The sequence below is a fragment of the Achromobacter sp. NPDC058515 genome (assembly GCF_042721735.1).
Taxonomy (GTDB): Bacteria; Pseudomonadota; Gammaproteobacteria; order Burkholderiales; family Burkholderiaceae_B; genus Achromobacter.
On sequence record NZ_JBHXNI010000003.1, the window covers coordinates 227288 to 284320 of the forward strand.

The 57033-nt window shown below is 62.3% G+C and carries 49 protein-coding genes and 1 tRNA gene (2 of these 50 only partly in view); 33 read left to right on the plus strand and 17 right to left on the minus strand.

Annotated features, from left to right (window positions below):
• The 3 genes in view from ACFWP0_RS07035 to ACFWP0_RS07045 are tightly spaced (each overlapping or abutting the next) and all read left to right on the plus strand, a layout consistent with a single transcriptional unit that may run on beyond the window.
• A protein-coding gene (locus ACFWP0_RS07035; protein WP_377840753.1) for a glycosyltransferase family 4 protein crosses the window boundary here: on the plus strand, nucleotides 1-430 show its final stretch. It extends 686 nt beyond the left edge of the window; the window shows 430 of its 1116 coding nt (coding positions 687-1116); its start codon lies beyond the left edge, outside the window; its stop codon occupies nucleotides 428-430.
• Nucleotides 427-1584, plus strand: a complete 1158-nt coding sequence (locus ACFWP0_RS07040; protein ID WP_377840754.1) for a glycosyltransferase family 4 protein — start codon at nucleotides 427-429, stop codon at nucleotides 1582-1584. Before ACFWP0_RS07035 ends, ACFWP0_RS07040 begins: the two co-directional genes overlap by 4 nt.
• Complete coding sequence (locus ACFWP0_RS07045) at nucleotides 1581-2714, plus strand: glycosyltransferase family 4 protein (protein ID WP_377840756.1); 1134 nt, start codon at nucleotides 1581-1583, stop codon at nucleotides 2712-2714. The genes ACFWP0_RS07040 and ACFWP0_RS07045 overlap by 4 nt, the downstream gene beginning before the upstream one ends.
• Here ACFWP0_RS07045 and pgi read toward each other — a convergent pair.
• A complete protein-coding gene (gene pgi / locus ACFWP0_RS07050) occupies nucleotides 2704-4251 on the minus strand; it encodes a glucose-6-phosphate isomerase (RefSeq protein ID WP_377840758.1) in 1548 nt (515 codons plus the stop codon). The genes ACFWP0_RS07045 and pgi overlap by 11 nt on opposite strands.
• 7 nt (nucleotides 4252-4258) lie before the next feature.
• A complete protein-coding gene (locus ACFWP0_RS07055) occupies nucleotides 4259-5653 on the minus strand; it encodes a phosphomannomutase/phosphoglucomutase (RefSeq protein ID WP_377840759.1) in 1395 nt (464 codons plus the stop codon).
• Between the two features lie 318 nt (nucleotides 5654-5971).
• Here ACFWP0_RS07055 and ACFWP0_RS07060 point away from each other — a divergent pair, with 318 nt between their 5' ends.
• The 4 genes from ACFWP0_RS07060 to ACFWP0_RS07075 all read left to right on the plus strand — a co-directional run bounded on the left by ACFWP0_RS07060 (nucleotide 5972) and on the right by ACFWP0_RS07075 (nucleotide 10203).
• Complete coding sequence (locus tag ACFWP0_RS07060) at nucleotides 5972-6604, plus strand: BPTD_3102 family carboxylase-like protein (RefSeq protein ID WP_377840761.1); 633 nt, start codon at nucleotides 5972-5974, stop codon at nucleotides 6602-6604.
• Between the two features lie 100 nt (nucleotides 6605-6704).
• Nucleotides 6705-8120: an FAD-binding oxidoreductase gene (locus tag ACFWP0_RS07065; RefSeq protein ID WP_377840763.1), complete on the plus strand. Its 1416-nt coding sequence runs from the start codon at nucleotides 6705-6707 to the stop codon at nucleotides 8118-8120.
• Between the two features lie 29 nt (nucleotides 8121-8149).
• Complete coding sequence (locus tag ACFWP0_RS07070) at nucleotides 8150-8863, plus strand: response regulator transcription factor (protein ID WP_377840764.1); 714 nt, start codon at nucleotides 8150-8152, stop codon at nucleotides 8861-8863.
• Nucleotides 8860-10203: a sensor histidine kinase gene (locus ACFWP0_RS07075; protein WP_377840766.1), complete on the plus strand. Its 1344-nt coding sequence runs from the start codon at nucleotides 8860-8862 to the stop codon at nucleotides 10201-10203. Before ACFWP0_RS07070 ends, ACFWP0_RS07075 begins: the two co-directional genes overlap by 4 nt.
• A gap of 10 nt (nucleotides 10204-10213) precedes the next feature.
• On the opposite strand, the gene ACFWP0_RS07080 is transcribed toward ACFWP0_RS07075, so the two are convergent.
• The 5 genes from ACFWP0_RS07080 to ACFWP0_RS07100 form a co-directional block, all read right to left on the minus strand.
• Nucleotides 10214-11497, minus strand: coding sequence for a TRAP transporter large permease (locus ACFWP0_RS07080; RefSeq protein ID WP_377840768.1), 1284 nt, complete (start codon nucleotides 11495-11497; stop codon nucleotides 10214-10216).
• A complete protein-coding gene (locus ACFWP0_RS07085; RefSeq protein WP_377840769.1) occupies nucleotides 11488-12051 on the minus strand; it encodes a TRAP transporter small permease in 564 nt (187 codons plus the stop codon). Before ACFWP0_RS07085 ends, ACFWP0_RS07080 begins: the two co-directional genes overlap by 10 nt.
• 7 nt (nucleotides 12052-12058) lie before the next feature.
• Nucleotides 12059-13036 (minus strand): TRAP transporter substrate-binding protein, encoded by a 978-nt coding sequence (locus ACFWP0_RS07090; protein ID WP_377840771.1) that lies wholly within the window; start codon nucleotides 13034-13036, stop codon nucleotides 12059-12061.
• A 114-nt stretch (nucleotides 13037-13150) separates the two neighbouring features.
• On the minus strand, nucleotides 13151-14029 hold the full coding sequence (locus tag ACFWP0_RS07095) for an SMP-30/gluconolactonase/LRE family protein (RefSeq protein ID WP_377840773.1): 879 nt from the start codon (nucleotides 14027-14029) through the stop codon (nucleotides 13151-13153).
• 9 nt (nucleotides 14030-14038) lie between these two features.
• Complete coding sequence (locus tag ACFWP0_RS07100; protein ID WP_377840775.1) at nucleotides 14039-14857, minus strand: NAD-dependent epimerase/dehydratase family protein; 819 nt, start codon at nucleotides 14855-14857, stop codon at nucleotides 14039-14041.
• Between the two features lie 159 nt (nucleotides 14858-15016).
• Here ACFWP0_RS07100 and ACFWP0_RS07105 point away from each other — a divergent pair, with 159 nt between their 5' ends.
• The 3 genes from ACFWP0_RS07105 to ACFWP0_RS07115 all read left to right on the plus strand — a co-directional run bounded on the left by ACFWP0_RS07105 (nucleotide 15017) and on the right by ACFWP0_RS07115 (nucleotide 19047).
• Entirely contained in the window at nucleotides 15017-15745 is a 729-nt protein-coding gene (locus tag ACFWP0_RS07105) for a FadR/GntR family transcriptional regulator (protein WP_377840776.1), read from the plus strand.
• A gap of 208 nt (nucleotides 15746-15953) precedes the next feature.
• Nucleotides 15954-17849, plus strand: a complete 1896-nt coding sequence (locus ACFWP0_RS07110; RefSeq protein ID WP_377840778.1) for an LTA synthase family protein — start codon at nucleotides 15954-15956, stop codon at nucleotides 17847-17849.
• A gap of 265 nt (nucleotides 17850-18114) precedes the next feature.
• The gene (locus ACFWP0_RS07115; RefSeq protein WP_377841179.1) at nucleotides 18115-19047 is read left to right on the plus strand and encodes an acyltransferase; all 933 of its coding nucleotides are present in this window, start codon (nucleotides 18115-18117) and stop codon (nucleotides 19045-19047) included.
• Here the strand turns inward: ACFWP0_RS07115 and fahA are convergent.
• A complete protein-coding gene (gene fahA / locus ACFWP0_RS07120; RefSeq protein ID WP_377840779.1) occupies nucleotides 19044-20363 on the minus strand; it encodes a fumarylacetoacetase in 1320 nt (439 codons plus the stop codon). The two genes, ACFWP0_RS07115 and fahA, sit on opposite strands and share 4 nt — an antisense overlap.
• A gap of 126 nt (nucleotides 20364-20489) precedes the next feature.
• Nucleotides 20490-21788 carry a homogentisate 1,2-dioxygenase gene (hmgA, locus tag ACFWP0_RS07125; protein WP_377840780.1) on the minus strand — a complete coding sequence of 433 codons (1299 nt, stop codon included), beginning with the start codon at nucleotides 21786-21788 and terminating at the stop codon, nucleotides 20490-20492.
• A 164-nt stretch (nucleotides 21789-21952) separates the two neighbouring features.
• Here hmgA and ACFWP0_RS07130 point away from each other — a divergent pair, with 164 nt between their 5' ends.
• The gene (locus ACFWP0_RS07130) at nucleotides 21953-22861 is read left to right on the plus strand and encodes a LysR family transcriptional regulator (protein WP_377840782.1); all 909 of its coding nucleotides are present in this window, start codon (nucleotides 21953-21955) and stop codon (nucleotides 22859-22861) included.
• Between the two features lie 8 nt (nucleotides 22862-22869).
• Here ACFWP0_RS07130 and ACFWP0_RS07135 read toward each other — a convergent pair whose 3' ends face one another.
• The 4 genes from ACFWP0_RS07135 to mutM all read right to left on the minus strand — a co-directional run bounded on the left by ACFWP0_RS07135 (nucleotide 22870) and on the right by mutM (nucleotide 26805).
• Nucleotides 22870-23070: a DUF2783 domain-containing protein gene (locus ACFWP0_RS07135; protein WP_377840784.1), complete on the minus strand. Its 201-nt coding sequence runs from the start codon at nucleotides 23068-23070 to the stop codon at nucleotides 22870-22872.
• Nucleotides 23071-23089: 19 nt separating this feature from the next.
• Complete coding sequence (locus ACFWP0_RS07140) at nucleotides 23090-24769, minus strand: FAD-dependent oxidoreductase (protein WP_377840785.1); 1680 nt, start codon at nucleotides 24767-24769, stop codon at nucleotides 23090-23092.
• Between the two features lie 115 nt (nucleotides 24770-24884).
• Entirely contained in the window at nucleotides 24885-25838 is a 954-nt protein-coding gene (locus tag ACFWP0_RS07145; protein WP_377840787.1) for an MBL fold metallo-hydrolase, read from the minus strand.
• A gap of 139 nt (nucleotides 25839-25977) precedes the next feature.
• Complete coding sequence (gene mutM / locus ACFWP0_RS07150; RefSeq protein ID WP_377840789.1) at nucleotides 25978-26805, minus strand: bifunctional DNA-formamidopyrimidine glycosylase/DNA-(apurinic or apyrimidinic site) lyase; 828 nt, start codon at nucleotides 26803-26805, stop codon at nucleotides 25978-25980.
• On the opposite strand from mutM, the gene ACFWP0_RS07155 reads away from it, so the two are divergent.
• The 14 genes from ACFWP0_RS07155 (at nucleotide 26804) to ACFWP0_RS07220 (ending at nucleotide 42452) form a co-directional block, all read left to right on the plus strand.
• Nucleotides 26804-28690 carry a tetratricopeptide repeat protein gene (locus ACFWP0_RS07155; RefSeq protein ID WP_377840791.1) on the plus strand — a complete coding sequence of 629 codons (1887 nt, stop codon included), beginning with the start codon at nucleotides 26804-26806 and terminating at the stop codon, nucleotides 28688-28690. The two genes, mutM and ACFWP0_RS07155, sit on opposite strands and share 2 nt — an antisense overlap.
• Nucleotides 28691-28728: 38 nt before the next feature.
• Entirely contained in the window at nucleotides 28729-29289 is a 561-nt protein-coding gene (gene lolB, locus ACFWP0_RS07160; protein WP_377841181.1) for a lipoprotein insertase outer membrane protein LolB, read from the plus strand.
• 222 nt (nucleotides 29290-29511) lie between these two features.
• On the plus strand, nucleotides 29512-31110 hold the full coding sequence (locus ACFWP0_RS07165) for a methyl-accepting chemotaxis protein (RefSeq protein WP_377840793.1): 1599 nt from the start codon (nucleotides 29512-29514) through the stop codon (nucleotides 31108-31110).
• Between the two features lie 87 nt (nucleotides 31111-31197).
• A complete protein-coding gene (ispE, locus tag ACFWP0_RS07170; protein WP_377840794.1) occupies nucleotides 31198-32121 on the plus strand; it encodes a 4-(cytidine 5'-diphospho)-2-C-methyl-D-erythritol kinase in 924 nt (307 codons plus the stop codon).
• Between the two features lies 1 nt (nucleotide 32122).
• A tRNA-Gln gene (locus ACFWP0_RS07175) sits at nucleotides 32123-32199 on the plus strand.
• A 163-nt stretch (nucleotides 32200-32362) separates the two neighbouring features.
• The gene (locus ACFWP0_RS07180; protein WP_006227587.1) at nucleotides 32363-33313 is read left to right on the plus strand and encodes a ribose-phosphate pyrophosphokinase; all 951 of its coding nucleotides are present in this window, start codon (nucleotides 32363-32365) and stop codon (nucleotides 33311-33313) included.
• Nucleotides 33314-33459: 146 nt separating this feature from the next.
• Nucleotides 33460-34065: a 50S ribosomal protein L25/general stress protein Ctc gene (locus ACFWP0_RS07185; RefSeq protein WP_377840796.1), complete on the plus strand. Its 606-nt coding sequence runs from the start codon at nucleotides 33460-33462 to the stop codon at nucleotides 34063-34065.
• A gap of 99 nt (nucleotides 34066-34164) precedes the next feature.
• Entirely contained in the window at nucleotides 34165-34761 is a 597-nt protein-coding gene (pth, locus tag ACFWP0_RS07190; RefSeq protein ID WP_377840798.1) for an aminoacyl-tRNA hydrolase, read from the plus strand.
• Complete coding sequence (locus ACFWP0_RS07195) at nucleotides 34761-35540, plus strand: type II CAAX prenyl endopeptidase Rce1 family protein (protein ID WP_377840799.1); 780 nt, start codon at nucleotides 34761-34763, stop codon at nucleotides 35538-35540. The genes pth and ACFWP0_RS07195 overlap by 1 nt, the downstream gene beginning before the upstream one ends.
• Before the next feature lie 95 nt (nucleotides 35541-35635).
• On the plus strand, nucleotides 35636-36730 hold the full coding sequence (gene ychF / locus ACFWP0_RS07200; protein WP_377840801.1) for a redox-regulated ATPase YchF: 1095 nt from the start codon (nucleotides 35636-35638) through the stop codon (nucleotides 36728-36730).
• A gap of 369 nt (nucleotides 36731-37099) precedes the next feature.
• The gene (locus tag ACFWP0_RS07205) at nucleotides 37100-38359 is read left to right on the plus strand and encodes a site-specific integrase (protein ID WP_377840803.1); all 1260 of its coding nucleotides are present in this window, start codon (nucleotides 37100-37102) and stop codon (nucleotides 38357-38359) included.
• Nucleotides 38352-40031 carry a hypothetical protein gene (locus tag ACFWP0_RS07210; RefSeq protein WP_377840804.1) on the plus strand — a complete coding sequence of 560 codons (1680 nt, stop codon included), beginning with the start codon at nucleotides 38352-38354 and terminating at the stop codon, nucleotides 40029-40031. The genes ACFWP0_RS07205 and ACFWP0_RS07210 overlap by 8 nt, the downstream gene beginning before the upstream one ends.
• A 404-nt stretch (nucleotides 40032-40435) precedes the next feature.
• Nucleotides 40436-42049, plus strand: coding sequence for a hypothetical protein (locus ACFWP0_RS07215; RefSeq protein ID WP_377840806.1), 1614 nt, complete (start codon nucleotides 40436-40438; stop codon nucleotides 42047-42049).
• Entirely contained in the window at nucleotides 42027-42452 is a 426-nt protein-coding gene (locus tag ACFWP0_RS07220; RefSeq protein WP_377840807.1) for a hypothetical protein, read from the plus strand. The genes ACFWP0_RS07215 and ACFWP0_RS07220 overlap by 23 nt, the downstream gene beginning before the upstream one ends.
• A 265-nt stretch (nucleotides 42453-42717) precedes the next feature.
• Here ACFWP0_RS07220 and ACFWP0_RS07225 read toward each other — a convergent pair whose 3' ends face one another.
• Complete coding sequence (locus ACFWP0_RS07225; RefSeq protein ID WP_377840808.1) at nucleotides 42718-44133, minus strand: UvrD-helicase domain-containing protein; 1416 nt, start codon at nucleotides 44131-44133, stop codon at nucleotides 42718-42720.
• Nucleotides 44126-45880 (minus strand): ATP-dependent endonuclease, encoded by a 1755-nt coding sequence (locus ACFWP0_RS07230; RefSeq protein WP_377840810.1) that lies wholly within the window; start codon nucleotides 45878-45880, stop codon nucleotides 44126-44128. The genes ACFWP0_RS07225 and ACFWP0_RS07230 overlap by 8 nt, the downstream gene beginning before the upstream one ends.
• Before the next feature lie 296 nt (nucleotides 45881-46176).
• Between ACFWP0_RS07230 and ACFWP0_RS07235 the strand changes: the two genes are divergently transcribed.
• A complete protein-coding gene (locus tag ACFWP0_RS07235) occupies nucleotides 46177-47106 on the plus strand; it encodes an abortive infection family protein (protein WP_377840811.1) in 930 nt (309 codons plus the stop codon).
• A gap of 164 nt (nucleotides 47107-47270) precedes the next feature.
• A complete protein-coding gene (locus tag ACFWP0_RS07240) occupies nucleotides 47271-48062 on the plus strand; it encodes a VRR-NUC domain-containing protein (protein WP_377840813.1) in 792 nt (263 codons plus the stop codon).
• A 141-nt stretch (nucleotides 48063-48203) separates the two neighbouring features.
• Here ACFWP0_RS07240 and ACFWP0_RS07245 read toward each other — a convergent pair whose 3' ends face one another.
• Nucleotides 48204-48509 carry a hypothetical protein gene (locus tag ACFWP0_RS07245; RefSeq protein ID WP_377840814.1) on the minus strand — a complete coding sequence of 102 codons (306 nt, stop codon included), beginning with the start codon at nucleotides 48507-48509 and terminating at the stop codon, nucleotides 48204-48206.
• A gap of 1453 nt (nucleotides 48510-49962) precedes the next feature.
• On the minus strand, nucleotides 49963-50406 hold the full coding sequence (locus ACFWP0_RS07250) for a hypothetical protein (RefSeq protein ID WP_377840815.1): 444 nt from the start codon (nucleotides 50404-50406) through the stop codon (nucleotides 49963-49965).
• Between the two features lie 162 nt (nucleotides 50407-50568).
• On the opposite strand from ACFWP0_RS07250, the gene ACFWP0_RS07255 reads away from it, so the two are divergent.
• The 6 genes from ACFWP0_RS07255 to ACFWP0_RS07280 all read left to right on the plus strand — a co-directional run.
• A complete protein-coding gene (locus tag ACFWP0_RS07255; protein WP_377841183.1) occupies nucleotides 50569-50820 on the plus strand; it encodes a helix-turn-helix domain-containing protein in 252 nt (83 codons plus the stop codon).
• Nucleotides 50821-51177: 357 nt separating this feature from the next.
• Complete coding sequence (locus ACFWP0_RS07260; RefSeq protein ID WP_377840817.1) at nucleotides 51178-52479, plus strand: DUF6602 domain-containing protein; 1302 nt, start codon at nucleotides 51178-51180, stop codon at nucleotides 52477-52479.
• A gap of 146 nt (nucleotides 52480-52625) precedes the next feature.
• On the plus strand, nucleotides 52626-54212 hold the full coding sequence (locus tag ACFWP0_RS07265; RefSeq protein ID WP_377840818.1) for an AAA family ATPase: 1587 nt from the start codon (nucleotides 52626-52628) through the stop codon (nucleotides 54210-54212).
• An 80-nt stretch (nucleotides 54213-54292) separates the two neighbouring features.
• Nucleotides 54293-55069, plus strand: coding sequence for an HNH endonuclease (locus tag ACFWP0_RS07270; RefSeq protein WP_377840820.1), 777 nt, complete (start codon nucleotides 54293-54295; stop codon nucleotides 55067-55069).
• 590 nt (nucleotides 55070-55659) lie between these two features.
• Nucleotides 55660-56730: an ABC-three component system protein gene (locus ACFWP0_RS07275; RefSeq protein WP_377840822.1), complete on the plus strand. Its 1071-nt coding sequence runs from the start codon at nucleotides 55660-55662 to the stop codon at nucleotides 56728-56730.
• On the plus strand, nucleotides 56727-57033 hold the 5' portion of the coding sequence (locus ACFWP0_RS07280; protein ID WP_377840823.1) for an ABC-three component system middle component 2. The gene runs 188 nt beyond the window's last position; the window shows 307 of its 495 coding nt (coding positions 1-307); it begins with the start codon at nucleotides 56727-56729; its stop codon lies beyond the right edge, outside the window. Before ACFWP0_RS07275 ends, ACFWP0_RS07280 begins: the two co-directional genes overlap by 4 nt.

A 57033-nucleotide genomic window follows, 5' to 3' on the forward strand; every position in this document is an offset into this window, starting at 1 on the left:
CGAAGGCCCCGAGCGAGGCGCGCTGGAGCAGCAGGTTGCGCGCCTGGGCCTGCAGTCGCGCATCAGCCTGCCGGGCCGCACCGAGGCGCCGTGGGACGAACTGGCGCGCGGCCATGCCTTTGTGCTGAGCTCGCTGGTGGAAGGTTTTCCCAATGTCCTGCTGGAAGCCATGTCGCTGGGCCTGCCCTGCGCGGCCTTCGATTGCCCCAGCGGCCCGCGCGAAATGACGCGCGACGGCCAGGACGCGCTGCTGGTGCCCGCCGGCGATCGCGTCGCGCTGACCGACGCCTTGCAGCGCCTGATGAGCGACGCGTCGCTGCGCCAGCAATTGGGCGCGCGCGGCGCGGCGGCCGTGCGCCACCGCTACGCGCTGGCCAGCGTGCTGGGCGAATGGGACGAACTGTTCGAAGCGGTGCGGGAGGGGCGATGAGCGCCTCCGCATTGCGCATCCTGCATGTCATCACCGGCCTGGGGCAGGGCGGCGCGGAATCCGTGCTGTTCCGCCTGGCGACCTACCCGGGCTCCGATGTCGAGCACATCGTCGTGTCGTTGACCGACGAGGGCATTTATGGCGAGCGCCTGCGCGCGGCTGGCGTGGCCGTGCATGCGCTGGGCATGCAGCGCGGGCGCGTCAGCCTGAGCGGCTTCATGGCGCTGCGCGGCCTGATCGCGCGCACGCGGCCCGACGCCGTGCAGACCTGGATGTATCACGCCGACCTGATCGGCGGCCTGGCGGCGCGGCTGGCGGGAGTCCGGGCGATAGCCTGGGGCATCCGCAACTCCGGCGCGCATCTGGAGCGCAGCAGCCGCTCGGCCCGCCTGGTGCTGCGCGCATGCGCGCTGCTGTCCGGCAGCGTGCCCAGGGCGATCGTGTGCGCCGCGCAGAAGGCGGCGCAGCGCCATGCCGAAAAGGGCTACCGGCGCGACCGCCTGGTGGTGATTTCCAACGGCTATGACCTGTCGCGCTATGCGCCGGACCCCCTGGCGCGTGCGCGCGTGCGCGCCGAGTGGGGCCTGTCCGGCGACGTGCCCGTGATCGGCTGCGTGGCGCGCTGGGATCCGCTCAAGGACCACGCCAACCTGCTGCGCGCGGTGGCCGCCCTGGTGCGCGACGGTCGCGATGCCGGCCTGCGCTGCGTGCTGATCGGCCGCGACATGACCGCGGACAACGCCGAGCTCGGCGCGCTGATCGACAAGCTGGATCTGCGCGACCGCGTGGTGCTCAACGGTCCCAGCGACGACGTGCCCGCCATGATGAACGGGCTGGACCTGCATGTGCTGTCCAGCTGCGCGGAAGGCTTTCCCAACGTGGTGGCCGAAGCCATGGCTTGCGGCGTCTACTGCGTCGTGACGGACGTCGGGGACGCGGCCTACATCGTCGGCGATGCCGGCGTGGTGGTGCCCCCCGAACAGGCCGAGGCCCTGGCGCGCGGCATCGAGACCGCCTTGGGCGACGTGGCCGCCCGCGGCCGCGCGCGCGTGGGACAAGCCGGGCGCGCGCGCGTGCTGGAGCATTTCGATCTTGCGCGCATGGTGCAGGGCTACATCGCCGTCTGGCGCCGCATTTCCGGAGTAGAAGCATGAGTGCCGGCCGCTGCCTGCTGTTTGTCGTCAACAATCCGGCGTTCTTCATGTCGCACCGCGTGCCGGTCGCGCTGGCCGCGCAGCGGGCCGGCTACGACGTGCATGTCGCCACCATGGATGGCCCGGCCGTGGCCGACATCCAGGCGCTGGGCATGACGCATCATCCCATTCCCATGACGCGCAGCGGCAAGCACCCCCTGCAGGAACTGGGCACGCTGCTGGCGCTGATCCGCCTGTTCCGCCGCTTGCGCCCGCAAGTGGTCCACCTGGTCACGATCAAGCCCGTGCTGTACGGCGGCATCGCTGCCCGGCTCACGCGCGTGCCGGGCATGGTCGCGGCCATCTCCGGCCTGGGTTTCGTCTTTCTTTCCAATTCGCTGAAGATGCGGCTGGTGCGTTCCGTGGTGGCGCGCCTGTACCGGATCGCGCTGGGCCATCCCAACAGCCGCGTGATCTTCCAGAACGCCAATGACCGCGACCTGCTCAAGTCCCTGGGCGCGGTGCGCGACGACCAGGTCGTCATCATCCGGGGCGCGGGCGTGGACCTGAACGCCTACGGCGCCTCGCCCGAGCCGCCCGCGCCGCCCGTCGTCGTCACCATGGTGGCGCGCCTGCTGCGCGACAAGGGCGTGCAGGAGTTCGTGCAGGCGGCAAGGCTGCTGCGCGAGCGCGGCGTGCCGGTGACGATGCAGCTGGTGGGCGGCGTGGATGCCGGCAATCCCACTTCGGCCACGGAGGAAGATGTGCAGGCGTGGCGGCGCGAAGGCTGCGTGCAGGCGCTGGGCGAACGCTCGGACGTGGCGGCGCTGTACTCGGCCTCGCATATTGCCGTCTTGCCGTCCTACCGCGAAGGCCTGCCGAAGTCGCTGATCGAGGCCGCGGCGTGCGCCCGGGCGGTCGTGACGACCGATGTGCCGGGCTGTCGCGACGCCATCGAACCCGGCGTGACCGGCTTGCTGGCGCCGGTGCGCGATGCGCAGGCGCTGGCCGACGCCATCGCCCGCCTGGCAGGCGATACGGCATTGCGCCAGGCCATGGGCGCGGCGGGCAGGGCGCTTGCCGAACGCGAATTCGACATCGAGCGGGTCGCCCGCAAGCACGTGGAACTGTACGACGCCCTCAGCGCCTGATCGCGTCGATCCAGAAGCGGGTGGACGGATCCTGCTGGCTGGCCTGCGGGGCGTCCAGTTCGCGCATGATGTTCTTGGCCAGCGCCTTGCCGAATTCCACGCCCCATTGATCGAAGGGGTTGATGCCCCAGACCACGCCCTGCGTGAACACCTTGTGTTCGTACATGGCCAGCAGCGCGCCCAGCGTATAGGCCTCCAGGTGCGGCAGCACGATCAGCGAGGACGGGCGTCCGCCCGGGTGGACGCGGTGCCGGGCCACCAGGCGCGCCCGCGCCGGATCGCTTTCGGTGGCCAAGGTTTCGGCCAGGGCCTCTTCGTATGACTTGCCGCGCAGCAGCGCGGAGCGCTGGGCCAGGCAATTGGCGATCAGCAGCTCGTGGTGCCGCGCATAGGCGTGGTCGGGCTGTTCGCACAGGATGAAGTCGACGGGGGCGCCCTCGGCGTCCTGGTGCAGCCATTGGAAGAAGGTGTGCTGGCAATCCGTGCCCGACATGCCCCAGACCGCGGGCCCGGTCGGCACGCCGGCCGGGCTGCCGTCGGCGGTGGCGACCTTGCCCAGCGATTCCATTTCCAGCTGCTGCGCCCAGGGCACGATGTGATAAAGCCGCGAATCGTAGGGGGCGATGACCAGGGAGTCATAGCCCAGCACGCTGCGGTTGGCCACGCCGGCCAGGGCCATCTGCACGGGCGCGTTCTCGGCGATGGGGGCGGTGCGGAAATGATCGTCCATGGCGGCGGCGCCCGCGAGCAACTGGTCGAACGCGTCGTTGCCCAGCGCCAGCGCAATGGGCAGGCCGATCGCCGACCACAGCGAGTAGCGCCCGCCCACCCAATCCCAGATCTGGAAGATGTGGTCGGGCAGGATGCCCAGGTTCAGCGCGGCTTCGACGTTGGCGGTGATCGCCACGACCTGCTTGATGGGATCCGCGACGCCGGCTTCGCGCAGCCAGTTCATCGCGACCTCGGCATTGGCCAGCGGCTCGGTCGTGGTGAAGGATTTCGAGGCGACGATGACTAGCGTGTTGTGCGGGTCCAGCCGGCTCATCGCGTCGTCGACCGAGTGCGAGTCCACGTTGGACGCGAAGCGCACTTCGCGGCGCGCGCCGCCGTGGCGCAAGGCGCGCGTGACCAGCCGGGGGCCCCAGTCGCTGCCGCCGATGCCCAGGTGCAGCACGCCGCTGTACCGGCCGGCCGCGTCGGCCTCGCGCACGAACTCGCGCAGGCGCTCGCGTTCGGCCAGCACCGCGCGGGCCACCATGGCGGGCGGTTCGGACGCGCGCAAGGCGGTGTGCCACGCCGCTCGCCCTTCGGTCCAGTTGGCATGCCCGCCGTCGAACAGCCGCGCGCGCGCGGCCTCGAAGTCCTGCTGCGCGAGCAAGGCCGCCGAGGCGGCCTGCAAGTCGGACGAATGGGCCTGGGCGCTCAGGTCCAGGCGCAGCCCGGGCGCATTGATGAGGCGCAACTCCCGGCCATCCCGGGATGCGGCGCGTGTCGCTGCGACGAACTGCTGCCACGCGGGGCTGTTGGATAAAGACATAGGCGGATCAGAAAGGCAGGGTGGCGTTTGGCGCCAGCTTGTTCAGTTCGCGGCGGAAGTCGGCCTGGATGCGCTCCAGCGCCGCCGCCGTTTGCGCCTCGAAGCGCAGCACGACCACGGGGGTGGTGTTCGATGGACGCGCCAGCCCGAAGCCGTCTGCGTACTCCGCGCGCACGCCGTCGATGGTGAGCACGCGCTTCGCGTCGGGGAACTGGCCCTGGTCCTGCAAGGCCTGGACCAGCGTGAAGGGCTGGCCTTCTTCCATTTCGAGCTTCAGCTCGGGCGTGGAAACGTCCTGCGGCAGGGCTTCCAGCGGAGCGCAAGGATCGGCAAAGCGCGAAACGATCTCGAGCAGGCGGGCGCCCGTGTACAGGCCGTCGTCAAAGCCGTACCAGCGCTCCTTGAAGAAGATGTGGCCGCTCATTTCGCCGGCCAGCGGCGCGCCGGTTTCGGCCAGCTTGGCCTTGACCAGCGAGTGGCCGGTTTTCCACATCAGCGGGACGCCGCCGGCGGCCTCGACCGACAGGCCCACGTGGCGGCTGCACTTCACGTCATAGATGATGGTGGCGCCGGGGTTGCGCTCCAGCACGTCGCGCGCGAACAGCACCAGTTGGCGGTCGGGCCAGATGATCTCGCCGGATTTCGTGACCACGCCCAGGCGGTCGCCGTCGCCGTCGAACGCCAGGCCGAGTTCGCAGTCGCTTTCGGCGACGTGCCGGATCAGGTCCTGCAGGTTCTTGGGCTCGGCGGGATCGGGATGGTGGTTGGGGAACGTGCCGTCCACTTCGCAGAACAATTCGTCGACTTCGCAGCCCAGGGCGCGGAACAATTGCGGGGCGACGGCGCCGGCAACGCCGTTGCCGCAATCGATGGCGATCTTCATCGGACGCGCGAGCTTGACCCCGGAGGCGACGCGCGCGATGTAGGCGTCCACCAGGTCGAGCTGGCGGCGCGTGCCGGCGCCGGGCGCGGGCGCGGACGGCGCGCCGTTCATGGCCCGGGCCAGCGCCTGGACGTCGTCGCCGTAGAGCGCGCGTCCGCCCATCATCATCTTGAACCCGTTGTACTTGGGCGGATTGTGGCTGCCCGTGATCGCCACGCCCGAGCCGGTCTGCATGATGTTGGCGGCAAAGTAGACCAGGGGGGTGGGAACCATGCCGACATCCAGCGTGTCCACGCCGCCTTCCAGCATGCCTTCCTGCAGCGCGAGCGACAGCATTTCGCTGCTCAGGCGGCCGTCGCGGCCAACCACGAGCGTCTGCACGCCTTGTTCGCGGGCGCGGGCGGCCAGCGCCACGCCCAGCGCGCGGGCGAAGGCGGCATCGATCAGGTCCGGCACGGTGCCGCGGATGTCATAGGCCTTGAAAACCGAGGCCGGGAAGTGAGTATGGTTGTTGCCCACGACGATTCCTTGAGAAGGGGTGCTGCGGGGATTTGACGGGGGGTAATGGTAAACCCGGACGTCAAAACCGATGTGGCAAGGGTTCAAAGCGGAATTATCCCCCATTGGCGGGGGCGCTTCATCCGACGGGCGGAGTAGGGCGTTTTAGGGGTGGCGTTTGCCCTGGTTTGGTGCCTGCGGACGGGCGCCGCGGCCTTGTTCCGGTGCAGGCCGGGGCAATGAAAAAGGGCTTGCGGCGGGGGCTGCGCGCGGCATGGAATTTGCTCGTCATCCGAAGGTGATACGCTTGCCCTGCAAGCAGAAAGACCAGGAGGGGCCATGGGCGCCAAAGTTTCTACTGTCGTGTCATCGGGAAGCGCCACCAGCAGGCGGGGCCCCCCCACGGACTATGCCGGGCCGGCCGCCGGCCGCGAACGCCGGCTTGATATCCATGTATTCGTATCCGCCGGCGGCGACCTGGCCACGGGCCGCGCCTGGGAGCGCTGCGTGTGGCGCGAGGCGCGGGTCCTGATCGCCGAATGCCCGGCGCCGCATCTGGCGTCCTCGATTGAAAGCGCGCTGCGCACCGTGGCCGCCAACGTGGCGCGGGACCGCGGCTGGCAAGGCATGGGCACGGTCGCGTTCTCGCTGGATGACCGCAGCGGCGTGTTCCGGGTCATCGATGCCGAGGCGCAGGCGCACCCGGAAACGATGGCGGCGGCCGACTATGAACCCGTCGCGGCCCATGCGCTGGAAGTGCGCATAGACGGCTGCGGCGATCGCCGGCTCCCATGCACCCGGCTGCTGGTTTGCGGCGCGACGCGGGGCGAGGTGCTGCGGCGCGCCTACCGCGCGCTGTCGGAACTGCCCGGCCCCGCGGGCGTGGACCGCGCCTTCCTGATGAACCGCATCGCTTCCCGGGCGTTCTGCTCGGGCATGACGGGCACGCGGCTGGACCAGGCGGTCGGCTGACGCGTGCCGGGCTTCGGCCCGGACGGTTCAGCCCCTACAATAGTTCGCACATCCCTTGAACAGCGCCTGGGCGCGACCAGGCCTTCCTTGTGCGGCATCCATGACCTTGCTGAGCGATCTACAGTCCCTTTTGGGCGACTCCCACGTGCTGACCGGCGCCGACGCCGAGACCTATGTGCAGGACTGGCGGCGCCGATATCGCGGCGCGGCGCTGGCGGTGATCCGCCCCGGCTCGACCGCCGAGGTCGCGGCCGCGATGAAGCTCTGCGCGCGGCACGGGGCGGCGGTGGTGCCCCAAGGCGGCAATACCGGCCTGTGCGGCGGCGCCACGCCGGATGATTCCGGCAACGCGGTGGTGCTGTCCACCGCCCGGCTGACCGCCGTGCGCGCGCTGGATACCGACAACGACACCATCACCGTGGAAGCCGGGTGCATCCTGCAGGCCGTGCAGGAAGCCGCCGCGTCCGCCAACCGCCTGTTCCCGCTGAGCCTGGCCGCCGAAGGCAGCTGCACCATCGGCGGCAACCTGGCGACCAACGCCGGCGGCACGCAGGTGCTGCGCTACGGCAACACCCGCGACCTGACGCTGGGGCTGGAGGTCGTGACCGCGGAAGGCGAGGTCTGGGACGGCCTGCGCGGCCTGCGCAAGGACAACACCGGCTACGACCTGCGCGATCTCTATATCGGCAGCGAAGGCACGCTGGGCATCATCACCGCCGCCACGCTCAAGCTGTACCCGCGTCCGGTGGCCTCGTGCACGGCGCTGCTGACGCTCGACAGCATCGACAGCGCCGTGGAAGTGCTGTCGCGCGCCCGTTCGGGCTTCGGCGCCGCGCTGACCGGCTTTGAACTCATGAGCGGCGCCTGCCTGCAAGCGGTCGTGCGCCTGTTTCCGCAGCAGCGCCTGCCGTTTGAAGGCGAATCCGCCGCGTCGCCCTGGTTTGCCTTGCTGGAGCTGTCGGACAGCGAAAGCGAAACGCACGCCCGCGAGCGTTTCGAGTCGGTGCTGGGCGACGCCATCGAGGCCGGCCTGGTCAACGATGCCGCCATCGCCGCCAACGTCGCGCAGAGCAAGGCGCTGTGGCACCTGCGCGAGAGCATCCCCCTGGCCGAAGCCGAGCTGGGCAAGTCGGTCAAGCATGACGTGTCCATCCCGATCTCGTCGATCGCGGGTTTTGTGCACAAGACCAATGCCTTGCTGCAGGCGCGCTTTCCGGGCGTGCGCCACGTCATCTTCGGCCATCTGGGCGATGGCAACCTGCATTACAACGTGGCCAATGCGCCTGGGCAGACCGAAGCCGAGCTGCTGGCCCTGCAAAACGACGTCTACGGCGTCGTGCATGACAGCGTGCATGCGCATCATGGCTCCATCAGCGCCGAGCATGGCGTGGGCCAGCTCAAGCGCGACGAGCTGCCGCGCTACAAGAGCCCCGTCGAACTGGCGCTGATGCGCCGGATCAAGCGGGCGCTGGATCCCCAGGGGCTCATGAATCCGGGCAAAGTGCTGCAGGCGTAGCGCTTCGCCTACACCAGGAAACCAAGACCATGGCAGTGAGCCCCGCGGCCGGAGCGAATCACCGGGTGCTGATCGTCGAGGACGACCCCATCATCGCCGGCAATCTGTACAGCTTCCTGGAGGCGCGCGGGTTCCTGCCGGACGTGGCCTACAGCGGCCAGGCCGCCCTGCAGCGGCTGCAGGAGCAGCGCTTCGATGCCGTGCTGCTGGACATCGGCCTGCCGGGCATGGACGGCAATGCGGTCCTGCATGCGCTGCGCGCGGAAAGGCGCCTGGACGTGCCCGTGCTGGTGCTGACGGCGCGCGACAGCCTGGAAGACAAGCTGGCGGGCTTCTCGCATGGCGCGGACGACTACCTCACCAAGCCGTTTGCCTTGCTTGAGGTCGAAGCCCGCCTCTTGGCTTTGATCCTGCGCGCCAAGGGTTCGACCGTGGACTCGGTGCGCGCCTTCGGGCCCTTGCAGTACGACACGCGCAGCCGCGCCGTGTCCGTCAACGGCGCGCCGGTGCATCTGACGCGCAAGGCGGGCCTCATCATGGAAGCCTTGCTGCGCGACCCCGGCCGGGTGGTGTCGCGCGAGGAACTGGAATCGATGCTGTGGGGCAACGAGCCGCCGTCGGCCGATGCGCTGCGCAGCCAGGTCCATCTGCTGCGCCGCGCGCTGGCCGACGCCGGGTTCGACGGCATCGAGACCCTGCATGGCACCGGCTGGCGGCTGGTGGCGCCCGGAACCGCGCCATGACGCGCGCCGCCGCCGGCACGCTCACCCAGCGCGTCGTGTGGGCGCTGGCCGGAACGGTGGCGCTGTTTGTCACGGCGCTTGCCTTGCTGGCGTACCTGACGTTCGACCAGATGGAAGACGATCTGGTCAACGACATCCTCAATACCGAGATGGACCGCCTGGTCCAGCATGCCCGCACCAGCGACGAGTTCCTGCCGCGCAATGGCCCGCGCGAACTGGGCGGGTCCATGCGCGCCTGGCTGAGCGTGGACGGGCAGCCGCCCGTCGGCATGCCCCCCGAGCTCCTGTCCCTGGAAAACGGACTGCACCTGATCGAGCCGGGCGCCTATACCTGGCATGTGATGGTGGCCGAAACCGGCCGGGGCAAGGTGTACCTGCTATACGACGCGACCGACAACGAAGAGCGGGTCCATGACTTCGGCCTGATCGTGCTGGGCGTGGGCGCGATTTGCGTGGTCGGAGCCTACGCGCTTTCCCGGCGCGTGGCCGCGGTGGCGGTTGGCCCGCTGCTGGACCTGACGGACCGGCTGGCGACCTGGGCGCCCGGATCGCCCGACATAGCCGTCACGCGCGACGACGAGGCGGGACGGCTGATCGAGGCATTCAATCGCGTGCAGAACCAGGTCGACAGGTCGATCGCCCGAGAACGCGAGTTCGCGGGAAATCTCAGCCACGAGGTGCGCACGCCGCTGGCCGCCATCCGCTCCGACAGCGAACTGATGCTGCTGACGCAGGTCTTGACGCCGGACCAGCGCCAGCGCCTGGCTCGCGTGGTGGACAACGTGGACGATGTCATCGTCAGCCTGGAGAGCGCCCGCGCCATGGCGCGCGACCAGCTGCGCCCGCCCGAGGCCGTCGATATCGCCGAATGCATGGAGGACGCCTGGCGCGGCTACGCGGCCCAGGCCAGGCTGGCGGAGCTGCGTTTCGACAACCGGATATCCGCGGGCCACGTCCGGACGCTGGACCGCTATGCCTTGCTGACCGTCTTGCGCAACCTGGTCCGCAACGCGGTCGAGCACGCCGCCCCGGCCACCCTGACGGCCAGCCTGGACGCCCGGGGCGCGCTGGAGCTGCGCGACGACGGTCGGGGCATCGCCGCCGGCGACCTGCCTTTCCTGTTCCGCCGCTACTACAGCGGCCGCATGCGGGATTCGGGCGCGGGGGGCAGCGAGGAAACGGTGCGGGGGCTGGGGCTGGCGATCGCCAAGCGCGTCTGCGACATGCAGGGCTGGTCGCTGACCGTCGAGTCCTCGCGGGAAGGCGGGGCGCGCGGCACCCGATTCTCGCTGCGCTTTGAGCCTGACGCAGCGGCGAATCGGGCGGGAGCCCCGATTTGACGAGCCCGGATCAGTTGAGCAGCACGCCCGGCAGCCACAGCGAGAACGCCGGGACGTAGGTCACCAGCGCCAGCGCGGCCAGCAGCGCGCCGTAGAACGGCCAGATGGTCCGCATCACCGTGCCCACGGACACGCCGCCGATCGCGCATCCCACGAACTGCGTGGTGCCCACCGGCGGGGTGTTCAGTCCCAGCGCGCAGTTCAGCAGGATGACCATGCCGAACTGCACCGGCCCCATGCCGTACTGCATGCAGATCGGCAGGAAGATCGGCGTGCAGATCAGGATGGTGGCGGCCATGTCCAGGAACGTGCCCAGCACGAACAGGATGATGTTGACCATCAGGAAGATGGCCCACGGTTCGGTGGACACGGACGCCATCAGCTGGCCGGTCTTCTCGGCCACGCCATAAAAGCTGATCAGGTAGCCGAACGTAGCGGAAATGCCGATCAGCAGCAGCACCACGCCCGTGGTCTTCACGGCTTTGCTGGCGGCGCGGACGAACTGGTCCCAGGTCAGGGAGCGGTAGACGAAGATCGTCAGCGCCAGCGCGTACAGCACCGCCACCGCCGCGGATTCCGTCGCGGTGAAGACGCCGCTCAGGATGCCCGCGATGATGAGCACGACGACGAACAGGCCGGGCGCGGCCGCGACCAGCGAGCGCAGCACGATGTGCCAGCCCGGGAAGGTGCCGGCCGGATAGCCCCGGCTGCGCGCCACGAAGTAGGCGGCGGCAAGATTGCACAAGGTCAGGATGAGCGCGGGCACGACGCCGGCCGCGATCAGCGCCGCGATGGACACCTTGCCGCCCGCCGCCAGCGTGTAGATGATGATGTTGTGGCTGGTCGGCATCAGCGCGCCGACCAGCGCCGCGTGCGTGGTGACGTTGACCGCGTAGTCCGCGTGATAGCCCTCGCGCTTCATCATCGGGATCATGACGGACCCCATCGCCGACACGTCCGCCACGGGCGATCCCGACACGCCGCCAAACAGCGTGCAGGCCAGCACGTTGGACATGCCCAGCCCGCCGCGCACATGCCCCACCATCGACTTTGCGAACGTCACGATGCGGTCGGCGATGCCGCCGTACAGCATCAGCTCGCCCGTGAAGATGAAGAAGGGGATGGCCAGGAACGAAAACGCGTTCATGCCGGAGGTCATCTGCTGGAAGGCCACCGCCAGCGGCAGGTCTTCGTACATGATGGCGGTGATGGAGGACAGCCCGATGGCGAAGGCCACCGGCACCCCGATCACGAGGAACCCCATGAACGTAAAGGAGAGCAGAGTCAGCGCCATGCCGGCACCACCTTCTGGTTGTGGAGGATGGCGATGATGTGCTCGATGGAAAAGAGCGCGATCAAGCCTCCCGACAGGGTTGCAGGGACGTACTTCCAGGCGTTGGAGATGCCCAGGTTGGGTATCTTGTAGGCCGCGACGGATTCGGCCAGCACGGCGCAGTTCCATGCCATCAGCACGCCGAAGAGCAGCACGAGCAGATGGATGAAGATCCGGAGCCCGCGCTGTCCGGCGGCGGGCAGGGCTTCCAGCACCGCCTCGAAGCCGATGTGGCCCGCGTCGCGCACGCCGACCGCGGCGCCCAGCATGGTGACGTACAGCACCAGCAGCAGCGCCAGGCTTTCCGCCCAGGTCGGCGTGCTGTTGAGCACGTGCCGTCCGAAGATCTGCAGGGAAACAGCGATGATCAGGCAGATCAGCCCGAACACGCTGGTCCACATGCATGCGCGCGCCAGCCTGGCGCAGGCGCGCGCGTAGGCATCCAGCGGGCCAGCCAGGGCTTGCGCCCGGCCTCCCGCGGTCACCTCTGGTTCAGTCGTAGGTGTCGCCAGCATGATGTCCTCACTTCACGGCCTGGATCTTCGCGACCAGATCCTTCATCTCGGGCGTGGTGACGAAGCGGTCATACACGGGCTTCATCGCGTTCTGGAACGATGGCTTGTCCACTTGCAGGGTCTGCGACCCGGCCTTCTCGACAACGGCGCGCGACTTCTGCTCGCGCTCGTCCCACAGCTTGCGCATGTAGGGCACCGACTCGCGCGCCGCTTCGCGCAGGATCTTCTGGTCGTCGGGCGTCAGCTTGTCCCATTGGCGCTTGGAGAAAATCAGGATCTCCGGCGTCATGGTGTGCTCGGTCATCGAGTGGAACTTGGCGACTTCGAAGTGATGCGCGCTTTCGTAGCTGGGAACGTTGTTTTCCGCTGCGTCGACGAGCCCCGTCTTCAGGGAGGTATAGACCTCGCCCATCGGCATCGGCGTGGCGTTGCCGCCCATGGCTTCCACCATGGCAACGGACAGGTCGGACTGCTGCACGCGGATCTTCAGGCCCTTGGCGTCGGCCAGCGTCTTGACGGGCTTGTCGCGGGTGTACATGGAGCGCGCGCCGCTGTCGTACCAGGCCAGGCCCACGAAACCGGCGGCCTCGCAGGAGCGCAGCAGCTGATCGCCGATCTCGCTGTCGAGCACCTTATGCAGATGGTCTGTGGAGCGGAACAGGAAGGGCAGCGCCGGCACGCGGGTGTTCTGGCAGATGTTGTGCATGGCCGCGCTGGAGACGCGGGCCATGGCCAGGGCGCCCAGCTTCACCTGCTCGATCGAATCGTCCTCGCTGCCGAGCGAGCCGCCGGCATACACCTTCACGGTGATGCGGCCGTTGGTGCGCTGCTTGACCAGTTCTCCGAACTGGCGCACGGCCAGAACGGTGGGGTAATCGTCGGGATGGATGTCCGCGGAGCGCAGCTCGGCGGCATGGGTGGCGGGAACAAGCGTGAGCAATGCGGCCGCCGCCAGGATGGCGCGGGTCAGGTGAGGGCGCAGCATGTCTACCTCCGGTTGGGAGTACGGCGTTTCGTTGAGGGCCGAAGCGGCCCCGAAGCTCTTTGATATGGTCTGACCTACTCTGCATGGGCGCGCAACGGGCGCGCCGATCGGGTGCTAACCGGCGCTTGCGGCTTCCTCCAGGCCCTGCGCGCCGGGGCGCAAGGCAAACACCGCGCCGTCCAGCGCGCCGGGGGCGGCATGCGCGGGGCGGATCGAGGTGACGAAGAGCGTGTCCATGCCCGCGCCGCCGAATGCGCACATGGCGACTTTGGCGGCGGGCACTTCCAGGGTGCGGTCCAGGCGGCCGTCCGGGGCGTAGCGGTAGATCCGGCCGGCATCGTTGCCGCAGATCCAATAGCCGCCGTCGGTGTCCACGGCGGCGCCGTCGGGCCGGCCGGCGGGCAGCGCGGCGATGAAGAGGCGGCGATTGCGCGGGATGCCCGTGTCGGGGTCGTAGTCGAACGCCCAGACCGACGAACGCGACGGATGGGAATCCGACAGGTACATTGTCCTGCCGTCGGGGCTGAAGGCCAGGCCGTTGGGGACGATCAGGTCGTCCAGCAAGACGGACACGCCGGAGGCGTCATGGCGATACAGCCGGCCCGCAGGCAAGGCCAGGCTCATGTCCGTGACCATGGTGCCGGCCAGAAAACGCCCTTGGCGGTCGCAGCGCCCGTCGTTAAAGCGCATGCCGGGGGCGGCATGCCCGACGGCGGCCAGCAACGCCGGCGAGCAGGGCGCGCCGGCTTGCAGCGCACCGCAGGCATAGAGGCCGTCTTCCATGGCCAGCAGCCATCCGGCGCCGCGCATGGCGATGCATCCGGCCATCTGGGGCAGCGCCCACTGCGCGGCGGCGCCGCCGGCGGGCGACCAGCGCCAGAGGGTCTTGCCCGGAATGTCGGTCCAGTAGAACGCCTGGTCGGCGGAACGCCAGACCGGGCTTTCTCCTACGCCGCACAACATGGACCCTATACGTTCGGCGGAAGCTGGCATGGGAGCGGATCAGGCGTTGGGGAAAGGGAAGGGTCCGGCTTTCACGAATGCGCCGCCCTGATAGCGCCCGGCGGGATCGTCCGCGGGCAGCGGCGGCTGCGCTTCGACCTGCGCGCGAAACCGCTCCGATGAATCCTTGGGGGAGAATCCCAGCACGGCGGCGCCGCTGTTGTCCCACCAACTGTCGCGGTTGGCGGAGGCGCCGTACACGATGACGTGCCCGACGTCGGGCGTGAACAAGGACCGCACGACCAGATCGGTCAGGTCGTCGTAGCTGAGCCAGGTGACCATCATGCGGCGGTCCTTGGGCTCGGGGAACGACGAGCCGATACGCAGGCACACGGTCTGGATGCCGTAGCGGTCGAAGTAGAAGCGCGCCAGGTGTTCGCCGTAGGCCTTGCTCAGGCCGTAGTAGCCGTCAGGCCGCAGCGGCACATCCGCGTCCAGCTGCCGCCCCTGTTCATAGAAGCCGATGACGTGGTTCGAGCTGGCGAACACGACGCGCTTGACGCCATGGAGGCGGGCGGCTTCATAGACGTTGTAGATGCCCTGGATATTGGCGGGAAGGATTTCTTCGAAAGGCCGCTCCACGGAGACGCCGCCCAGGTGCACAATGGCGTCCACGCCCTGGATCAGGCCGGAAACCGCGCAGGCGTCGGCCAGATCGCAGTGGACGACCTCCTCGCCTTCTTCCGCGGGGGCCATGGCGCCCACATCCGAGACGCGCAATACGTCGGCGTAGGCTTTCAATCGGGGACGTAGCACCACGCCCAGGTTGCCGGCGGCGCCGGTCAACAACAAACGATGACAGCGGGGAGATGCAGGCATGGTGTTGACAGTTCGGCTCATGACGCAACGCTCGGTAGATGGCGCGGTGGAGTGGACTTATCTGGTACGTTATCGTACAACTGATGCGAAGTATAATAAGCACCAAACTTCAGCGTCAAGCCTTGCGCAACCACTTTCGGAACTTTCGGACAATCCCTGATGAACGCTCCCGCCGATACTCCTGTTTTGCCGCAGCGTCGTCCCCGGAACCTGGCCCAAGGCCTGGTGGAGAGCATCTCCGAGCGCATACGCAGCGGAGCCATCCGTCCCGGCGACAAGCTGCCGACCGAGTCCGAGATCATGCGTCAGTTCGGCGTCAGCCGGACGGTCGTGCGCGAGGCGCTGTCGCGCCTGCAGGCGTCGGGCCTGGTCGAGACGCATCACGGCGTGGGCACCTACGCGCTGGAGCCGAGCGGCGGCGGCGACTTCCGGGTGGACCCGGCCGACATCGCCACGGTGCGCGACGTGCTGGTGCTGCTGGAGCTGCGCATCTGCCTGGAAAGCGAGGCCGCGGGCCTGGCCGCCATCCGGCGCAGCGATGCGCAGCTGCATGAGATGCGGCGCGCGCTGGACGCTTTCAAGCTGGCGCTCGACAACGACGGCGACACCATCACGCCGGACTTCCAGTTCCATCTGCTGGTGGCGCAATCCACCGAGAACCGCTATTTCGCTGACCTCATGTCGCACCTGGGCTCGGCCATCATTCCGCGCACCCGCATCAACTCCGCCCGATTCGCGCACGAAGACCGAGCGGCCTATCTGGCCCGCGTGAATCTTGAACACGAGGACATCTACAGCGCCATCATGCGCCAGGATGCCGAGGGCGCCCGCGCCGCGATGCGCACGCATTTGAGCAACAGCCGCGAGCGCCTGCGCCGCGCCCAGTAGGCCGGGCCCTCCGCACGCCTCGCACGCGGACGGCGCTGATATGTGATGTCGTACAACGTTTGGCGCATGCATCGCCGATGCCGGCGAGCAAACCGCGTTAACCTTGGCCCGGATTCAATTTTGGTCAATGAGGCGGCATGGTTTTGCTTGGCATACACAGCGGCATGGTTTCATCTGGGCAGGCGTATCTACGCCGGGGGGCGGCGGCATGCGCAGCCTGACGCTACGATTCATTCTCGCCGTCCTGGCGCTGTTGACGCTGTCCCGCCTGGGCCTGTCGTTCTGGATGTGGGACCGCGTGGAGGCTGCCGGCGGCCTGTGGCCGGTCCTGCTGGGCGGGCTGCGCATCGACGTATGCCTGCTGTCGATGGTGATTGCGCTGCCCGCGGTGCTCTCGCCCTGGTTCGGGCACCGTCCGCTGGCCGCCCGCATCACCGCCTGGTGGTTCCGGGTCTGGTGGATGCTCTATGTGCTGCTGGAAGTCTCCACGCCGCAGTTCATCGCGGAATACGACACGCGCCCCAACCGACTGTATTTCATTTACCTGCTCAACCCGAAGGAAGTGGGTTCGATGCTGTGGCAGGGCTACAAGGGCGTGCTGCTGGCTTCCTTCGTGGTGCTGGCGGTCGCGGCCTGGCTGGCGGTGAAGCTGTTCCCGACGCGCGCGCGCGATCCCTTCATGTCGTGGTGGAAGCGGCCGGTGGCCTCGTTCCTGATCCTGGCGCTGGCGTTCCTGGGCGCGCGCGGCACGCTGGAGCATCGCCCGATCAACCCGGCCAAGGTGGCTTTCAGTTCGGACGCCATGGTGAATTCGCTGGCGCTGAATTCGCTGTACAGCGTGTTCGACGCGGCCTATCGCATGGGAGACGAACGGTCGTCGGCGGCGATGTATCCGAAGATGCCGGTGGACAAGATGAATGCGATCGTGCGCGAGAAGGCCGGCATGGCGGGCGCGCCGATGGACCCGCGCTATCCCAGCCTGCATGAGCAGAAGGCGACGGTGCGGCGGGACAAGCCGCTGAACGTCGTGATCATCCTGCAGGAAAGCCTGGGCGCGCAGTATGTGGGCAGCCTGGGCGGCCGGGACCTGACGCCGAACATCGACCGGCTGGGCAAGGAAGGCTGGATGTTCCATCGCGCCTATGCCACCGGCACGCGCTCGGTGCGCGGCATCGAGGCGGTGACGGCGGGCTTTCTGCCCAGCGTGGCGGATGCGGTGGTGAAGCTGCCGCGGTCGCAAACGGGCTTCTTTACGCTGGCGCAGCTGCTGGGCCAGCACGGCTATCACTCGCGCTTTGTGTATGGCGGCGAGTCGCATTTCGACAATATGCGCGCGTTTTTCCTGGGCAACGGGTTCGATGAGATCGTGGACCGGCCCAAGTTCGTGGATCCGGTGTTCGAGGGGTCGTGGGGCGCGTCGGACGAGGACATGTTCAACCAGGTGGACCGGCTGCTGCGCGCCGATGGCGACAAGCCGGTGTTCACGCTGGCGTTTTCGGTGACCAACCATTCGCCCTGGGAGTATCCGGAAGGGCGTATCGCGCCGGTGGGCGATCCGGCCTCGGTGGATAACACGGTGCGCTACGCGGACTGGGCGTTGGGCCAGTTCTTCGACAAGGCGCGCAAGGCGCCTTACTGGGACAACACGGTGTTCCTGGTGATCGCGGACCATGATTCGCGCGTGCATGGCTCCATTCCGGTGCCGGTGCGGCATTTCCAGGTTCCGGCGCTGATCCTGGGGGCGGGGATTGAGCCGCGTCAGGATGACCGTCTGGTCAGCCAGATCGACATGGCGCCGACGCTGTTGTCGCTGATCGGGTTGGATAACGTGAATCCGATGCTGGGCGTGGACCTGACGCAGCGGGATCCGAATCGGGCGATGATGCAGTACGCGGATAACTTTGGGTATTTGCGGGGGGATCAGCTGCTGGTGCTGGAACCGTCCAAGGCGCCGAGGCAATTCCGGTATGAGGCGGCGCCGGTGGGGCGGGATGAAGTCTATGCGGGGGTTGAGCCTGTGGATCCGGAGTTGGCGGATGAGGCGTTGGCGCATGCGTTGTGGGCTAGCTGGGTTTATCGGGAAGAGAAGTATCGGTTGCCTTGATTAGTTTGCTTCGGGTAGACGGTTCTTGAGACGCCTCAGGCTCTGCTGGTTTCAGCTTTGGGGACTTACGCGTCGTCTTGCGTCGTGGTGATGGCGCCGCGCGCTGGCGGGGGCTTGATTCTGCGCAAGCTGTGAATTTTCAGGAACAGGCAAACTTGGCGTTATGAATTTTCCTAAATCGCCCTCGGGGGTGTCGCGCAGCGCCGCTGCGCAACTTAGTGCGCAGGAGCGCGGGCAGCCTTTGCGGCGGTACCGGGCGCTGCCCTTGCCGCGTGGGCGCCTGGCTTGGGTGACTGGCGTCGTCAGCCTGATTTTGTTGGGCGCCAGCACGCTGTTCTGGTGCCTGCTGTTGCTGCCCTTGGCATTGCTGAAGCTGGTGCTGCCGTTCGCGGCGGTCCGGCGGCGTGTGGATCCGGTGCTCAACGGCATTGCCACGGCGTGGGTGTCATGCAACGCCGGCTGGCTGGCGCGGATTCAGCGGACGCCGTGGGATGTGCAGGGCAATACCGGCCTGCGCTACGCGGACTGGTATCTGGTCAACTGCAATCATCAGTCTTGGGCGGACATCTTTGTGCTGCAGCGCTCGCTGAACCGGCGCATTCCGCTGCTGAAGTTTTTCCTGAAGCAGCAGCTGATCTACGTGCCGGTGATCGGGCTGGCCTGGTGGGCGCTGGATTTTCCGTTCATGAAGCGCCACGGCAAGGCGGAGTTGCGCCGCAACCCCGCGTTGGGCCGGCAGGACCAGGAAGCGGCGCGGCGCGCGTGCGAGAAGTTTTCGCTGGTGCCGACGAGCGTGATGGTGTTTGCCGAAGGCACGCGGTTTTCCGAGGCCAAGCGCGCGGCGCAGGCTTCGCCGTACCGCCATCTCCTCAAGCCCAAGGCGGGCGGCCTGGCGGTCGCGTTGAATGCGATGGGCACGCGCTTTCGTTCGATGATCGATGTCACCATTGCCTACCCGGAAGGGGCGCCCAGTTTCTGGGACATGGCCTGCGGCCGCGCCGGTCCGGTGGTGGTGCGCATGCGGCAGTTGCCGGTGCCGCCGTCCTTTTGCGATGCCGACTACACCCGGGACAAGGCCTTCCGCGCCACATTCCACCATTGGCTGGGAGAGCAGTGGCAGGCGAAGGACGACGAGATCGAGGCGTTGACGACGGGCCGCGTGCGCGAGGCGCGGGCGGCCCCGTCCCAAGAAGGCTAGACGCGCGCCGGCAGCACGACGCCGGAGCTTTCGCCGAATCCGATCCGCGGATATCCCGCCTTCACGCACTCGGCGCGCATGAGGACCTGATCGCCGTCCTGCAGGAAGGTGCGCTTCTCGCCCCACGGCAGTTCGATCGGGGTCTTGCCGCCGTTGCTCAGTTCCAGCAGCGAGCCGGCTTCCGAAGCCAGGGGGCCGGACAGGGTGCCGGTGCCCAGCATGTCGCCCGGTTGCAGGTTGCAGCCGTTGACCGTGTGGTGCGTGATCAGTTGCGCGACGTTCCAGTAGGCGTCGCGGAAATTGCTGCGCGAGAGCGAGACCGCGGGCTGGTTGTCGGCGCGGGACTTTTCGGTGGTCAGCAGGACTTCCATCTGCACGTCGAAGGCGCCCTTGGCGCGGTTGGCGTCGGAGGCCAGGTAGGGCATCGGCTGCGGTTCGGCGGGGCCGCGGCTCCACTGCGTGCGGAACGGTTCCAGCGCTTCCATGGTGACTACCCACGGCGAGATCGTGGACGCGAAGTTCTTGGCCAGGAAGGGACCCAGCGGCTGGTATTCCCAGGCCTGGATGTCGCGGGCCGACCAGTCGTTCAGGATGCACAGGCCGAACACGTGGGCTTCGGCATCGGCGAGCGCGATGCGGTCGCCCTGGGCGTTGCCGGCGCCCACGAAGATGCCCAGTTCCAATTCGTAGTCCAGGCGGGCGCAGGGGCCGAATTGGGGCGCTTCGCCTTCGTTGGCCGGACGGGTCTGGCCGACGGGACGCGGGAACTTCTGGTCCACGCCGATGCTGGAGGCGCGGCCGTGATAGCCGATGGGCACCCACTTGTAGTTGGGCAGCAGGGGATTGTCGGGACGGAACTGCTTGCCCACGGCGGTGGCGTGATGCACCGAGATGTAGAAGTCGGTGTAATCGCCGATGCGGGCGGGCGTCGTGTATTCGGCGTCGGCCTGCGGGATCAGCAGCGGCTCGACCTCGGCGCGCAGGGCGGCGCCGGTGCGCAGCGCGCGCGACAGCGCCAGGCGCAGGGCGCTCCAGTGCGGCTGGCCCAGGGCCATCAGGGCATTCAGGCTGTCCGAGGCGCAGGCGGCGAGGGCGTCGGCGGCCAGGCCGTCGAAAGGCTGCCTGGCGGCCAGCGCGGCCAGGTCCAGGATCTGGTTGCCGATGGCCACGCCGGGGCGGAAGGATTCTTGCGAGCCCTTGCGGCGGAAGGAGGCGTAGGGCAGGTTCTGCACCGGGAAATCCGACGCGTCCGTGTTGGCGCTGGCGACCCAGCTCGTGAGGGAGGGATCGTGGGTTTCGTTGATCGTGGTGGTCATGGCTGCGTGTCTCTGTCAGTGTGTTTATGAGGTGGCTGGCGGGCCGGGGACGCCGGATAAGTCAAAAGCCAAACGGCGATGAGCTTGCACTCATCGCCGCGGGCGTGGAAGGCAGGCGCCTTCGCGTCACGCCTTGGTGGGATCGAAATGCTTCGCGATGCCCTGCCAGCACCGGTAGTAGTCGCCCTGCAATTCTACCGACGCCAGCGCCTGTTCGGTCGGGCGGATGACGCGGCGGGTTTCAAACATGAACGCCATCGTGTCGCGGATATAGTGCGCGGCGCTGGTGTCGGCGCGCGAGGCCTTTTCGAAGGTCTCGGCGTCGGGCCCGTGGCCGCTCATGCAATTGTGCAGGCTGGCGCCGCCCGGGGCGAAGCCGTCGGCCTTGGCGTCGTACACGCCCTGGATCAGGCCCATGAATTCGCTGGCGATGTTGCGGTGGAACCAGGGCGGGCGGAACGTGTTCTCCATGGCCAGGATGCGCGGCGGGAAGATCGCGAAGTCCATGTTGGCCGTCCCCGGGGTGTCGGACGGCGCGGTCAGCACCGTGAAGATCGAGGGATCGGGATGGTCGTAGCTGATCGAGCCGATGGTGTTGAAGTTGCGCAGGTCGTACTTGTACGGCGCATGCGTGCCATGCCAGGCCACGACGTTCAGCGGGGAGTGGTCGATCGGGGCGCGCCAGAAGCCGCCCGTGAACTTGGCGATCAGTTCGAAATCGCCTTCAACGTCTTCGTACCAGGCAACCGGCGTCTTGAAGTCGCGGGCGTTGGCCAGGCAGTTCGAGCCGATGGGGCCCAATTCCGGCAGGCGCATGGCCGCGCCGAAGTTCTCCAGCATGTAGCCGCGCGCGGCGCCGTCCAGCAGTTCCACGCTGAAGCGCACGCCGCGCGGAATGACGGCGATTTCCAGCGGTTCCAGGTCGATCAGGCCCAGCTCGGTGGCCAGGCGCAGGCGGCCTTCCTGCGGGACCAGCAGCAGTTCGCCGTCGGCGTTGTAGAAGTAGCGGCCCTGCATGGAACGGTTGGCCGCGTACAGGTGGATGCCCACGCCGCCCTGTTCGTCGGGGCCGCCATTGCCGCCCCAGGTCTTTACGCCTTCCAGGAAGTCGGTGGGGGCGGCGGGAATCGGCATCGGGCTCCAGCGCAGCTGGTTCGGGGTGACCGGGCCATGGCCGAACGCGCTTTGCCAGCCGGCCGCGCCTTCAAAGGGCTCGAAGGGCTTGTGCTGCGCGCCGGGGCGGATGCGGTAGAGCCAGGAGCGGCGGTTCTCGCTGCGCGGGGCCGTGAAGGCGGTGCCGGACAGCTGCTCGGCGTACAGGCCATAGGGGCATTGCTGCGGCGAGTTGCGGCCCAGCGGCAGGGCGCCGGGCAAGGCCTCGGTGGCGCAATCGTTGCCGAAGCCGGTCTGATATTGCAGTTCCATGGAATCCTCCTGGGTGGCGGCGCGGTGCTTGGCCGCGCGGTCTGGTCTGGTTGGCCGGTCGGGAGGGTTCCCGGGCCGATGCGCTATTGTCGGAAAAATTTCCCACTACGGATACGGGAATGCAAAAATAGCGACTATAAATTCTGTGAATAGTAGGGGGGCGTATGGCCGAACTGCGCGATGTGGACCTGAACCTGTTGCTGTTGTTCCAGCACTTGCTGGAAGACCGCAATCTCTCGGCCGTGGCGCGTCGGATGGACCTGTCGCAACCGGCGGTCAGCAACGCGCTGCGCCGCTTGCGGGTGGCGTTTGGCGACGAGTTGTTCGTGCGCACCACGCAGGGCATGCTGCCGACGCCGCGCGCGCAGCGCCTGGCGGGGCCGGTCAGCGAAGCCCTGGCGATGCTGTCGCAGGCCCTGCAGGACCAGGACGCCTTCGACGCCGCGGCCAGCAGCCGCCGTTTTCGCGTCGCCATGACGGACGTGGGCGAGATCCACTTCATGCCCCGGTTGATGGAGGTGTGCGTGCAGATGGCGCCCCAGGTGCGCATCGATTCCGTGCGGGTGCAGGGCCCGGACCTCGCGCGCGAAATGGAGGCGGGCCGGGTGGATCTGGCGATAGGCGCGTTCGATGAGATGGGGGCGGGAACGCTGCAGCGCATGCTGTTTCGCCAGGGCTATGCAACCTTGTTCCGCCAGGCGCATCCCACGGCGCATGCGGGCATGGGGATCAAGGCGTTCCGCGCGGAGCGCCATCTGATCGTGTCGCGCGCGGCGCCGTACGGGCAGGTCAACCAGTCGATGGAGCGGGCGGGCGTCGACCTGGCTGAGCACTTCAGCGTGCCGCACTTTTCGGCGGTGCCCTACATCGTGAGCGCGACCGATCTGCTGGCCACCGTGCCCGAAAAACTGGCCGCCAGCGCCGCGCCGCCCTTCGGCCTGCGGTTCATGACGCCGCCCGTCAAGGTGCCCGCGCTGCAGACGAACATGTACTGGCAGCGCAGGGTGGACCGCGACGGAGGCAATCAATGGCTGCGCGCCCTGATTGTGAATACCTTCGCGGTCGGTTCATAGGCCGGGAATCAGGCGGTATTCACCACCGACGCGCGCGCGTGCCGCAGCGCTTCTTTCAGCAGCGCCACGTCGCCCAGGTGGTTGGCCAGCAACAGGATCAGCGCCGCGTTCAACTCCTGGCTCTGCTCGTTGCTCAAATCCCGGTGAGCCTCGATCAGCGCTTCGTAGAAGTCGTCCGGCGAGCTCAGGTTGGTTTCGGTAATCAGCATGATGGGTGGACCTCGGTATTCAGGCGCGGCCGGTGGCGCGGCTGACGGCGCTTGCGACGGCATCGGTGTCGACCGCGCGCCAGCGCGCGGCGATGTGCTGGTCGGGGCGGATCAGGTAGGCGGTGCCGGGCTGCGCGTCGTAGCGCTTGACTAGGCACCCTTCGCTGTCCTTGACCACGGCCAGCCCGGGGGGCAGCGCCGACACGTCGCACTGCGGGCCGGCCACCAGCACGGCCTTGATAGGCACCGGCGCCATGCGCAGGGCCTGCAGCGCCTGCAGCGTGGCAGGGGGCGGCAGCGCGTCGTCGCAGAACACCGCCAGCACGAAGTCGCCGTCCAGTTGCGCCAGCCACCAGCCCGGCTCGCCACTGGTGGCGACCGGCGCGTCCAGCGCCACCGCGCCGGGCGCCATGCGGCCCGCGAAGGCATCCGCGTCCGGCGTGTTCAGCGGCGAAGCCGAGTACGTGGCGGGCAGCGAAAGGCGGCCGCTATTGACCAGCGAACGCGCGAAGGGGTGGGTCTTGGCCAGGTTCAGCACCGCGTTGCGGAAGCTGCGGCTGATGTCGCTCTTGGGCGTGATGAAGTCGGTGGCGCGCGACGAATTCAGGATGTTCTCGTCGGCCGCGTATTCGCGCTCGGCGCTGTAGCTGTCGATCAGCGCATCGGGCGCCAGTCCCGCCAACACGAGCTTCAGCTTCCAGGCCAGGTTCTCGGCGTCCTGCACGCCGCTGTTGGCGCCGCGCGCGCCGAACGGCGATACGCGGTGCGCGGAGTCGCCCGCGAACACGATGCGGCCGTGGCGGAACTTGTCCATGCGTTCGCACGCAAAGGTATAGACGCTGACCCATTCCAGGTCGAACTGCGCGTCCGGGCCCAGCAGCGCGCGGATCCGCGGCAGCACGTTTTCGGGCTTCACGGCCTCGACGGGGTCGGCATTCCAGCCCAGCTGGAAATCGATGCGCCAGACATTGTCCGGCTGCCTGTGCAGCAGCACGGATTGATTCGGGTGGAAGGGCGGATCGAACCAGAACCAGCGTTCGGTCGGAAAGTCGGCCTTCATTTTGACGTCGGCGATGAGGAAGCGGTCGCGGAAGACGCGGCCATGGCTTTCCTGGCCGATCAGCTTGCGCACGGGCGAGCGCGCGCCGTCGCAGGCGACGAGCCAGTCGGCATGCAGCTGGTAGGGGCCCTCCGGCGTTTCGACGGTGAGCGTCACACCGTCGTCGGCCTGGACCACGCCTGCGACCTTGTTCTTCCAGCGCAGCTCGATGTTGGGCTGCTGGCGCGCCTGTTCGTACAGGTAGCCTTCGGCGTAGTACTGCTGAAGGTTGATGAAGGCGGGGCGGCGGTGGCCCGGTTCGGGCAGCAGGTCAAAGCGCCAGACTTCCTGCTCGCGGAAGAACACCTTGCCCACGTTCCACGACACGCCCTTGTCGATCATGCGCTGGCCCACGCCCAGGCGGTCCCAGATTTCCAGCGTGCGCTTGGAAAAGCAAATGGCCCGCGATCCGGTGGACAGGCGGTGGTCGTCGTCCAGCACCACCACGCGCACGCCTTGGCGGGCGAGGTCCAGCGCGGTGGTCAGGCCGACCGGGCCGGCGCCCACCACCACGACCTGGTGCCGCGCGAGTTCGCTGGCGGTCTGGTCGGCGTGCTTTTCATAGGCGAACTCCATCGCCTGAAAGTCGATGTCTCCCACGGTTGTCTCCTGTGTGGGTCATTTTTTTATTTATGCGGAACACGCTGCGCCGCGGCGGGCGCGCGTGTCCGGTTCTTGCGGGTTCTGGGCGGGGCCGCGTGGGCGGCCCGCAGGATCAGCCTTCCAGCTGGGCCCACATCTCCAGGTCGCGCTTGTCGGTCCAGATGCGCGGGTCGGTGTAGCCGGTGGCTTCGTCAAAGGCGCGCGACACGTCGAACGGCATGCAGTGGTCGAAGATCACCCAGTCGCTGTAGCGCGGCTTCATGAAGTCGTAGACCTCGCGGTAGATGGTCTTGAGGTCCTTGCCTTCGGCCACGCCGCGGTTCACGGCGCCGTACAGGTCGGTCAGGAACGCGCGCGTTCCGGCCAGGCCCTGGCGGACTTCGGTGGCGTTCTTCAGCGCGGGGCCGCGGCCGGGCACCATCTTTTCGGCTTCAAAACCGGCCAGCGCGTCGAGCGTCGTGGGCCAGTCGCGGAAGTAGGCGTCGCCGCAGTAGGGGGTGGACTGGTATTCGACCAGGTCGCCGGCGAACAGGATCTTCTGTTCGGGCAGCCAGGCGATGGTGTCGCCCTTGGTGTGGCCGCGGCCCACTTGCAGCAGCTTGACTTCCAGGTTGCCCAGGTTGACGGTCATTTCGCCCTTGAACGTCATGGTCGGCCAGACCAGGCCCGGCGGGATCGATTCGGCGTTGCGGAACAGGCGCGGGAAGCGGCCGATCTCGCTGGCCTTGTCCTGTTCGCCGCGTTCGGCGATCAGGTCGTAGGTGTCGCGGCTGGCCAGGATTTCCTGGGCGTTGTAGGCGGAGGCGCCGAACACGCGCACGGCGTGGTAGTGCGACAGCAGGATGTACTTGATGGGCTTGTCGGTGACCTCGCGGATGCGGCGGATCACGTCCTGGGCCATGACCGGGGTGGCCTGGGTGTCGATCACCATGACGGCCTCGTCGCCGATGATCACGCCCGTGTTGGGGTCGCCTTCGGCCGTGTAGGCATAGGCGTTGTCGGACAGCTTTTCGAACGAGACGACCTTGTCGTCCATGTCCGCGTGCGAGGCGAATTGCTTGCTCATGGGGGCTCCTTCCACTTTTATAGGAATAGGGTGTGTGGAAGGAATATAGCCCTGCGTTAGTGTTTGTGCAATACGTTCGCTATAAACGAATAGACATGTTCCTACAGGGGTTTCCCGAGGGTTTTAGCGCTTGCCCCGGTCAGTTTCTCTGGCATTTCGGGCAATAGTAGGTGGCCCGCTGCCCCTGGACGAAGCGCCGTATCGGGGTGGCGCAGACGCGGCACGGCAGGCCTTCGCGCTCATAGACCGCCGCATGGATCTCGAAGTAGGCGCCGGGCTCGCCGGTGGCGCCGACGTAGTCGCGCAAGGTGCTGCCGCCCGAGGTCAGGGCGTCGGCCAGGGTGGCCCGCACCATGTCGGCCAGGCGGTCGCAGCGGGCAGGGGAAAGCTTGTTGGCCGGGGTCTTGGGGTTGATGCGCGCCCGGAACAGGCATTCGGAGGCATAGATATTGCCCACGCCCACCACCGCCATGCCCGCCAGCAGCACCTGCTTGACGGCGGCGCCGTGATTCTTGAAGTGCCGGTGCAGCCAGGCGCCGTCAAAGCGGGGGTCGAAGGGCTCGATGCCCAGCTTGGCAAGCAAGGGGTGGGCGTCGATGGGGCCGTCGGCGTGGGAATGCCACAGCACCGCGCCGAAACGCCGGGGGTCGTGCAGGCGCAGCACCGCCTCGTCGAAAATCCATTCGACGTGGTCGTGCTTGCGCAAGAACTCTCCGGGCGCGACGCTGCGCAGCGATCCCGACATGCCCAGATGCACGATCTGGGTGCCGTGCTCGAAGCGCAGGAGCAGGTACTTGCCCCGGCGCGCGCACTCCAGCACGGCGCGGCCGCCGATCAGCGACGGCAGGTCCGGCGGGATGGGCCAGCGCATGCGGGGTTCATGGACGACCAGCCGCGTGAGCGTCCGGCCGGTGATGACGGCGTCGATTCCTCGACGCGTGGTTTCGACTTCAGGCAGTTCCGGCATGAGCCAGTGTAAGATCATCAATTGCGTGTACGAAGATTGTGCCATCAACCGGACGGGCCGCGTGAAGTCGTCTTTTAAACAAATGAACATCGGGATCGCCGCGTTGGGGCTTGCGCTGGCAGCATTAATGGCCCCGCCGGCCCAGGCCGCCGACAGCCGGACGCGCGACGCCACCGGGCCTCGCATGGCCCCCCAGAGCCGTCAGCCCGAAACCGAGGTCATCCGTCTGCGCCCGGGGCAATTGCCCTACGTGTCGCTGACCGCCGATATTTTTTATCGCGTGCTCGCCTCCGAGATTGCCGCCCAGCGCGGCATGTACGGCACGGCCGCGACCACCATGATCGGGTTGGCCCGGGACACCGGCGACCCCCGCCTGGCCCGCCGCGCACTGGAATTCCAGCTCGCCGGCGGCAATCTGCCGGGCGCGCTGGACGCGGCCCGCGTCTGGTCGCGCTTGTCTCCCAACGACGTGGAGGCCAGTTCCACCGAGCTGGCGCTGGCCGCCGCCAACGGGCAGACCAAGGGTCTCGCCCAGGCGCTGCGCAAGCGCATCGACGCTTCGCGCGACAAGCCGGCCGCCATCGGCCAGGCGCTTGCCGTGCTGAGCCGCCTGAACGACCGGCGCCTGGCCCTGCGCATCCTGGACGAATCCCTGAGCGACAGCGTGCGCAAGCTGCCCGCCGCGCACCTGGCGCTGGCCGACGTGGCCTCCGCCTCGGGCGACTACGAGCGCGCGGCGCAGGAATCCCGCGCCGCCCTGGCCGCCGACCCCAGGTCGGAACCCGCCGCCCAGCGCGTGCTGGAATATGGCTCCAGGGTGGATCCGCAGCGCGCGCAGACCGAGGCCCGCAGCTTCATCGCCCGTAATCCCGGCGCCCGCAAGGTGCGCCTGATGCTGGCCGGCCAACTGGCCGACAGCGGCGACTACAACGGCGCCCTGGCCGAATTGCAGGCCATGTCGCGACGTTCGCCCGAAGATTTCGACCTGCTCTTCATGCAGGCCCAACTGGCGTACAAGTCTGGCCAGCTCCCGCAAGCCAAGACCCTGCTCCAGCAATACCTGGACGTCCAGAACCAGCGCCAGCGCGCCACCGTGCCGGGCGCGACCGACGCCGGCGCCGCCGCGGCCGACGCCCATGTGCTGCTGGCCCGGATCGCCGAGGATCAGGGCAACTACGACGAGGCCATCGCCGAACTGGGCCGCATCGACGACCCCACGCTGCGCTATTCGGTGCACATGCGCCAGGCCGCCCTGCGCGCCAAGAGCGGCCGCGTGAACGACGCCCTGGCCATGATCGACGCCGCGGGTCCGCAGGACGACGAAGAGCGCACTCTGGGCGTGCTGACCAAGGCCCAGATCCTGCGCGACGCCGATCGCGTGGGACAGGCGGTCTCCGTGCTGGAAGCCGCCGACCAGGCGATGCCCGACACGGTCGAGATCAAATACGAACTCGCCATGCTGTATGAACGGCAGAACCGGCTGGCCGACCTGGAACGCATGCTGCGCCAGGTCATCGCGCTGGATCCGGACCATGCGCATGCCTACAACGCGCTGGGCTATACGCTGGCCGACCACAACCAGCGCCTGCCCGAAGCCCTGGACCTGATCACGCAGGCGCTTGAGCTCTCGCCCAATGATCCGTTCATCCTGGACAGCATGGGGTGGGTCAAGTTCCGGATGGGCGACTCCGCCGCCGCCGCGGACTACCTGCGCCGCGCCTACAGCGTGCGTCCCGAAGCCGACATCGCCGCGCATCTGGCCGAAGTGCTCTGGAGCCAGGGCAAGCGCGACCAGGCCACCGACCTCCTGCGCGCCGCGCTGCAGAAGGATCCCCGGAACAAGACCGTCCAGGACGTCGTCAAGCGCCTGGGGGTCGGCCTGTGACGGCAGCGGTTCATCGCTTGCGCGACGCGGCGGCCCTGATGCGCTGGGCCTTGCTCGCGCTGCTGGCCTTCCTGCTGGCCGCCTGCACCACCACGCCCAAGCCCATCGAAGGCGCCAGCGCCGATGCGTTTTCCCGCATCGGGCGTTTCGCCATCACGGTCAACGAAGAAAGCGGCAGGCAGAACGCCGTCCAGGGCGGTTTCTCCTGGTCCGACGACGGCCGGCGCTACGTGCTGGACCTGACTAATCCCCTGGGCTCGACCGAAGCCCGCGTGGAAGGGCGGCCCGGCGCCGCCAGCCTGACCAAGGCCGACGGCACGCGCCTGGTCGCCGACAACCCCGACGCGCTGGCCGAAGAGGCGCTGGGCAGCAGCATGCCGGTGTCCGGCATGCGCGACTGGCTGCGCGGCAAGCTGCCGGCCAACCCGGAAGCCACCGACGTGTCCCGCGACGACTTGGGCCGCCTGGCGGCCTTCGAGCAAGGCGGCTGGCGGGCGCGGCTCTCGCGCTACGACACGCTGGGTCCGCAGTTGCTGGTCCTGGAGCGCCAGGAGCCTGGCCGCCGCATTGTGGTGCGGCTGGTCGTCAACCAGCCTTGAATCCAGGCGCGCGGCCGCTGGCGCCGCGCAATGGATTCGGGTTAACCCTTATCACATCGACCGGGTTTCAATCGGGGAAATAAGCGCCCCAAAACCGGCTCTGTTACTGGTTGAAATATATTGTCTTGATTGAATAATTCTCCCTGCGCCCGGCTGCGGTTCGCGCCGAGGGCTGCAATGCGGCGTCGACGCCTGTTGTCGCCGCCCTTCAGGAGAATGGCTATGTTCAGGAATACACGCATCGCGACGGTGCTATTGGGAATCATCGCGATATTTTTCACGTTCCAGCTGCTCGTGGGCGGCATGGGTTTCGTCGCCTTGCGGCAAACCAACCAGGACGTCGCTCAGCTCTATCGCCTTTCCGCGCAGCAGGTCAACGCGGTGAACTCCGCCGCGCTGTCGCTGGTGGCGGCCCGCACCGACCTGAGCCGCTACGCGACGCGCGTCGCACAAGGCAATAACAGCGACGCGACGTCGCTGCAGCAGGCGCGCCAGCGCATCGTTTCGGCCGACCGCGCCTTCCAGGGCTTTTCCGGCGGCCTGTCCGCCGAGGAAAAAGCCGAGTCCGCCGCCCTGATCGACGCCTACGCCAAGTTCAGCGCCAATCTGCAAAGCGTGGGCACGGTGCTCGAGGCCGGCGACATGGATGCCTACTTCAAGCAAGGCACCCAGCAGGTGCAGGAGCGGCTGGTGAAGGAGCGGGACGCTTTCATCCTGCGCGCCGAAGAGGCGGGGCAGGGCGTCATGGACGAGATTTCCATGTTCCACGCCCTGTTCACGTCCTTGCTGGCCGGCATCCTGGCGCTGGGCCTCATGATGGCCGTGGGCGCGCATGTGCTGATCCGCCGCATGATCGTGCGCCCGCTTCTGGAAGCCGGCGAGATCTTCCGCCGCATCGCCGAGGGCGACTTGACGCGCCGCGTGGCGGATCGGGGCAGGAACGAGATCGGGGCGCTGCTGGCCGCGTTGAAGGGCATGCAGGACAGCCTGGTGCGCACCGTGTCTGCCGTGCGCCGCGGCGTCGACGAGATTAACGTCGGCGCGCGCGAGATTTCGTCCGGCAACGCCGATCTTTCCAGCCGCACCGAAGAGCAGGCCGCATCGCTTGAAGAAACGGCGGCCAGCATGGAAGAGCTTGCCAGCACCGTGAAGCAGAACGCCGATACCGCGCGCGAAGCCAACCGCATGGTCGCGGCGTCCGCGGCGGTCGCCCAGCGCGGCGGCCAGGCCGTGTCCAGCGTGGTCGACACCATGCGCGCAATCTCGGGCAGCTCGTCGCGCATCGCCGACATCGTGGGCGTGATCGACGGCATTGCGTTCCAGACCAACATCCTGGCGCTCAATGCCGCAGTGGAAGCGGCGCGCGCCGGCGAGCAGGGCAAGGGCTTCGCGGTCGTGGCGAGCGAAGTGCGCACGCTGGCCCAGCGCAGCGCGGCCGCCGCCAAGGAAATCAAGCAGCTCATCGAAGATTCCGCGCAGAAGGTCGGCGTGGGTTCCGAGCAGGTGGAAAACGCCGGCGCCACGATGCGCGAGATCGTCGAGTCCGTGCAGCGCGTGACCAGCCTGATGGGCGAGATCTCGGCGGCGTCCGAAGAGCAGGCCACCGGCATCGACCAGGTCAACCGCGCCGTGTCGCAGATGGACGGCGTGACGCAGCAGAACGCGGCGCTGGTGGAAGAGGCCGCGGCGGCTGCCGGCGCGCTGGAAGAGCAGGCGCGCCAGTTGGCCGGCGCGGTGTCCGTGTTCAAGCTGCCGGGCGGCCAGGTGATCGATGCGCCCGCGGCAAGGCTTGCGCCGGGCGCCGCCCCGCAGCTCGCATAAAGCCGGGACGGCCGCGCCCTTCATTGCGGCGCGGCCGCCGGGGCAGTCTGGCTAGAATGTAGGATTCCCCCGCACCGGCTGTCTTTCGTGACCCTCTACGACGTTCCCGCTCCCGCCAAGGTGAATCTCTTTCTGCACGTGGTGGGCCGCCGCGCCGACGGCTATCACCTGCTGCAGACGGCCTTTCGCTTTATCGACCTGTGCGACACGCTGCATTTCGATGCGCGCGCGGACGGCGTCATCAGCCGGGCCGCCGAATTGCCGGGCGTGCCCGAAGCTCAGGACCTGACGCTGCGCGCCGCCCACGCCTTGCAGCAGGCCACCGGCACGCGCCAGGGCGTGCAGATCGGCCTTGAGAAGCGTATTCCTCAAGGCGGCGGCCTGGGCGGCGGATCCAGCGATGCGGCGACCGTGCTGATCGCCCTGAACAAGCTGTGGGGCACCGGGCTGTCGCGCCGCGAGCTCATGGCGCTGGCATTGCCGCTGGGCGCCGACGTGCCGGTGTTCGTGTTCGGCCAGTCCGCGTTCGCCGAAGGCATTGGCGAGGAACTGACGGCGCTGACCCTGCCCGAGCGCGCCTATCTGGTGGCGCAGCCGGACGCGAGCGTGCCGACGGTTGGAGTATTTTCCGCACCCGATTTGACAAGGGATTCTTCTTACATCACAATAGCGGACTTTCTTGCTTCGCCAATTTTTTGCCGCAATGAACTTTACGGCAGAAATGATCTGGAGCCGGTGGTTTACCGTCTTTACCCTGAAGTGCAAAGGGCATCGCGGTGGCTTGCCGAACAGGAATCGCTTCGGGGATTGCCTATTCGCATGTCGGGATCTGGTGCGTGTTTATACGCCGAGTTTTCCAAATTATCCGAAGCCGTTTTGGCAGAAGCAGAAATTACCGCTATAATGCGCGGCGCTGATAAAACATTCAGCCAAACGCATCCACGGTTTCGGTTAGTGCAGGCATGTACTGGATTGGCTGAACATCCGTTGCGGAATTGGATTGCAAGATAGTTGGGGAGTCGCCAAGCTGGTTAAGGCACCGGATTTTGATTCCGGCATGCGAAGGTTCGAATCCTTCCTCCCCAGCCAACCGAATACATAAAAAAGCTGTTGAACACGCCTGTAAGACACTGGCCCGGGTTCAGCAGCTTTTTTATTTTCCGGATCCGCTGGTGTAAGTTATGGGCATCACGCCCTGCGTCGCCTCGCATCACCTCGTTAGTGTCTTAAAACGACCATCGCATCATCCATCATGGCAAACGATAGCTTCATGATCTTCACGGGCACAGCCAACACTCGGCTGGCCGTGGACGTAGTCAACCACCTCGATATGTCCCTGGGCAAGATGACCGTCGGTCGCTTCTCGGACGGCGAAGTGATGGTCGAAATCAACGAGAACGTGCGCGGCAAGGACGTCTTCGTCCTGCAGCCCACCTGTGCTCCCACCAACGACAACCTGATGGAAATCATGGTGATGGTCGATGCCCTGCGCCGCGCTTCCGCCGGCCGCATCACCGCCGCGATTCCCTACTTTGGCTATGCCCGCCAGGACCGCCGCCCGCGTTCGGCGCGCGTGGCCATCTCGGCCAAGGTCGTGGCCAACATGCTGCAGGTCGCCGGCGTAGACCGCGTCCTGACGATGGACCTGCACGCCGACCAAATCCAGGGCTTCTTCGACATCCCCGTGGATAACATCTACGCCGGTCCGATCCTGCTGGGCGACATCTGGCGCCGTAATTTCTCGAACCTGGTCGTGGTGTCCCCGGACATCGGCGGCGTGGTCCGCGCCCGCGCGCTGGCCAAGCAGCTTGAAGCCGACCTGGCCATCATCGACAAGCGCCGCCCGCGCGCCAACGTGTCGGAAGTGATGAACATCATCGGCGAAGTCGACGGCCGCACCTGCATCATCATGGACGACATGGTCGACACCGCCGGCACGCTGTGCAAGGCGGCCCAGGCCCTGAAGGACCGCGGCGCCGGCGCCGTTTACGCCTATTGCACGCACCCCGTGCTGTCGGGCGGCGCCATCGACCGCATTGAAGCCTCGGAACTCGACGAGCTCGTCGTGACCGACACCATTCCGCTCTCCGAGCAAGGCCAGGCCAGCGGCAAGATCCGCCAGCTGTCGTGCGCCGCGCTGCTGGGCGAGACCATCCTGCGTATTTCCAACGCGGAATCGGTCAGCTCGCTGTTTGTCGATTGACGCCCAGGCGTTGATCGGGCCGACAGTCCAGACATCCAGTTTTTGCGCCTTGCTGGTCGCGGCAAGGGGCAAACAACACGGCGCGCCTTTTGCGCGCCGTGCATTAACCGGTGAAGCCTCTTCACCTTATCGTTTCGGAGTTATCCATGAAATTCATCGCCACTGCGCGTAGCGTCCAGGGATCGAGTGCGAGCCGCCGCCTGCGCCGCGCGGGCCGCGTTCCCGCCATTGTCTATGGTGGTACGGCTGCCCCCCTGAACATCGAACTCGACCACAACGAGATCTACCACGCCCTGCGCAAGGAAGAATTCCACGCGTCGATCCTGCAAATGCAGCTCGAAGGCGCCAAGGAAGAGCAAGTTCTGCTGCGTTCGGTTCAATGGCACGCCTACAAGCAACAAGTCCTGCACGTTGACTTCCAGCGCGTCGACGCCAACCAAGCCCTGCGTACCAAGGTGCCGCTGCACTTTGTGAACGCCGAGGTCTCGCCGGCTGTGAAGCTGAGCGGCGCCATCATCAGCCACGTGACGACCGAACTGGAAATCACCTGCCTGCCGTCGGCTCTGCCCCAGTTCATCGAAGTGAACCTGGCCGACATCCTGGCCGGCGGTTCGATCCACCTGGCCGACATCAAGTTGCCCATGGGCGTGACCTACGTGCCCCACGGCGCGGAAGACAACCCCCTGCTGGCCTCGGCCGTGGTCAAGGGCGGCGCTGCCGCCGACGAAGCCGAAGCCGCTCCGGCTGCCTGAGTTCTGCAGGAAAGCCTTGCGGCTTTCCCGCGGCTTGTGCCCGAAACCCTGCGCGTGCATTTGCATGCGCAGGGTTTTTTGGTTTAAACACCCCCCATCATGTCTATTCCCATACGCCTCATCGTGGGATTGGGTAACCCCGGTCCCGATTACGAAACCACCCGGCACAACGCCGGCTTCTGGCTGGCCGACCACCTGGCGGACGACTTGCGCACTTCTTTTGCGCTTGAGAAGTCTTTTTTCGGGATGGTGGCCAAGTCGCGCCTGGGCGCCGACAACGTGCTGCTGCTCAAGCCCATCACCTATATGAACAAGTCCGGCCAGGCGGTCGGCGCGCTGGCCCGCTTCTACAAGCTGGCGCCGGAGCAGGTGCTGGTGCTGCATGACGAACTGGACCTGATGCCCGGCCAGGCAAAGCTCAAGCAGGGCGGCGGCCACGCCGGCCACAACGGCCTGAAGGACATCCAGGCCGCGCTGGGCAGCCCCAATTTCTGGCGCCTGCGCATCGGCATCGGCCATCCGCGCACGCTCGGGCTGGCCCAGCAGGTCGCGGACTTCGTCCTGCACCCGCCCCGCCGCGACGAACAGAAGGAAATCGACGCCGTCATCGACCGCTGCCGCGCGGTCGTGCCGGCCATGCTGGCCGGAGATTTCCCGCTGGCCACGCGCCAGCTGCACAGCGGCAACGAATCCTGATGGACCTGGGCCAGCCGTCCCCGCCCAGCCGCAAGCCCCGGTTCCGCAGCGAGATCGCGGACTTCTGGCGTTTCATCCGGCACCCGCATCCGGTCTCGCGCCAGCCCGGGCGCTCGCCCGCGAGCGGGCTGGTGGCGGACTGGTGGCCGGGCGTCGGGCCCGGACGCATCCTGGCCTGGGCGGCCGTGCTGTGGGCCGTGAACCTGTTTGCGCTCGGTCCGGTGGCCGTCGCCGCCGCCGGCCTGGGCGGCGTCACCCATCGGCTCGATCCCGCCAATATCCCCTGGCTCACCGCCGTGCTGTGGGCGCCGCTGGTCGAGGAAATGCTGTTCCGGTACGGATTGCGGCGGCCGCGGCAGGTTCTGTGGCTCGTCCCGGCGCTGGTGCCGGTGGTGCTATGGGGCCCCAAGGTCTGGACAGGCCTGCTGCTGGCCGCGTTCGTGATCCTGGCATGCTGGGGCACGCGGCGGCGCGCGGAGCCGCTCAAGGGCTGGGACACGACCTGGCGGCGCTACTACCTGAGGCATTTCGGCCTGGTGTTCCACCTGGTCGCGCTTGCGTTCGCCGCGGTCCACCTGAGCAACTTCGTCTTCAACAAGACGCCGTACTGGCTGCTGCCGCTGCTGGTGCTGCCGCAGTGGCTGACCGGCCTGGTGCTGGGCTGGATGCGCGTGCGTCGCGGCATCGGCGCGGCCATCCTCCTGCACGCCGTCTTCAATGCCGGTCCGATCCTGATGATCTGGATCGTGATGCGCTTGGCTCCCACCGCGGCGAGTTAGCGGGGCCGCATGGCCGCCCGCCCGGGAAGTCCCATCCCGTCCGGCGGGGTAAACTAGAACGTTAACGATCAATACCGTACTTACACAGGATTCCCATGGCTCTGCAATGCGGCATCGTCGGCCTGCCCAACGTTGGCAAATCGACACTCTTCAATGCTCTGACCCGCGCCGGCATCGCCGCCGAGAACTACCCGTTCTGCACCATCGAACCCAACGTCGGTGTGGTCGAGGTGCCGGATCCGCGTCTGCAGAAGCTGGCTGAAATCGTCAAGCCCGAACGCATCCTGTCCGCCACGGTCGAGTTCGTCGATATCGCGGGCCTGGTCGCCGGCGCGAGCAAGGGCGAAGGCCTGGGCAACCAGTTCCTCTCGCACATCCGCGAAACCGACGCCATCGTCAACGTGGTGCGCTGCTTCGAAGATCCCAACGTGATCCACGTGGCCGGCAAGGTCGATCCCATCGCCGACATCGAAGTCATCGAGACCGAACTGGCGCTGGCCGACCTGCAGACCGCCGAAAAGGCCCTGCAGCGCCACCAGAAGACCGCGCGCTCCGGCGACAAGGAAGCGCAGCGCATCGTGGCCGTGCTGGAAAAGTGCATCGCCCAGCTGAACGAAGCCAAGCCGATCCGCTCGATGGACCTGACCACCGAGGAAATGGCCGACATCGCCCAGCTCTGCTTCATCACCGCCAAGCGCGCGATGTACGTGGGCAACGTGGCCGACGACGGCTTCACCAACAACCCGCTGCTGGACCGCCTGACCGAGTTCGCCGCGTCGCGCAACGCGCCGGTCGTGGCCATCTGCGCCGCCATCGAATCCGAGATCGTCGACCTGGACGACGCCGACCGCCAGGCCTTCCTGTCCGACATGGGCATGGAAGAACCGGGCCTGAACCGCCTGATCCGTGCCGCCTTCAAGCTGCTGGGCCTGCAAACCTACTTCACCGCGGGTGTGAAAGAAGTGCGCGCCTGGACCGTGCCGATCGGCGCCACCGCGCCGCAGGCCGCGGGCGTCATCCACACCGACTTCGAGCGCGGCTTCATCCGCGCGCAGACCATCGCCTACGAAGACTTCATCACGTACAAGGGCGAGCAGGGCGCGAAGGAAGCGGGCAAGATGCGGGCGGAAGGGAAGGAATACATCGTGCAGGATGGGGATGTGATGAACTTCTTGTTCACCCCTAAGTAGCACCATATTGACATACACCCCTCAGTTGAGCGGTGTGGACCCTCTGCTTCATGAAACTGCCGCAAGGCAGTTTTTTTTTGCTCGCCACCTCTGCGGGCTCGGTGCAGAAGCCAATGTAAATGGTGGCACTAATGCGACCTCTGCTTATAGTGTTGTTCTTTAAACCTATATTCAACGGTATACCTATAACCATTTGATATTTAAGGGAATTTTCTGACTGCGAGGAAGGGTCATGTACTGTCCATGAGTCTCTCTTTGATAGAGGACGGAGGTGAGAAGGCCAATCGCTCCTGGGCATGGGGGGACGCCTAAGCGGCCAGAGACAATTTTGCCCGGGGCAGTAGAGACGAGTCTTAATTGAGGTGCCTTATGGCAAGACTTGAAAAGATTGCTTTGCGCATGTATCGCCTAAGTGAACCGGAGGCGAAGAAACGGTGGGACAAAGCTAGCTCGGAAAGTAATGGCGTGCTTCCTCAAATATTCTGGAAAGGGGGATCCAGCTGGGACGAAGTTAACGTTTGGGCATTTAGCAAGCGTCAAGCCGGAATAAAGACAGAAAGGCTGATGAGTTTGATGAAGGGATTGCATAGGTACGCAATCTACTTAGAGGAAAGTCAACTCGATTGGCGACATTTTCCCCGAAGGCGAGATGAGCAGGTATTGCGAAGATTCCGCGGCTACCTAATCGGCACAATTCACGAAGGGGTGTATACGTCGAGCACCGTTAGAGCGACGATGAACTCAGTCGTGGATTTCTACAGGTTCGCGCTCACCCATAATCTGGTAGGTGTTCAAGGTCCGTTATGGGCCGACAAAAGACGTGTGGTGTCCTTAGTGGACACAACTGGCTTTCAGCGAAGCATGGTTCGTCACGGAACGGATCTTGCAATTCCCAACGCCAAGCGAATCGGAATGTCTCTTGAAGACGGATTGATGCCTTTGAGCGAAAGCGATGCAAATGAGCTGATGGCGTTCAGTGCGGATAACTGCACCCACGAGCTGCATCTTATGCTTAGCATCGGGCTGCTTACTGGTGCGAGAGTTGGCACGATTGTGACATTGACAACTGCCAGCCTTGGAAGAGCAGTCCAGCACCCAAGAATAGAACATCTGCTGCTATTGGCCGTTGGCCCAGGAACTGGCATAGCGACCAAGTTCGACGTTCAAGGTGACCTTGAGATCCCGCTTGCCCTTTACGAAGATCTTAGGAGGTACCAGTTCTCGGCGAGACGTCTACTGCGGGAAGCGAAAGCCGCCCCTCAGGACAAGCAGCGGCTGTTTTTAACCAAAAATGGCTTGCCTTATACAGTACAAACGGTCGATGCGTTGGTAAGTGAAATGCGCAGTTCGGCTCGCGGCAGAACCATCGGATGGATGAAACGATTTAAGTTTCATCAAACGAGGGCAACGTTCGGCACATCCAGGGTAAAGATCCTCTTGGACTTGGGATTATCACCAAGTGAGGCAGTAAGCTTAGTGCGGGATTCTATGCATCATCTCAATGAAAAAACTACCTTCGCTTATATCACTTTCGTGAAAAACTGTGCGGCCAAAGAGAAGCTTGCGACGGAGTTTTATGAAAAGATGATGGGAACGAGGTCTCGGGATTGGGAGTCGATACGTGTCTGATCCGCTTCCTCTCTTTAACTTTCCGACTGCGAAATTATCACCGAAATCAACGCCCTGGACTCTCAGGCCGATGCTCTATAGGGGCGGAGCTCGGCAAGAATTGAGAAAGTCGCTGGCGGATATTAAGGCAGGCAGGTTGCCTGGGCCGCTCTTAAACCGATTGGTAGTTGTCGAGCGTATCCACGAGTGCCTGAATGCCGACCTCGTGGCTGGATACTCTCTGGAAACCATACGGGATCGCTTAGGAAAACTCCGTCAGTTTTATGGCTTTGCAGATGAGCACGAGTTGGACGCTTCGCTGGAGTCGATAGTGCAAGATTATTGTCTTTGGGCGGACAGCTTGGTTTTGAGAACGCAGATAAAGAATTCAGTAGATTTTCCTGATAAGAGCAATTTCACAAGGTTGAAAGCCAATTCGGCTTACGGTACCGCCAAAACCGTCGGCGAAATACTGGATAAGGCGCTCGACAGGCGTGTAAGTGTTTTAGAGTTGACTCGAATTCGAGATCCTAGACGAAAACTTACGGTGGGCGGCTCCGCGTCAGACAAGCTTGATCAAGGACAGCTTTTTGACTTCGGTAAATTTCTATCAAAAATTTGTAAAGCTATTGATGCTCCGTTCGTGCGCGAACTGCCGGCAAAAGAAATTATGGCGGAGAACGGCGCGGCGCTTCATATTGGGAAATGGAGTACGCGGGAATCCGGCAGGGTAATTGTTCTTTGTGATGGTAAGCGTGCGACATGCGTCAGTTTGCGAGTTGAAGCGGAGCTTCATTTGTTTATATCGCAGACGTCTATGAACGAAAGCGTGGCGGTCCGCTTGAAGGTCTCAAGACTTCGCTACGAAAGCCATGCAAGGGGATATAGCGTCTCGGAAAGAAAATCCCGACGAAAGGGGGATGTTAGCTTCACGATATATTCGGAGTATCGTCAGCACCTAGAAGGCTATCTCACCTGGCGGAACGAATTTTTCCCCGGTGATCCCCGGCTGTTTCCCTTGTCGTCGAGCAATGTAGATTTGGCGAACTCTCGCGTAATGCATAGAATTCGCCGAATCTGTAAAGGTCTTGGTATTCCTTATATATCTGCACGCAAGCTTAGAGGAGCGAAAGTAAATTTTCTAATGGCGTCTAGCGTAAGACTCGATGATCGAACCGTGACGGAGATCATGCAACATTCGGAACAAACGCTATTTCGGAATTATCACCGCCCAAGTTCGGCAAGGGCCACAGTCGAGATTGCGAGGTTCTGGAAAAACGGACCTGTGAGACCAGCAAATTCACTTGCGCCCGGCGCTTGCAGTGAGAAACCCTCGCCAGTGGATTCGATTCCGACGCTAGTGCCCACGCCAGACTGCAAACGAACTTCCGGATGTCTGTGGTGCGAAAGCCATCGTGATATTGATGATTTTGACTATGTATGGTCTTTGGCTACATTCGGCAGACTTAAGCAGTTTGAGTTTAGCGTGTCGGGCCATATATGGTCAGACGAAAGTCCAACACTGGTTCAGCTTGCGATTATAAAAATCAGAGCGAAGTTGCATTGGATTAGGCAGTCGTCAACCGAACGTATGGGCTGGGTAGAAGAAGCCGACGAGCGTATCGCCGAGGGCAACTGGCATCCTCACTGGTCCGCTGTTATGAAAAGTGTTGAGGGGCGACTATGGTCCTGATTGTCCCAGAGCTCGCACTCTCTGCCTCGTCCGTCCCTATTGCAACGGACCACCCTTGCTATAGGCCTCCTAGCTGGCCTCCACCCGTCGACTGGAGTGTCAGCACTAAGAACGATGGAAGCATCGCGTCAAGATGGGGAGACGCCGTTTGGGACTTCACTTACTGGGCAGGCCACAGCGTAAAGTTCCATTTTCAACGGAAACGTCTCGATTCGCGGAACGATTATATTCTTCGTATGATTGCTACGTGGACTATCTGGTGGCCAAGATCGCCTAAGGGCTGGCTCACACTGAAGGCGAGGTTTACTCGATTTCGACGGCTGGTGGAGATCTGTGATGAGGAAAATATCCTAGCAAGTGATCTTGGGAGAGATCGAACGATACTTAAGCGAGTAAGTGACAAGTTGGGAAAGTATCTGAAAAGCGAACTTATTCTTGACCTTGATCGGTTGCTGCACGCGAAGGAAAGTTTGGGATTCTCGCTGCTAGATGAAAGCGCAATTCGCATACTGGCAAAATCAGTCAGCCATGAAACTGGATCTAATCAGACTCCTTATATTCCGTCGCGTATCTGGAGCTACCAGTTGTTTAGAATTCATGAGTGCCTTGAAGACTATTGGGCCAACAGGGAAAGTATCGAAGACTGCTTTAGGTATTGTGTTAATGCATACGCCGCGAAAGCCGGTGGCTTGTCTAATTGGTATAAGGATAAGCGCTCTCATAAGAGAATCGATCCGCCATTCGCGAACAGGACAGGTAACAAAAAAACAGGAAAATGTGGATCGCTTACATTTGATGATGTGGTGACCCAGTTTGGTCTGGCAGACCTTTTTGAAAAATGGGTCAATAGAAGCTCTGTGGAGAAAGGGTGGTCAGTAAAATCCCTTACCTCCTATCTCGGAATGGTCCAATTCGTCGGGCTAATCTACGTCATTAACTTCACCTTCATGCGTAAGGATGAGTGTAATAGTCTGAGATGCGACTGTCTGAGGTGGGTTGAAACAGAGTTTGGGCTTGTTCCCGTCATTCACGGGGAAACAACTAAGACAGATCCTGATAGCGATGCAAGATGGGTAACTTGCGAGGATATAGAGGTAGCGCTCGAGCCCTTAATATCGATAGCCCGACTTCGGATGGCCTGTGCGGTTGAATCCGGGATAACTAACTGTTCAGCGGAGGATGTTAAAAATCCGCGACTGAGGACGGGAGCCTATGAGCCCTGGATGCAGACAACGGAAGAGCGATTGGAGTATTCCGTTGCTACCAACATACCGAATTATCTGTCGGCGTATAAGAAGTATGAGAAATTGTTCGACCTGAATCAGTTGAGAATTACGGAAGACGACTTGCAGATGGCGCTATTGTTTTCGCCCTACCTTCTCAACGATCCTCGGTATGCCGTAGGCGAGATTTGGCCACTAGCACATCATCAGTTGCGCAGAACCGGGGCGGTGAATATGCATGCTTCTGGTGTAAGTGATGCATCCATTCAACTTCAGTTGAAACACCTGAATCGCATGCAGACTGCTTACTATGGAAGAAATTTCACTCGATTGAACCTCTCGCAAGACACTGAGGCAATGATCGTGCAGACTCGATACGACGTAGTCGCGCGCGAGTTAGAACGTCTGGCGAGTGAAAGGTACGTTTCCCCGCGGGGGCAGTCCAGGAAAGAGGAGATTGTGAGTTTCGTTTCCCGGACAGATTTCAGGACGCTTACCAAGGCGGCTCAGTGTGGCGATGTCTCCTTTCGCGCGACACGTCTTGGTGGCTGTGCGCGTTTGGGTCATTGCGACTACGGCGGCATTGAGGCTATAGCGCGCTGTTCTGGTGGGGACGGGGGTGCTCCGTGCGCTGATGCGTTGTTCGATCGGACATTGGAGCAAACGGTCCGCAAGTCACTTTCGAGCATCGAAAGCCAGCTAGCGGCGGAGGTGGCGGGCTCGGTTAGAGAGCGGGCGTTAGCTCAGGAAGCACTGGGATTAAGGAATTATCTTGAAGTTATCCGACAGCGTTAGCGCAGAAGCGAAATTTCGGGCCGCTTTCGACCGCCTGAAGAACTCGGTGCCGCAAGTTTTAAGCGCTGGAACCCCGGTGTCTCAGAATAATGTCGCAAAGGAGGCCGGAGTAGACCCCTCGGCGTTGAGGAAATCTAGGTTTTCCTCTCTGATAAGTGAAATTCAGGCGTACGTTGAGATTCAGAAGAGGGAGAGTGTGGAGAAAGCCAAATCGAAAGCAGTTCGCGCGCAGAGGCGTTTAGACTTGAAGTCGAAACTGGAGCAAGTTACCAAGCAGCGAGACGATGCCCAGTCTCAGCTAGTTCAATTGCAGTTTATGGTTATCGATCTGTCACAGCGGAACGCAAAGCTCGAAAGCGAGGTTGAGTCGTTGCGCCCACCCGTGACCATGCTTCGACGTTGAGCAGACTGCATGTGCCGTGATCGTCCGCTGCCCGGATCGACGCGGACTAGTTAGGTGCCAAGCCACGTGACGAACAGTCGCGACGCCGCGTAGGTCGGTGAAGCGTGAAGCCTCGTGATGTGGAGCGCCGATATCCAACGACGGTTTGCGTCGACGGTATGAAGTTGGGAGCCCCGCCGGCACCGCGCTTTCCCCGGTTTGACGCCGACGACCTGTCCTTCACGACTGCACTCCATTCGCGCGGTTCGTCGAGAGCCCACGGCTCCTATACCGTCAGTACAGGCGAGGTCGAGCAAATGATGAGCCGTTTACTACCCCGCGTCATTGCCACATAGAGATTCTGAGCGTTCATAGTCTCCGGGGCAGTGATAACTGCTACGTCCGCCTCTAGGCCCTTCAATAACAACGTACTTCCCACAGATTTCGCTCGCAACGCGCGCGGCATGTGTCTGAAGCGCTCTCGTTCGCGCAGTGCAGCAGTGGGAAAATCTACTGTATCGGACACCGTCCGCAGTGCTTTCGAACACAAGCGCGCGACGTCAGGGCGAAAAGCGAAAACACCTGATATTCTCTGGAGGGCGTCCAGCATGTCCGCGGCACTTCGATACGACGGGCTTCGAAGATAGGCAAGTGCGGAAGCTTCGATGCTGCTCGCACCAGTCTTTGCTCTTCCTGCGTGCAAGGAACGAGCCCGCGCAATTAACCGCTTTGGCGATAGCCCGGATAGCAGGTTGCCGAAAAAGTTCACTGCGTCGTCCAACGACGTCGCGGTAGCTGGGTTAAAGGCAGCGGCAAACTTCATAAAGTCTGCCATGTCATTGGCTTCAACCATGGTGGCGCGGGCTCGGCGAGCAGTGTCCCATTGCGTCTCTTTATTTTTCGCGTCGGCAATTATCAACGCAGTGCCGGCAAAATTGCGCTTTGCAGCGGCCAGTCGCGTCTCGTTTTTTTGAGCTCCTGTACCGTCAAGTCGAACCCATTCGACAGCGCCGGGAGCATTCGTCAAGTCAATCGAACCGTTCTGGCGACTCAATGACGGTCGAACGACGTTGAGCAGCCAATCCCCAAGCTCGTGCGAATTTGCGTTTTTCCATCGCCAAGGCGCGGGCGTCCATACCAGTGGAGGGAAGGCGACAATTACCTCACGGTGCCAATCGACCACAGGTGCGGCGAAGTCAAAGATGACTTGTAGAGGATCTCCGAGAACTACTGTAGGTAGTAGGTCGGCGAGCGCGACAACCATTTGATGTTGCAGAGCGCCGCAATCCTGGTACTCGTCAACAATGATGCGCGAGTATGTCGCCAACAGAATTGCATTGGCATGGCCGGCGGTGAGAATACGCAACGCTCCCTGCCTTATCGCCGCGTAGCTCGCGCTGCTTCCTCGCATCGAAAGAACCGCTGATGAAAGCCCTGAGCGCTGAGGAAAGCATTGGACTAAGTGAATGGCCCAGCTATCAATCGTAGCTACGCGAGCCGCGTTGGCCCCTTTCCCGCTTGGGTGCCTGAGACGCTGCTCCAGTGCGGCTCTGCCTGCATTGGTGTGTGTCAGTATAAGCGCTGGTTTGCCATCGTTATTCTGCGAAATCGCAGAGCAGATTAGCTGCGTCTTGCCGCACCCCGCAGGGGCACTGAGACTTCCGCGACGATGCGCTAGGATATCCAATCGCGTATCAGACATCTGAGCGGTAGAACAATTCGACGATTGGTTGCTTGAGCGCAGGTTCTGCGTCTTTTAACCACGGGCCGAGCACTGCTTCTCCGACCCGCTCCATTTTGCTAATAGATTTGAACCACCCTTTCCGACCCGGTGCCGACTTGGAATCCCTTGTCGTCAGTTTGGCGGCTCTGCCCAAAATAGCGCGCTCGTCGTCCTCGTACGCCGCATCTCCATCGATGATGTCGAGAAACGTTTTCAAATTGAAGGCCTTTCTAGAGACCTCTTCCAGAGCGCCGTCGACTAGTTCCTCGGAGTTTAGATCGATGGCTAATCGAATCAGGTCGTCCACTCCATAGTCAGGAAGCCATTTGAACAAAGCCTCTTCAAGAGCAAGGGAATCCCCCCATGTGCAAACCTTCACGCCGACTGCTTCGGCGGCTTCTCGTGCGTGTTCAGGGATGGGAACATCAGCATCCAAAAATGCCTTGGTGTCGAACCCCCACTTTGCGAACACCTGAGCACGCTCTAAGATATGTTCCGGGCTTCTTCCTTGCGCGTCGACGAACGCTGTGGCAGCGGCATATGCGGAGGGCTTTCCTTTCGACACTCTATAGCGATCCAAGCCTCGCAAAAGTCCCACCTCGCTAGCCCCCTCGCACACGATCACGGTTCGCGCTAGAAACGCGTCTGGGTAAAGACGAGCGACGCCCTGAACCGCATTCTCGCTGCTTACCAGTTTCATTTCATGCTGTCCTCCGGCCCCTTTGCGCATGATGAAGAGCTGGGCGCCGCTGAGCTCTCGCACTACGACGGGCGAATGCGTAGTCATGAAGACTTGGAGGGATGGCTTCACGTCCTTTGAACCGAGAGAATGCAGTAGCCTGATCACTCGATGCGGTTCAAGACCATGCTCGACTTCGTCCACCAACAAGCAGCTCGCTGACGATGAAGCTTCCCGATGTAAGGCGGCTAGTAGCAACCGAGTCGAGCCCGTGCCAAGGTTCCGAAGAGGCACACCACTATCGGAGTGAAGCGCAATTGCTCCATCTGAAAACGACAGCGCTTCGACGTCCAGCAGAGCCTTGGCCCTCTCTCCGACTTCAACTCCCATTTCCTTTGCTTTCTTCGCGACCAGGTCAAGCATCTGACCGATGTTTGCTCCTGCCTTGTCGCCGAAAGCGCGCCGCGCTTCGCGCGCAGCCGCAACTAGGTCGCTGCCGATCGCGAGCCTTTCCGACAGTCGCACTAATACGGAACTTCTGGTCCACGAAAGATTGGTGCTTGAATGATTTCCTATCCGGTGCGGCGCGAGTTCGGTCCTTTCCTTCCATTGAAGTTGCCGCTGGTACTTTTCGGACTCCGTGCGCGTCGAATACAAAGATCGGCGGGGGTCTAGGTCACTATCGACGATCAACTGGAAAGTGAGAACGACCTCGAGGCCATCGCCTGGCTCATCCACGACTGTCCCAAGTTCCGCATCGAAGCCTCGGAGTACCTCGCCGTAGATATCGAAATCCATCAGAGTGTCGGGAAGTTCGCCGACAGTCACTCTGATAACAATTGGCTTCGAAGCGTCCACCTCAAAAAAATCGGCATCCGAAAATTCGATGTTGCGCCGAACTGTCATGCAGGCATCAACGGCGTCGATAACTGAGGTCTTTCCGCTGTCCCCTGGCCCGATTAGGCAATTTATCCCTTCGCTGGGAGCCCATTTCAGACCCTCTATTCCTCGAAAGTGCTGAATTTCGACATATCTGATTTTTGCCATATGTGCTCTTCGTGGAGAATAATACGGTATTGGAGCCAGCCATCCTACGCCGTTGGCCAGCCCATTCAGCTCCGCATATTGGCGCGAGCGCCTTGGAGGGGGCGTCGCATCCAATCACCTCATGATAAGGCGCCTCAGCAGTTTCGATGTTAGGATCAGAATAATATTACGTTGGCAGCTTGGCGGCTAAAATTGTCAATCGCGAGGATACCGTTGAATCGCATCTGCAACCTTGACCTTGACGTGAAGCCAAGCCCTGTTTTTTGCATCGTTAACGTCTTGCGCGTGAAGAAAAAATGGATCACACGATAGAGAATCTAGTGGCCCGGCATAGGCAGATCGAGAAGAAGCGCGATACGCTAGTAAAACAAGCAATTTCGCTTCAAGCTACATTAGAGAAAGAGTTCGGCGAAGATGTTATAGCGAACGGTAGCATTGTGACGTTCGAGCACGCCTCAGAAGGGGAAGTTTATGGCTACTTAACGTTCTCAAACGGAACTCTTATGGTGGCATATCGTACGTCAGATGACGACGTTGCGGATGCCATGGGCAGAGTTCCGGAGCAAGATCGTTCATATAGCATTAGGGAACTTTCTGCTTGCAAGCCAGCCTGGATCGAGTGCCTATTCGCCGAGGAGCCACTTGGCGCGCTGTTCGATGATTTAAGCCTGCGCCTTGATGCGCGACAGTCCATGGTCGACAGCTCGCTTCAAGCTCTCCGCGGTGTACTCGAAGCTACCTCCCAGCGACTCGAGAAGGATATGACCGAAACCCTTCATTCCCATGGGTGCAATGAATTAGTTCAGATTTGGCGAAAGACTCTCGATGCCACTCATATCGACTCTTCCGACGGCCTCACACGCAGCAGTAGCTTCCTTGAATCGGTCTGCGCGACAATACTTCGGGAGCGCGGAATATGCCTCCCCAGGGACAAATCAATATCGCCGCTGCTGGATGCCTGCATTACATGTTTAAACTTGCCGGACGATCAAACACTCGCCGACACCAGACAGTTTTTAGGGGGCATAAAATCGATCACCAATGGGATCGGCTCATTGCGCACCCACTTCGGCACAGCGCATGGGGCTTCTTCACACTTGCCCGCGCGCGATCCATCATTTGCGATTCTCGCAAAAAACTCAGCGGCTGCAATAGCAATTTTTTTGCTCACTCGCCATATGGAAGATGTAGCCTTGAAACGAACCGAAAGCGACAAAGTAGTGTGACGCGCCTTCGCCGCAGGACTGAGCGAGGTTCTTCGCATTTTATCTTCGGTGCAGCCGGCAGTGATGGCTCCACGTCTCTCGATAACGCGCAGCCGGCCGCACGAGCGATCCCCGCCAACGCGGCACGCCCTGGTTGAGCCAGTCTTTAACTTTGCAAAGGGCAGATGAACTTAATACGACGCGTGTACGACAAGGTGCTGGACGTGTTGGAGCCGGCAGACGAGCCGACGATTCTCCCGAGCGGCTCAATTCGCAAAATACCTACAGAACTTCTGAGCCGCATCTGTAGCGCTAAGCTCGCTGAACAATGTCGCCTCCTCGATATCCCATTCTTGGAGGTGACCTTGGATCGCCTAAGCTATGCACAGCCATCGCTCAACGGCAAGGTGAGCGCGGAACTCGCGGCCTTTACCTACTTCCAAGCGCAGGGATACCAGGGCAGCTACCGGGAAGGCCACGCGATCTTAAATTTGATGCGGTGCGCCTGCCTGGATTTCTTACGCCAGCGCACACCCTTCGGCGATCCCGTAGACGCAAGTCGGCATTATTTTGAAGCGCAGTGCACCAGCCTTCAAATGCACAGCGAGAAGATCGTGCATGAGATTGCTTCAGCTACCCACCGCAGTGTATCTAGCAACCTCCGTAGTTTTCTGAGGCACAACGTCGAGGAGAGCTTATATCCAACGATGGATCATGCAGCAATGGTTGCATTGTGGGACGCGCTCGGAGCACAGAAAGTGGCGGAAATTGCATCCATCTTTGTCCAGGATCCGTATGGATTTCGAGCTGGCTGGCCGGATTTGACAATTACGCGTGATGGCAAGGTGCTTTTTATTGAAATTATAACAACCGACAAACTTCACAAATCGCAGGTGCGAACTATCTATGAGTTGATCAAGCCCGCCGATCTAGATATTCGCGTTCTTCGTGTTAAGTATGCCAAAGCATCCTGCTGATGCATCGTTTTGAGCCGTATGGCCATTCCCTGGGCGATGAGCGGAAAAATTCCACGCCTATGACTTCTTTCGAGTTGGCTAGGCGTGTGCGGGAAACGTCAGGAGTGACATAGAGGCCTGTCGCAGCGATCTCGCAACCCATCACGCACGGCGCCTTTCAGCAGAATTGCCAAATACAAATTTGCCAGACGAGAGTTTGATCATTTCGCCGCGCTGCATGCAAAAAAAAAGCCAGACTATCCCGTCAATCATGGCTCGTTTGAGGACAGCATATTGCCGATCGTGGACAGCGGCCAGGCTGAACTGGTGGACATGCAGCACATGGTGCAATGTGATCTCGAAGATGGCGCTTGGATGGAGCCTGCCCCAGGTCATGCGCCGGGGCAGGTCACCATAAGCGTCAAGGCTGATGGACGGGAAGCCATCATGTCGGGTGACGTGTTGCATCACTCGATCCTATTCCTCGAGCCTGGCTTGGTGAATCTGAGCGACTGGAATCCGGAGATGACAGCCGCTACCCGAGCGCGACTGTTAGCACGGTGCGCAGACAACTCGAGCCTGCTTCTCACGATGCACTGCCCCCTGCCGCAGGGACGGTGACCCGGCAAGGAAATGGCTATCGATTTGAGTTTTTGAAAGCGTAACGGAGCCCCTGAGACTTTTCCCTGTGAATTCGCAGGGGCAAGATCAAGAGAGTTCGATCCGTAGAAACTTACTTTGGTATCTCCCAAGAATTTACTTTGGTATTGTCGGGGACGCCTGCGGCAAGTCGTTGATAGCGCGAGGCTTTTCCATTGTTTCAAGTAGTCGACATCCCGACTTCGCTTGCGAAGGGGCCACGGTGGCTCCTTCGTTCAGCACCCTCGGCTAGGGTCGCTTTTCCCATGACGAGATTCCTCCGGCCTCGAGCCCGAGTCGTGCACTTGGTTTGCCGGCTGGTCACGCCGAGGCACGAAATCGGGCGGCACACCATGATTATCGAACCAGCTATCCCAGGACTCGCCAGCAGGCGCTGCACTACCACCTAAATTGATCCGGTGCCTCAGCTCTCGGAGGGTGTTTTCTAGCTCCCGGTCGGACGTAACGTAGGGGGGGTCAAAGCAAGTGACCTTCACCCATTGTTCGCGCTGCCCTCCGTGTACGTAGCCCTCGAAGTCATCCACGAGAAGACAGTCCTCAACAGCGGCACCGATAATTTGAGCCAGGTCCTTCGTTTTCCCGGTCCAATCGACAACTTCAAGTTCGGCAAACCAGTCTGGCGCTGCGGCTTCGGAAACGAGCAAGTGCGCTATTGCGCGAAAGCGGGCTTCGTTCACGGTCGTGTACATGACAATGCGCGGAAAGAGCGCGCGACAGTTGATCAAGAAGCTCGAAAGGCCCGGACGTGGGATTTGGCTGATCGCATTCGAGATCAAGGTCCCTTCTAAATCGAGGGCGAGGACAGAAATTTGAGGCATTAGCATCGATGCAGCTAGAGAGCCGGCCACAGTCTCGCTCGGACGCGCGGTGCATGAAAAGCGGTCCAACGCTGGATGACACATCAGGCGGCATGTGTTGAAGGGAAGACGAACCCATAAGGGAGCGATTCAGTGGAGATGCAATGGACGCCGGGCTCCGCCACGCCGTTTGCATGAGGCTTCAAATGTGCTCTACCCACTTTCATTCATCGCGGACTCAGGTCCAATCTCCAAGATCAGTAATTGACTCTTCCATGCCGTCGCGTGCCGCGATAGCCAGGAGCTCGGTGTGCATCTGGCCAGCACAGAAAAGCAGGGTCAACACCGAGTGCCAGTAAGCGGCGCCTAAGTCCCCATCCTGCTGGGCAAGCTCGCCGAGCACTCGCTTTGCCACAGAGAGATCCACCGGTTCGCTGGGAAATGGGTACTCACGCACTTGTCGATCACGACTTGTCATCGAGCGCGTTTCCCTTCGACGCCTGGTGCAGCAGCCAGGCTCGAATCGACGCCTCGCCCTTGGTCCTTCCTGTGGCGCTGTTTCCGGCCATGAAGCACGTATAGCCATGCGCCAGCTCCGTGAAGGTTGCCTGGTGTTCCTGAGCGAAGTCCGCTCCTAGAAGCTCCAAGACCTTGTTTGCCTCTAGGACGCGGACGTTTGCTGGCCGCTCGTCAACCACGTACGTCTCAGAGCCATCGACATACGTCAGACCCGAGGGACCAAGGCGCAGCGCCGCGACCCCGTCGGCTTGGAGCATCGCCTGGATAAGTCCCACCCCGGAAAGCCCGGCAGGATCTGAAACCTGCTTTCCCCATGAGAATCCAGTCTCGCTGAGCGCCGGAGTTGGGGGATTTTTCGGCCCCATAAGTGCGTCCAGGGCCCGACTCATGCTATGCCTAACCACGTGTAGTTCCGTCCACAGTTGATTCCCCGATATACCACTAAGAATAGTCGATTTTGGACTATTCGAAAATGAACTTCAACCTTTGTGCCAGTCAACAGCACTGGCACACACATGGACAAGTCGATCTACACCTACAACTACGGGCAAATGTTGAAACTTCTCATCGCCGCAAGGGACAGCGTCAAGATGACACAGGAAGATCTCGCGGCGGCGCTTGAGGAGACGCAATCGTTCGTCAGCAAGTGCGAGAGAGGCCAGAGGCGGTTAGACGTCGTTGAATTGAGGATGTGGTGCAGTGCCTTAAACGTTTCGTATACCAAATTTATGCGCGATTTGGACGACCTCTCGATACCGAGGGCAGCTGGCACGTCTTCGCGTCCTCAAAAGGAGCGAAAATAGGCGGGCTCGCCCTGGACCGATCGCTGTCCCCCCGGGGCCGACTACAGAGGCCCCGAAGGTGCAAGTTTTGGGGCTCAGAACGAAATACACGAGGAACTGTTATGACCTCAAAGGCCATCAAGGAGAATCCTTTCCTTCTCACAATTGAACGCATTGTCGCGCTTCATCCCAAGATGAGCGAAACGGAAAAGCAGGCGCTTGCCGAATGGGAAAGGACCAATCTTGGGGATGGCGTTACAGGTACAACCGACTGGCCTGGATGGCGGGGAGTAATAGCGCGACTGTCGCACTGAAGGACCTAAGCATTCCAGCTGCCGGCGAACGAGGCCAAACACAAACCTCTCTTAATCTCCTAGCATGATCAAAAATGCCGCAGAACTACTCGAATCCTTTGTCTTGGCGGAGAGAGCGAAGGTCGAGGTGATCGACATGCCACACATGCCCACTCTTGGGAATGCTTACGAGGCTATTGCTAATGCGGGTATCGAACGAGAGTTTGTTCTGCCGCCAAAGCTGGATCTACGTGTAGTTTCCGGTTTCATTGATGGGATACCTAACCAGATAGACGGCATGCTCGTTCGCGGTGAAGGTCAGCAATACGGGCTGACCGACCAATTCATCTATCCAATCGAGCAGGTCTTATGTGTCCTAGAAGTGAAGAAGACTCTTAGAAAAGGAGATTTAGCAGACGGAATCGCACATTTGGCCTCAGTTCAAAAGCTGTTTGTTAAAAACTTCATTGCGCGGCTTGAGGCTGGTGAAGTGTTCGACTTCGAGGCGGCAAGGTCTTCGTATGAGAAATTGACAGGACGATCAGGACCGCGCTCAGCTACGGAGCTAGATGGTCTTCCGCCCTCCGACCGGCTGTTGTTCATAACGCTGGCACGCCAACTCTACGCACCGGTGACCGTGCTGCTCGGCTTTGACGGTTATTCCACTGAACGTGGGTTGAGAGAAGCGATTCTGGACGTGGTTGAATCGCACGTCGGAGGTAATAGTGTCGCGGCACCCGAGCTCTTACCCTCTTTGATCACGGCGGGTCAGTTCAGCGTGGTGAAGTGCACCGGCCGTCCATATCTTGTTGCTCGAGCCACTGGAGATTGGGTGCTTCTGGCATCAGCGACGCTCAATGTCGCTAGAATTTTGCTCGAATTTCTTTGGACAAAGATTTCACGCTGTTGCGAAGTGCGCATGCCTTTTGGGCCTGATCTTGATCATGAGAATCTCAAAGAGCTGCTCATCGCAAGAGGCGCGTCCATGGGAGGGGCCGCCGGGTTTGAATTGTGGGCCAAATCTTACTCGACGAGACAACTGGAACGTCCTGCTGTGAAACGCTGGGAACCATCGAAGCTTAGTCCCGCGGCCATAGCTGTTGCAGAGTTTGCCGGTTCAAGGGGCGAGCTCGAACTGGATGACTCCCTCGCTGAATACATCGCCCAGGAGCATTCCGAGCGCGTAGACGCAGTTGTTGCGGAACTCCTCCGGACGGGCGCCTTTCGCAGGCAGGGAGACATTCTTCAGTTGGTATCTCACCACGCGTTGATCGCTTCCTTCCCTGATGGAGCGGGCTACCTCGACGTGCATAGTGAACGTCTGAGGCTCTGGTGCGACGAACAACGTCTCAAACCCTATTACATGACAATTGTCAACATCGGGTAGCGGAAAAGTATCCACGAGAGGGCGCAATTGGAGCTGACTCACATTTTAATAACCGTATTTATTTGTCACTTTACTTGGGGCACCTTAGAATCGTGTCAAATCTTTCGGTGCGGACGGCCTGCGCGACTCCCTCATCACATTGAGAAATGCAAAAGAATTCTAAATCCATACCGTTTCACGTCCTCTCTCGGAACGCAAAAATTCCAGCGGATGCCAAAGGATGGTCGGCGTACTTAGAGACCGACTATTGGGATGATTGGGGAAAGTACCGGACGCAGTTCTACCTGACTGTTGTGGACACAAGTGGGAAAAAGCACGGGATTGGGCAAGTTAAGATCGGCTCGCGCGGATTGAAGCCTCACTCTGGCGTAGGCGACATACCTTCCGGGCACCGTTATCCGGCCCTCGACACAAAGTTCACTGAGCTCGACAGTCCCTATTTTTCGGTGGGTCAGGATGAAGAGTACTACTCGAACCTTGATGCTCTCGGAGACCCAATTCGAGAGCAAGTCCTCGTCGCCTTAAAAGACGTCGCGTGGGATGCCGCTTTGTGGAAGTGGGCAAAGGACGAATACGTCACGGAAGAGTCATTGCTCCGTTCCGTGACGCGCAGCACGGTCGAAGGTCAGTTCCGAAGAATGGCGCGGGGCGATGCCCGTGTTACGCGTTACGAGTTTTCTTACTCTCCGCCAAAGCGGCTCGGCGACGGAGCCCCGCCGTTCGAACTCGAATTTAGCGTTGACCCAGAATCACGGATTCCGACCAATGTCCATATTCTCATAGGGAGAAACGGTGTCGGGAAAACTCGTCTGCTTTCCCTTATGACCAAGGCGCTAGTTGCGAAGGATGCGTCCGCTAAGCAGTCAGGGAAATTCCAACTTAGTGAGCAAGGAAAAAATAACGGCAAGTTCGCGAACGTAGTTGCAGTTTCTTTCAGCGCCTTTGATGAGGCTGACTTGCTACCGGACCGGGACTCCGCCCCTGATGCTCTCGGGTTCTCGTACATTGGGCTTCGGGGATGGGCTAGCGACTCGCCTACAGCATCGATCAAGCCTAAATCTCCTCAGATGCTCGCCACGGAATTCGTAAATAGTCTGAAGGAATGCCGTATTGGACCTAGGCGCAGGAGGTGGACTGAAGTGATCGGCACACTTCAGTCCGACCCGGTATTTAAGGCCGCTCAGCTCGCTGAAGTGATTGAGGCAGATCTATCCAAAAAGGAAGAGCTGGAGGGTGTCCTAAAAACATTTAAAGCGCTGAGTTCTGGACATAAAATCGTGCTTCTCACCCTGACGCGACTTGTCGAAAAGGTTGAAGAAAGAACGCTGGTCCTCATTGACGAACCGGAAGGGCATCTTCACCCTCCGTTGCTATCCGCCATGACCCGCGCGATTTCCGAACTGTTAGTAAGGCGGAATGGCGTTGCTGTCATCGCCACACACTCTCCGATCATCCTCCAGGAAGTGCCGCAATCCTGCGTTTGGATCATCAATCGCATACTAACCGCGTCCAAGGCCGAGCGCCCGACTATTGAGACGTTTGGCGAGAGCATTGGGATCCTCAGCAGGGAGGTTTTCCAGCTCGAGCTATCGCAGTCTGGCTATCACCAAATTCTGGACGATGTCCGACGCGAGGCCTCGTCCTACGAGGACGCCATGGAGCTAATGGGACACCAATTGGGTGCCGAGGGCAAGGCTGTCCTCCGAGCGATGTATGTGAATGACGAAGACTGATCATGAGGTACTTATCGCTTCCCAAAGATGATAGAGCCGATACATACGTAGCGCGGGACGTATTCGATACCTGCGTCGCAATGGTGAAGAACCCGGAGCTGAGAGCCAGCCTCGAGGCCATCAGTAGCGACATCGGGAAAGCGTCTGAAGACTACGACTTGGCAGCGGCTGCTAAGTCTCTCTACTTGACTCCTCTTACCACCAAGGTGCGCACGGTCGTGGCGGAAGAGTTGATTAAGGTTTACACGCTGCGGATGGTCCCCAAGAAGGCCAAGGGGCGGTCAGTTTATGACCAAATCATGTCTGTACCGGTGAACGGGCGGTGCCCGTTTTGCGGCATCGGGACTGTGAACACGCTTGACCACTATCTCCCAAAGACGCATTTCCCTGCGCTTTCGGTTACGCCGCATAACTTGGTGCCAGCGTGTACGTGGTGCCAAGGCGAGAAGATGGAGTACTACCCGACGAAAGCTGGTGAACAATTGCTACACCCCTATTTCGACGACTTCGATCAGGACGTTTGGCTTGCCGCTGAGGTTGTCGTCGGGTCCCCAGCAGCATTCCGCTACCGAGCTTCTCCTCCTGCTAATTGGACACTGGATGAAAAGGCTCGAGTGGCGTCCCACCTAAAAGAACTGAAGCTTGGCAGCCTGTTTGGGTCGAATGCAGGCAGCCGACTTGCTGAGATTCGAGGACGATTGGCGAAACTGCACAACGCTGGTGGAGCTGATGCTGTACGCGCGCACTTGAGGGAGGAGCTCGATAGCGTTGAGGCAGATCAGAAGAATTCGTGGGTAGCCGCCATGTATCGGGGAGCCGTCGCTAGCGATTGGTTCTGTGACGGCGGCTTTCTCTAATTACGACGTCGCGGCTAAGTGCGGGCCGGTAGCCAGGCCCAGAACGACATCGCCACCAGCGCGAACGCAAGGGCAGACGATGCATGGAGCGCGCGATGACCACGCCTAGAGATACAGCCAAATACATGGAATTCATTGCCACCGTTTTGTACTGATGCCTCAACGGCTTGTTTGCTGGAAGTTCTTGACGGCTCGTGAATCGCGTTTTGTTATGGGACGATAGCGAGCTTCTTATATCGGCATAGCCTGTGCTACCTGGGGATCTATCCGCGCGGCGCGCAGGAAGTTCGCCTTCAGCACGTGGAGCGTGCGATTCAGCGCACATTCCCCCTGTGGTCTAAAACGCGCCGGAAAATCGTTTCTCAAGGACAAACTTGCACGAGGCTGTTTCGTCTATTTAACTTGGTCGACGCGTGGTAATTGGCTGTGCTCAATCAGCGGAAAGCGCCTTAGCGTCTCCGGGTAGAGGATGGTCGCTCTCACGGCTCGACAGTGATTAGTGGTTACAATCGGTTGTGAAGCAGTGATTGTTTTCGGCCGTACCTCCGCGTGACCACCGACGTTACCCAAACCTGCCGTCCGCTTCTGTGATGACAACATCAAAGAAAACGCCCGCTATTAAGAAGCTAAATCGTGTTGCTGTGAGGCACGGAGCGGTGCCTCCGTCCGTTCAGGTTCAACATTTCAATGAGGATCAATGGGAAGAATTTATCGAGGAGGCATGCCGGCATAGGCCAAGTGGAGAACATATCTATTGCTTCGTCAAAAAGCTGGGTGGCTCTGGTGACGGTGGCCGCGACGTCGAGGCCCGGCTTGTCGAACAGCAAATGGCGGGCCGATGGGATTTGTACCAAGCCAAGCATTACGCGAGTGGAATAACACCTTCTGTTTTTTTTCCAGAGCTTGGTAAATTTTTTCGCAACCTCTTGGCTGGCGTGTACAAGCCGCCTCGGAACTACTATCTCTGCGCACCTAAGAATGCAGGGAATGATCTCCATAATCTGTTTGCCGACCCAGCTACGTTCAAGGAGACATTCCTTGACGCATGGGAAAAGGGTAATACTGGCTTCAAGAACAAGACAAGCTTGCTCACCGATGACTTGAAGCGGCTGATCGATGCATTCGACTTCTCGCGCATCCGTGAGTGCTTAGTGCGAGACCTAATCGAATGGCACTCTAAAAACAAGAAGCGCCATTACGCTTTGTTCGGCATAGAGGCTGAGAGGGGTGATGATCCACTGACTCCCCATACCCCAGATGGGTCGGAGATGATCTACGTTTCCGAGCTCTTGCGTGTGTACGAAGAGCATCAGGGAACGCCGGTGAGCCTTGCGGATGTTCTCGCATCTGATAGGTACTTAGAGCACTTCAGTGATCAACGTTCGTACTTCTACTGCGCCGAAGGACTCAAGCAGTTCAGCCGAGATATCTATGGTGAAGATGAGTTCGCTGCATTTCTGACGCTTGTTCAAGCGGGTATTCGGCCATGGCTAAACAGCCTGAAAACCAAGACCGGTCTTGAGCGGCTGGAAGATGTGCTGCAAGGAGTGAACACACTGAAGCTGAGCGATAGCGTGCTTGCCAAAAGACTGCGACCGAACGACTTGCCGGGCTCTTGCCACCATCTGGCTAACGATAAAAAGGTCAAGTGGGTCAAATGAAAAGGAAATCTTCCCCTGTTTTCAACACACCATTTGAACTGGGGCTTCGAATGGTGTACCTACTTCAAGCGTTGTTCCCCCGTGGGGCAGACTTGCAGAAGCTCGTATTACTGGACTATGCCGTGGTCTACTCCGCCGATCTTGAGGGACCTACGAGTCTGCATACGCCAGTGCCCTACAGAGGGGGCGAGTTGATGAGTCGGCGAGAGCTGATCGAGCAAGGGCTTCATCTAATGAGCACCCGTGCGCTTGTTACTGCTAGCTGGGGGGCTGAGGGAATCACATACTTTGCGGGCGAAAACT

Bases quoted from the DNA above. Each gene is read 5' to 3' on its own strand.
- ACFWP0_RS07040 (WP_377840754.1), top strand. From the start codon at position 427: ATGAGCGCCTCCGCATTGCGCATCCTGCATGTCATCACCGGCCTGGGG.
- ACFWP0_RS07045 (WP_377840756.1), top strand. From the start codon at position 1,581: ATGAGTGCCGGCCGCTGCCTGCTGTTTGTCGTCAACAATCCGGCGTTC.
- pgi (WP_377840758.1), bottom strand. From the start codon at position 4,251: ATGTCTTTATCCAACAGCCCCGCGTGGCAGCAGTTCGTCGCAGCGACA.
- ACFWP0_RS07060 (WP_377840761.1), top strand. From the start codon at position 5,972: ATGGGCGCCAAAGTTTCTACTGTCGTGTCATCGGGAAGCGCCACCAGC.
- ACFWP0_RS07065 (WP_377840763.1), top strand. From the start codon at position 6,705: ATGACCTTGCTGAGCGATCTACAGTCCCTTTTGGGCGACTCCCACGTG.
- ACFWP0_RS07070 (WP_377840764.1), top strand. From the start codon at position 8,150: ATGGCAGTGAGCCCCGCGGCCGGAGCGAATCACCGGGTGCTGATCGTC.
- ACFWP0_RS07075 (WP_377840766.1), top strand. From the start codon at position 8,860: ATGACGCGCGCCGCCGCCGGCACGCTCACCCAGCGCGTCGTGTGGGCG.
- ACFWP0_RS07080 (WP_377840768.1), bottom strand. From the start codon at position 11,497: ATGGCGCTGACTCTGCTCTCCTTTACGTTCATGGGGTTCCTCGTGATC.
- ACFWP0_RS07085 (WP_377840769.1), bottom strand. From the start codon at position 12,051: ATGCTGGCGACACCTACGACTGAACCAGAGGTGACCGCGGGAGGCCGG.
- ACFWP0_RS07090 (WP_377840771.1), bottom strand. From the start codon at position 13,036: ATGCTGCGCCCTCACCTGACCCGCGCCATCCTGGCGGCGGCCGCATTG.
- ACFWP0_RS07095 (WP_377840773.1), bottom strand. From the start codon at position 14,029: ATGCCAGCTTCCGCCGAACGTATAGGGTCCATGTTGTGCGGCGTAGGA.
- ACFWP0_RS07100 (WP_377840775.1), bottom strand. From the start codon at position 14,857: ATGCCTGCATCTCCCCGCTGTCATCGTTTGTTGTTGACCGGCGCCGCC.
- ACFWP0_RS07105 (WP_377840776.1), top strand. From the start codon at position 15,017: ATGAACGCTCCCGCCGATACTCCTGTTTTGCCGCAGCGTCGTCCCCGG.
- ACFWP0_RS07110 (WP_377840778.1), top strand. From the start codon at position 15,954: ATGCGCAGCCTGACGCTACGATTCATTCTCGCCGTCCTGGCGCTGTTG.
- fahA (WP_377840779.1), bottom strand. From the start codon at position 20,363: ATGACCACCACGATCAACGAAACCCACGATCCCTCCCTCACGAGCTGG.
- hmgA (WP_377840780.1), bottom strand. From the start codon at position 21,788: ATGGAACTGCAATATCAGACCGGCTTCGGCAACGATTGCGCCACCGAG.
- ACFWP0_RS07130 (WP_377840782.1), top strand. From the start codon at position 21,953: ATGGCCGAACTGCGCGATGTGGACCTGAACCTGTTGCTGTTGTTCCAG.
- ACFWP0_RS07135 (WP_377840784.1), bottom strand. From the start codon at position 23,070: ATGCTGATTACCGAAACCAACCTGAGCTCGCCGGACGACTTCTACGAA.
- ACFWP0_RS07145 (WP_377840787.1), bottom strand. From the start codon at position 25,838: ATGAGCAAGCAATTCGCCTCGCACGCGGACATGGACGACAAGGTCGTC.
- ACFWP0_RS07155 (WP_377840791.1), top strand. From the start codon at position 26,804: ATGAGCCAGTGTAAGATCATCAATTGCGTGTACGAAGATTGTGCCATC.
- mutM (WP_377840789.1), bottom strand. From the start codon at position 26,805: ATGCCGGAACTGCCTGAAGTCGAAACCACGCGTCGAGGAATCGACGCC.
- lolB (WP_377841181.1), top strand. From the start codon at position 28,729: ATGCGCTGGGCCTTGCTCGCGCTGCTGGCCTTCCTGCTGGCCGCCTGC.
- ACFWP0_RS07165 (WP_377840793.1), top strand. From the start codon at position 29,512: ATGTTCAGGAATACACGCATCGCGACGGTGCTATTGGGAATCATCGCG.
- ACFWP0_RS07180 (WP_006227587.1), top strand. From the start codon at position 32,363: ATGGCAAACGATAGCTTCATGATCTTCACGGGCACAGCCAACACTCGG.
- ACFWP0_RS07185 (WP_377840796.1), top strand. From the start codon at position 33,460: ATGAAATTCATCGCCACTGCGCGTAGCGTCCAGGGATCGAGTGCGAGC.
- pth (WP_377840798.1), top strand. From the start codon at position 34,165: ATGTCTATTCCCATACGCCTCATCGTGGGATTGGGTAACCCCGGTCCC.
- ACFWP0_RS07195 (WP_377840799.1), top strand. From the start codon at position 34,761: ATGGACCTGGGCCAGCCGTCCCCGCCCAGCCGCAAGCCCCGGTTCCGC.
- ychF (WP_377840801.1), top strand. From the start codon at position 35,636: ATGGCTCTGCAATGCGGCATCGTCGGCCTGCCCAACGTTGGCAAATCG.
- ACFWP0_RS07205 (WP_377840803.1), top strand. From the start codon at position 37,100: ATGGCAAGACTTGAAAAGATTGCTTTGCGCATGTATCGCCTAAGTGAA.
- ACFWP0_RS07225 (WP_377840808.1), bottom strand. From the start codon at position 44,133: ATGTCTGATACGCGATTGGATATCCTAGCGCATCGTCGCGGAAGTCTC.
- ACFWP0_RS07230 (WP_377840810.1), bottom strand. From the start codon at position 45,880: ATGGCAAAAATCAGATATGTCGAAATTCAGCACTTTCGAGGAATAGAG.
- ACFWP0_RS07235 (WP_377840811.1), top strand. From the start codon at position 46,177: ATGGATCACACGATAGAGAATCTAGTGGCCCGGCATAGGCAGATCGAG.
- ACFWP0_RS07240 (WP_377840813.1), top strand. From the start codon at position 47,271: ATGAACTTAATACGACGCGTGTACGACAAGGTGCTGGACGTGTTGGAG.
- ACFWP0_RS07245 (WP_377840814.1), bottom strand. From the start codon at position 48,509: ATGCAACACGTCACCCGACATGATGGCTTCCCGTCCATCAGCCTTGAC.
- ACFWP0_RS07250 (WP_377840815.1), bottom strand. From the start codon at position 50,406: ATGAGTCGGGCCCTGGACGCACTTATGGGGCCGAAAAATCCCCCAACT.
- ACFWP0_RS07255 (WP_377841183.1), top strand. From the start codon at position 50,569: ATGTTGAAACTTCTCATCGCCGCAAGGGACAGCGTCAAGATGACACAG.
- ACFWP0_RS07260 (WP_377840817.1), top strand. From the start codon at position 51,178: ATGATCAAAAATGCCGCAGAACTACTCGAATCCTTTGTCTTGGCGGAG.
- ACFWP0_RS07265 (WP_377840818.1), top strand. From the start codon at position 52,626: ATGCAAAAGAATTCTAAATCCATACCGTTTCACGTCCTCTCTCGGAAC.
- ACFWP0_RS07270 (WP_377840820.1), top strand. From the start codon at position 54,293: ATGGTGAAGAACCCGGAGCTGAGAGCCAGCCTCGAGGCCATCAGTAGC.
- ACFWP0_RS07275 (WP_377840822.1), top strand. From the start codon at position 55,660: ATGACAACATCAAAGAAAACGCCCGCTATTAAGAAGCTAAATCGTGTT.